This is a genomic window from Polaromonas aquatica (assembly GCF_050626995.1).
Classification (GTDB): Bacteria; Pseudomonadota; Gammaproteobacteria; order Burkholderiales; family Burkholderiaceae_C; genus Polaromonas; species Polaromonas aquatica_A.
In genome coordinates this window covers 2122111-2179781 of the sequence record NZ_CP192467.1, presented here as the reverse complement: position 1 = coordinate 2179781, position 57671 = coordinate 2122111, and the positions used below count along the sequence as shown (strand labels likewise).

General features: G+C 59.9%; 50 protein-coding genes (2 of these 50 only partly in view). 21 read left to right on the top strand and 29 right to left on the bottom strand.

Translation table 11 applies throughout. The features are described from left to right. The 6 genes from ACQ4MS_RS10380 to ACQ4MS_RS10355 form a co-directional block, all read left to right on the top strand. A protein-coding gene (locus ACQ4MS_RS10380) for an efflux transporter outer membrane subunit (protein WP_431099424.1) crosses the window boundary here: on the top strand, window positions 1-1458 show its 3' portion. The gene continues 75 nt to the left of window position 1, outside the view; 1458 of the gene's 1533 nt are visible here — the last part of the coding sequence; the start codon falls outside the window, past its left edge; the stop codon is at window positions 1456-1458. Window positions 1459-1508: 50 nt separating this feature from the next. Further along, window positions 1509-2678, top strand: coding sequence for an efflux RND transporter periplasmic adaptor subunit (locus ACQ4MS_RS10375; RefSeq protein ID WP_431099423.1), 1170 nt, complete (start codon window positions 1509-1511; stop codon window positions 2676-2678). A 12-nt stretch (window positions 2679-2690) separates the two neighbouring features. After that, window positions 2691-5825 (top strand): efflux RND transporter permease subunit, encoded by a 3135-nt coding sequence (locus ACQ4MS_RS10370; protein ID WP_431099422.1) that lies wholly within the window; start codon window positions 2691-2693, stop codon window positions 5823-5825. A gap of 142 nt (window positions 5826-5967) precedes the next feature. Further along, entirely contained in the window at window positions 5968-7014 is a 1047-nt protein-coding gene (locus ACQ4MS_RS10365) for an SDR family oxidoreductase (protein ID WP_431099421.1), read from the top strand. 114 nt (window positions 7015-7128) lie between these two features. Next, a complete protein-coding gene (locus tag ACQ4MS_RS10360) occupies window positions 7129-7368 on the top strand; it encodes an acyl carrier protein (protein ID WP_411885120.1) in 240 nt (79 codons plus the stop codon). 24 nt (window positions 7369-7392) lie between these two features. Then, window positions 7393-8637: a beta-ketoacyl-[acyl-carrier-protein] synthase family protein gene (locus tag ACQ4MS_RS10355; protein WP_431099420.1), complete on the top strand. Its 1245-nt coding sequence runs from the start codon at window positions 7393-7395 to the stop codon at window positions 8635-8637. A gap of 71 nt (window positions 8638-8708) precedes the next feature. Here the strand turns inward: ACQ4MS_RS10355 and rfaE2 are convergent, their stop codons facing one another. Genes rfaE2 through ACQ4MS_RS10340 form a run of 3 tightly spaced genes read right to left on the bottom strand, consistent with a single transcriptional unit; the run spans window position 8709 to window position 10435 of the window. After that, window positions 8709-9206 (bottom strand): D-glycero-beta-D-manno-heptose 1-phosphate adenylyltransferase, encoded by a 498-nt coding sequence (rfaE2, locus tag ACQ4MS_RS10350; RefSeq protein ID WP_431099419.1) that lies wholly within the window; start codon window positions 9204-9206, stop codon window positions 8709-8711. A 9-nt stretch (window positions 9207-9215) separates the two neighbouring features. Further along, window positions 9216-9566 (bottom strand): Rid family hydrolase, encoded by a 351-nt coding sequence (locus ACQ4MS_RS10345; protein WP_431099418.1) that lies wholly within the window; start codon window positions 9564-9566, stop codon window positions 9216-9218. Next, window positions 9566-10435, bottom strand: a complete 870-nt coding sequence (locus ACQ4MS_RS10340; RefSeq protein WP_431099417.1) for a ferritin-like domain-containing protein — start codon at window positions 10433-10435, stop codon at window positions 9566-9568. The genes ACQ4MS_RS10345 and ACQ4MS_RS10340 overlap by 1 nt, the downstream gene beginning before the upstream one ends. 343 nt (window positions 10436-10778) lie before the next feature. Here ACQ4MS_RS10340 and ACQ4MS_RS10335 point away from each other — a divergent pair, with 343 nt between their 5' ends. Further along, on the top strand, window positions 10779-11417 hold the full coding sequence (locus tag ACQ4MS_RS10335; protein ID WP_431099416.1) for a glutathione peroxidase: 639 nt from the start codon (window positions 10779-10781) through the stop codon (window positions 11415-11417). 730 nt (window positions 11418-12147) lie between these two features. On the opposite strand, the gene ACQ4MS_RS10330 is transcribed toward ACQ4MS_RS10335, so the two are convergent. Next, window positions 12148-12765 carry a glutathione S-transferase family protein gene (locus ACQ4MS_RS10330; RefSeq protein WP_431099415.1) on the bottom strand — a complete coding sequence of 206 codons (618 nt, stop codon included), beginning with the start codon at window positions 12763-12765 and terminating at the stop codon, window positions 12148-12150. Between the two features lie 176 nt (window positions 12766-12941). Between ACQ4MS_RS10330 and purB the strand changes: the two genes are divergently transcribed. Further along, on the top strand, window positions 12942-14336 hold the full coding sequence (purB, locus tag ACQ4MS_RS10325; RefSeq protein WP_431099414.1) for an adenylosuccinate lyase: 1395 nt from the start codon (window positions 12942-12944) through the stop codon (window positions 14334-14336). Window positions 14337-14400: 64 nt separating this feature from the next. On the opposite strand, the gene ACQ4MS_RS10320 is transcribed toward purB, so the two are convergent. Both ACQ4MS_RS10320 and ACQ4MS_RS10315 read right to left on the bottom strand, forming a co-directional pair. Then, on the bottom strand, window positions 14401-14697 hold the full coding sequence (locus ACQ4MS_RS10320) for a DUF2007 domain-containing protein (protein WP_431099413.1): 297 nt from the start codon (window positions 14695-14697) through the stop codon (window positions 14401-14403). A 76-nt stretch (window positions 14698-14773) separates the two neighbouring features. Then, complete coding sequence (locus ACQ4MS_RS10315) at window positions 14774-15238, bottom strand: DUF3717 domain-containing protein (protein ID WP_431099412.1); 465 nt, start codon at window positions 15236-15238, stop codon at window positions 14774-14776. A gap of 484 nt (window positions 15239-15722) precedes the next feature. On the opposite strand from ACQ4MS_RS10315, the gene ACQ4MS_RS10310 reads away from it, so the two are divergent. The 3 genes from ACQ4MS_RS10310 (at window position 15723) to ACQ4MS_RS10300 (ending at window position 17433) form a co-directional block, all read left to right on the top strand. Continuing rightward, window positions 15723-16442, top strand: coding sequence for a TerC family protein (locus ACQ4MS_RS10310; protein ID WP_431099411.1), 720 nt, complete (start codon window positions 15723-15725; stop codon window positions 16440-16442). An 83-nt stretch (window positions 16443-16525) separates the two neighbouring features. Next, complete coding sequence (locus tag ACQ4MS_RS10305) at window positions 16526-16972, top strand: hypothetical protein (RefSeq protein WP_431099410.1); 447 nt, start codon at window positions 16526-16528, stop codon at window positions 16970-16972. 107 nt (window positions 16973-17079) lie between these two features. Beyond that, window positions 17080-17433 carry a phage holin family protein gene (locus tag ACQ4MS_RS10300; RefSeq protein WP_431099409.1) on the top strand — a complete coding sequence of 118 codons (354 nt, stop codon included), beginning with the start codon at window positions 17080-17082 and terminating at the stop codon, window positions 17431-17433. On the opposite strand, the gene ACQ4MS_RS10295 is transcribed toward ACQ4MS_RS10300, so the two are convergent. After that, entirely contained in the window at window positions 17389-18996 is a 1608-nt protein-coding gene (locus ACQ4MS_RS10295; RefSeq protein WP_431099569.1) for a M48 family metalloprotease, read from the bottom strand. The genes ACQ4MS_RS10300 and ACQ4MS_RS10295 overlap by 45 nt on opposite strands. A 13-nt stretch (window positions 18997-19009) precedes the next feature. Further along, window positions 19010-19786, bottom strand: coding sequence for a TfpX/TfpZ family type IV pilin accessory protein (gene tfpZ, locus ACQ4MS_RS10290; protein WP_431099408.1), 777 nt, complete (start codon window positions 19784-19786; stop codon window positions 19010-19012). 41 nt (window positions 19787-19827) lie between these two features. On the opposite strand from tfpZ, the gene moaC reads away from it, so the two are divergent. Then, window positions 19828-20313 (top strand): cyclic pyranopterin monophosphate synthase MoaC, encoded by a 486-nt coding sequence (gene moaC / locus ACQ4MS_RS10285; RefSeq protein WP_431099407.1) that lies wholly within the window; start codon window positions 19828-19830, stop codon window positions 20311-20313. A gap of 4 nt (window positions 20314-20317) precedes the next feature. Here the strand turns inward: moaC and ACQ4MS_RS10280 are convergent, their stop codons facing one another. From ACQ4MS_RS10280 to sucC, 12 genes are all read right to left on the bottom strand, one after another. Continuing rightward, the gene (locus tag ACQ4MS_RS10280; RefSeq protein WP_431099406.1) at window positions 20318-22021 is read right to left on the bottom strand and encodes a PglL family O-oligosaccharyltransferase; all 1704 of its coding nucleotides are present in this window, start codon (window positions 22019-22021) and stop codon (window positions 20318-20320) included. Window positions 22022-22133: 112 nt separating this feature from the next. Beyond that, entirely contained in the window at window positions 22134-23849 is a 1716-nt protein-coding gene (locus tag ACQ4MS_RS10275; RefSeq protein WP_431099405.1) for a Wzy polymerase domain-containing protein, read from the bottom strand. Window positions 23850-24064: 215 nt separating this feature from the next. Then, entirely contained in the window at window positions 24065-24532 is a 468-nt protein-coding gene (locus ACQ4MS_RS10270; RefSeq protein ID WP_431099404.1) for a pilin, read from the bottom strand. Between the two features lie 146 nt (window positions 24533-24678). Next, entirely contained in the window at window positions 24679-27072 is a 2394-nt protein-coding gene (locus ACQ4MS_RS10265; RefSeq protein ID WP_431099403.1) for a GspE/PulE family protein, read from the bottom strand. Beyond that, the gene (locus ACQ4MS_RS10260) at window positions 27069-27860 is read right to left on the bottom strand and encodes a 3',5'-cyclic-nucleotide phosphodiesterase (protein ID WP_431099402.1); all 792 of its coding nucleotides are present in this window, start codon (window positions 27858-27860) and stop codon (window positions 27069-27071) included. The genes ACQ4MS_RS10265 and ACQ4MS_RS10260 overlap by 4 nt, the downstream gene beginning before the upstream one ends. 36 nt (window positions 27861-27896) lie before the next feature. Continuing rightward, complete coding sequence (locus tag ACQ4MS_RS10255; protein ID WP_431099401.1) at window positions 27897-30146, bottom strand: CHASE2 domain-containing protein; 2250 nt, start codon at window positions 30144-30146, stop codon at window positions 27897-27899. 58 nt (window positions 30147-30204) lie between these two features. Further along, window positions 30205-30861: an FHA domain-containing protein gene (locus ACQ4MS_RS10250; RefSeq protein WP_431099400.1), complete on the bottom strand. Its 657-nt coding sequence runs from the start codon at window positions 30859-30861 to the stop codon at window positions 30205-30207. 37 nt (window positions 30862-30898) lie between these two features. Further along, complete coding sequence (locus ACQ4MS_RS10245; protein ID WP_431099399.1) at window positions 30899-31684, bottom strand: Stp1/IreP family PP2C-type Ser/Thr phosphatase; 786 nt, start codon at window positions 31682-31684, stop codon at window positions 30899-30901. A 13-nt stretch (window positions 31685-31697) separates the two neighbouring features. Beyond that, a complete protein-coding gene (locus ACQ4MS_RS10240) occupies window positions 31698-34451 on the bottom strand; it encodes a CHASE2 domain-containing serine/threonine-protein kinase (RefSeq protein WP_431099398.1) in 2754 nt (917 codons plus the stop codon). 182 nt (window positions 34452-34633) lie between these two features. Continuing rightward, window positions 34634-35335, bottom strand: a complete 702-nt coding sequence (locus ACQ4MS_RS10235) for a TerC family protein (protein WP_431099397.1) — start codon at window positions 35333-35335, stop codon at window positions 34634-34636. Between the two features lie 83 nt (window positions 35336-35418). After that, a complete protein-coding gene (sucD, locus tag ACQ4MS_RS10230; protein WP_431099396.1) occupies window positions 35419-36312 on the bottom strand; it encodes a succinate--CoA ligase subunit alpha in 894 nt (297 codons plus the stop codon). Between the two features lie 18 nt (window positions 36313-36330). Beyond that, window positions 36331-37491 (bottom strand): ADP-forming succinate--CoA ligase subunit beta, encoded by a 1161-nt coding sequence (sucC, locus tag ACQ4MS_RS10225; protein ID WP_431099395.1) that lies wholly within the window; start codon window positions 37489-37491, stop codon window positions 36331-36333. A gap of 289 nt (window positions 37492-37780) precedes the next feature. On the opposite strand from sucC, the gene argC reads away from it, so the two are divergent. Then, window positions 37781-38692 (top strand): N-acetyl-gamma-glutamyl-phosphate reductase, encoded by a 912-nt coding sequence (gene argC, locus ACQ4MS_RS10220; RefSeq protein ID WP_431099394.1) that lies wholly within the window; start codon window positions 37781-37783, stop codon window positions 38690-38692. Window positions 38693-38784: 92 nt separating this feature from the next. On the opposite strand, the gene recX is transcribed toward argC, so the two are convergent. Then, on the bottom strand, window positions 38785-39276 hold the full coding sequence (recX, locus tag ACQ4MS_RS10215; protein WP_431099393.1) for a recombination regulator RecX: 492 nt from the start codon (window positions 39274-39276) through the stop codon (window positions 38785-38787). A gap of 92 nt (window positions 39277-39368) precedes the next feature. Continuing rightward, window positions 39369-40511: a recombinase RecA gene (gene recA / locus ACQ4MS_RS10210; protein WP_431099392.1), complete on the bottom strand. Its 1143-nt coding sequence runs from the start codon at window positions 40509-40511 to the stop codon at window positions 39369-39371. Window positions 40512-40674: 163 nt separating this feature from the next. On the opposite strand from recA, the gene ACQ4MS_RS10205 reads away from it, so the two are divergent. The 3 genes from ACQ4MS_RS10205 to ACQ4MS_RS10195 all read left to right on the top strand — a co-directional run bounded on the left by ACQ4MS_RS10205 (window position 40675) and on the right by ACQ4MS_RS10195 (window position 43612). After that, window positions 40675-41184 (top strand): MarR family winged helix-turn-helix transcriptional regulator, encoded by a 510-nt coding sequence (locus ACQ4MS_RS10205; RefSeq protein ID WP_431099391.1) that lies wholly within the window; start codon window positions 40675-40677, stop codon window positions 41182-41184. A gap of 105 nt (window positions 41185-41289) precedes the next feature. Continuing rightward, complete coding sequence (locus ACQ4MS_RS10200; protein ID WP_007870259.1) at window positions 41290-41964, top strand: response regulator; 675 nt, start codon at window positions 41290-41292, stop codon at window positions 41962-41964. 190 nt (window positions 41965-42154) lie between these two features. After that, entirely contained in the window at window positions 42155-43612 is a 1458-nt protein-coding gene (locus tag ACQ4MS_RS10195) for a sensor histidine kinase (protein ID WP_431099568.1), read from the top strand. Window positions 43613-43704: 92 nt separating this feature from the next. On the opposite strand, the gene ACQ4MS_RS10190 is transcribed toward ACQ4MS_RS10195, so the two are convergent. The 6 genes from ACQ4MS_RS10190 to ACQ4MS_RS10165 form a co-directional block, all read right to left on the bottom strand. After that, window positions 43705-46119 carry a GcvT family protein gene (locus tag ACQ4MS_RS10190; protein ID WP_431099390.1) on the bottom strand — a complete coding sequence of 805 codons (2415 nt, stop codon included), beginning with the start codon at window positions 46117-46119 and terminating at the stop codon, window positions 43705-43707. 117 nt (window positions 46120-46236) lie between these two features. Then, entirely contained in the window at window positions 46237-47094 is an 858-nt protein-coding gene (locus tag ACQ4MS_RS10185; RefSeq protein ID WP_431099389.1) for an EamA family transporter, read from the bottom strand. Next, complete coding sequence (locus ACQ4MS_RS10180; protein ID WP_431099388.1) at window positions 47084-47656, bottom strand: phosphonate degradation HD-domain oxygenase; 573 nt, start codon at window positions 47654-47656, stop codon at window positions 47084-47086. The genes ACQ4MS_RS10185 and ACQ4MS_RS10180 overlap by 11 nt, the downstream gene beginning before the upstream one ends. Next, entirely contained in the window at window positions 47647-49065 is a 1419-nt protein-coding gene (gene phnY, locus ACQ4MS_RS10175) for a phosphonoacetaldehyde dehydrogenase (RefSeq protein ID WP_431099567.1), read from the bottom strand. The genes ACQ4MS_RS10180 and phnY overlap by 10 nt, the downstream gene beginning before the upstream one ends. A gap of 74 nt (window positions 49066-49139) precedes the next feature. Next, the gene (phnA, locus tag ACQ4MS_RS10170; protein ID WP_431099387.1) at window positions 49140-50378 is read right to left on the bottom strand and encodes a phosphonoacetate hydrolase; all 1239 of its coding nucleotides are present in this window, start codon (window positions 50376-50378) and stop codon (window positions 49140-49142) included. After that, window positions 50365-51171, bottom strand: coding sequence for a phosphonate utilization associated transcriptional regulator (locus ACQ4MS_RS10165; RefSeq protein ID WP_431099386.1), 807 nt, complete (start codon window positions 51169-51171; stop codon window positions 50365-50367). Before ACQ4MS_RS10165 ends, phnA begins: the two co-directional genes overlap by 14 nt. A 190-nt stretch (window positions 51172-51361) precedes the next feature. On the opposite strand from ACQ4MS_RS10165, the gene ACQ4MS_RS10160 reads away from it, so the two are divergent. The 5 genes from ACQ4MS_RS10160 (at window position 51362) to ACQ4MS_RS10140 (ending at window position 57031) form a co-directional block, all read left to right on the top strand. Next, entirely contained in the window at window positions 51362-52420 is a 1059-nt protein-coding gene (locus ACQ4MS_RS10160) for a putative 2-aminoethylphosphonate ABC transporter substrate-binding protein (RefSeq protein ID WP_431099385.1), read from the top strand. Between the two features lie 150 nt (window positions 52421-52570). Continuing rightward, the gene (locus tag ACQ4MS_RS10155; protein ID WP_431099384.1) at window positions 52571-53623 is read left to right on the top strand and encodes a putative 2-aminoethylphosphonate ABC transporter ATP-binding protein; all 1053 of its coding nucleotides are present in this window, start codon (window positions 52571-52573) and stop codon (window positions 53621-53623) included. Further along, entirely contained in the window at window positions 53623-55338 is a 1716-nt protein-coding gene (locus ACQ4MS_RS10150) for a putative 2-aminoethylphosphonate ABC transporter permease subunit (RefSeq protein ID WP_431099383.1), read from the top strand. Before ACQ4MS_RS10155 ends, ACQ4MS_RS10150 begins: the two co-directional genes overlap by 1 nt. 7 nt (window positions 55339-55345) lie before the next feature. Continuing rightward, window positions 55346-55858 (top strand): DinB family protein, encoded by a 513-nt coding sequence (locus tag ACQ4MS_RS10145; RefSeq protein WP_431099382.1) that lies wholly within the window; start codon window positions 55346-55348, stop codon window positions 55856-55858. 54 nt (window positions 55859-55912) lie between these two features. Continuing rightward, window positions 55913-57031 (top strand): 2-aminoethylphosphonate--pyruvate transaminase, encoded by a 1119-nt coding sequence (locus ACQ4MS_RS10140; RefSeq protein WP_431099381.1) that lies wholly within the window; start codon window positions 55913-55915, stop codon window positions 57029-57031. 158 nt (window positions 57032-57189) lie between these two features. Here ACQ4MS_RS10140 and ACQ4MS_RS10135 read toward each other — a convergent pair whose 3' ends face one another. Further along, a protein-coding gene (locus ACQ4MS_RS10135; RefSeq protein ID WP_431099380.1) for a helix-turn-helix domain-containing protein crosses the window boundary here: on the bottom strand, window positions 57190-57671 show its final stretch. It continues 484 nt past the right edge of the window; only the last 482 of its 966 coding nucleotides appear in the window; its start codon lies beyond the right edge, outside the window — the gene reads right to left on this strand; its stop codon occupies window positions 57190-57192.

The window sequence follows — 57671 nt, the reverse complement described above, 5'->3', positions numbered from 1 at the left end:
CTGCTGGGCGGCTGCGCTATTGATGGTCCACGCCCCGCGCCTTCAGCTTCGATCCCCGCACAGTGGCACACCCCCCTGCCTGCGGGAGGCACTACGGCCGCGTTGCCCCACGGCGGCAGCCTGACTGGTTTGTCGCAATGGTGGCAGCAACAAAACGACCCCTTGCTGGTGGAGCTGATCATGGCGGGCGAATCGGTCAGCCCGACCGTTTCGACAGCGCGCTCCAACATCGAGCAGGCCCGGGCCTCGCGCGTAGCCTCCGGTGCAGCGATGGTCCCCAAGCTGGACGCAGTCGGCAGCGCCAGCCGGGGAAGGGGGGCGCCTATGAACCGGACGACGCCGCCGATCACCACGACCCTTGAAGCAGGCCTGCAAACGTCCTGGGAAATCGACCTGTTCGGACAGTACGCCGCCACCCGGGACGCGGACCAGCAGCGTTTTGAAGGCTCGCAGGCGATGTGGCATTCCGCGCGCGTCTCGGTCGCAGCTGAAATCGCGACGCAGTACTACAGCTTTCGCGCCTGCGAGAAACTGCTGGATGTGGCGCGTGCCGACGCGGCCAGCCGCGCCGAAACCGCGCGGCTGGCGGATCTCAGCACTAAAGCCGGCTTCCAGGCGCCTGCCACCGCGGCGCTGGCGCGCGCCAGCGCCGCTGAGGGCCACGGCAACGCCATCCAGCAGCGCGCGCTGTGCGATCTGGATATCAAGGCCCTGGTCGCGCTCACGGCGATCGATGAGGCCGCCTTGCGCCAAAAGCTGGCCGACACGCCCGCTGACCTGACGCGGGAATCTCCTGCACCCGTCATCAGCGTGCCCGCTGAAGTGCTGGCCCAACGGCCCGACATCTTCAACGCGGCGCGCGAAGTGGATGCTGCCCACCTGGAAGTGGGCAGTGCCCAGGCGCAGCGCTTTCCCAAGCTAAGTTTGAGCGGCTCTGTTTTTACCGCCAGGAGCCGCACCAGCGCCTCCACCCAGCGTTTTGACACCTGGACGGTCGGGCCGCTCCAGCTGACTGTTCCGCTGTTTGACGGCGGGGCCAGCGCAGCCAACGTAGACGCAGCCAGGGCCCGCTACGAAGATTCCGCGGCGCAATACCGGGCCAGCGTACGCAAGGCTGTGCGGGAGGTCGAGGAAGCGCTGGTCAATCTGCAAAGCACCGCCGAACGCAACGAGGATGCGCTGGTTGCCGCGCAAGGCTACCGCGCGTCATTCACCGGCACCGAGGCCCGCTACAAAAGCGGGCTGGCCAGCCTGGTCGAACTCGAAGACGCCCGCCGTACCCTGCTGTCGGCCCAAAGCGCTGTGGTCACCTTGCAACGCGACCGCCGCAACGCCTGGGTCGCGCTGTACCGCGCGCTGGGCGGCGGCTGGAGCACCGCCGAACCGCCGGTGCCGGCGCCGGCATCGGCGTCAGAGGTTCCCGGCCCCACAACTCCCGTCGCCACCACCGCGCCCTGAACGGCGGTTTGAGCACACTGCCACCTTCCATGACAGACCCATTGCACACCATGCCCAAATTCAAACTCAAATCCGTTGCTATCGTTTTAATAGCTGTCGCTGTATTGATCGCCGGGGCTGTGGCCATTTTCTCCTCGCAATCCGACGCAAAGCCGGACTCCAAGGCCACTACGTCCAAGCCAGCCCTTACCGTCGCCACCGCGCTGCCGGTTCAAATGAGCTTGCCCGTCAAACTCAGCGCCAACGGCAATATCACCGCCTGGCAGGAGGCGGTGATCGGTTCCGAATCCAACGGCCTTCGGCTGGTGCAGGTGCAGGCCAACGTCGGCGACCAGGTCAAGGCCGGGCAGGTGCTGGCTGTGTTTTCGGGCGACAGCGTGCAAGCCGACACGGCCCAGGCCCGCGCCAGCCTGATTGAAGCCCAGGCCAATGCGTCCGACGCCGCGGACAACGCCGCGCGCGCGCGCACCCTGGCGAGTTCCGGCGCCTTGAGCGAGCAGCAGATCAACCAGTACAACACGGCCGAACAGACCGCCAAGGCGCGCGTTGAAGCGGCCAAGGCCGTGCTGGAGGCCCAGCAGCTGCGTGGCAAGAATACGCAGGTTCTCGCGCCCGACAGCGGCGTGATTTCAGCGCGCACAGCAACCGTCGGCTCGGTGGTGCCCCAGGGCACCGAGCTCTTCAGGCTGATTCGCGGCGGGCGCCTGGAATGGCGCGCGGAAGTCACTTCCGCCGAGTTGGGCCGTATCAAGGCCGGCACCATGGCGACGGTTGTCGCCGCCAGCGGCGCCGAGCTCAAAGGCAAGGTGCGAATGATCGCGCCCAGCGTTGACCCTCAAACCCGTGCGGCGCTGGTCTACGTGGACCTGCCGGTGTCTGCCGGCATGGCGTCTCCAGCCAAAGCCGGCATGTTTGCCCGCGGTGAATTCGAGCTGGGCGCCACGTCCGCGCTCACGGTTCCGCAGTCGGCACTGGTGGTGCGCGACGGTTTCAACTATGTGTTCAAGCTCAACCCGGACAACCGCATCAGCCAGCTCAAGGTGCAGACCGGCCGGCTGGCCGGTGACCGGCTTGAAATCATCTCGGGCCTGACGGCTGATGCCCGCGTCATCGTGAGCGGCGCAGGTTTCCTGAACGACGGCGACCTGGTCCGTGTCAATGATGAAGCACCCAATAAGCCTGTAGCGCCCGCCAGTCGTGCACAAGCAGCTACCAAATAAGGAGCGCTCCCTATGAATGTCTCCTCATGGTCGATCAAAAATCCGATTCCCGCGGTCATGCTGTTCGTGCTGCTGACCTTTGCCGGGATGCTGTCCTTCAAGGCCATGAAGGTTCAGAACTTCCCCGACATCGACCTGCCGACCGTGACGGTTTCGGCGTCGCTGCCGGGCGCCGCGCCCGCCCAGCTTGAGACGGAAGTGGCCCGCAAGCTTGAAAACTCCATTGCCACCGTGCAGGGCCTCAAACACATCCACACCAAGGTGCAGGACGGCGGCGTGAGCGTGACTGCCGAATTCCGGCTTGAAAAGCCGGTACAGGAGGCGGTGGACGATGTGCGCGCGGCCGTTTCAAAGGTGCGCAGTGAATTGCCCGGTGACGTGCGGGATCCGGTCGTCAGCAAGGTGGACCTGGCCAGTCAGCCGGTCCTGGCGTTCACCATACGCTCACCGCGCATGGACGAAGAAGCGCTGTCCTGGTTTGTCGACAACGACATCTCCCGCAAGCTCCTGGCCGTGCGCGGCGTCGGTGCGGTCAACCGGGTGGGCGGCGTCTCGCGCGAAGTGCGCATCGCGCTGGACCCTTCCAAGCTGCAGGCTCTGGGCGCGACCGCCTCCGACATTTCCCGGCAGTTGCGGCAGGTGCAGACTGAAAGCGCAGGTGGACGCGCCGACCTCGGCGGCAGTGAGCAGCCCATGCGGACGCTGGCGACGGTGAAGTCCGCACAGGAGCTGGGGCAACTTGAGCTGGCGCTCAGCGACGGACGGCGCATTCGCCTCAACGAAGTGGCCACCGTAAGCGACACGACGGCCGAACCTCGCGCCGCCGCGCTGCTCGACGGAAAACCCGTCGTGGGCTTTGAGGTGTCACGCAGCCGGGGTGAAAGCGAAGTGACGGTGGGTGCCGCTGTACAGGCGGCACTGGCCGAGCTCAAACAGCAATACCCCGAAGTGGAAATCCACGAGGCCTTCAATTTCGTGACACCGGTACAGGAGGAATACGACGGATCCATGCACCTGCTGTACGAAGGCGGCATCCTGGCTGTGCTGGTGGTGTGGCTCTTCCTGCGCGATTGGCGAGCCACATTTGTCTCTGCGGTGGCGCTGCCGCTGTCGGTGATTCCGGCCTTCATCGGCATGCACCTGCTGGGCTTTTCCATCAATGTGGTCACGCTGCTCGCGCTGTCGCTGGTGATCGGTATTCTGGTCGACGACGCCATCGTGGAGGTTGAAAACATCGTGCGCCACCTGCGCATGGGGAAAACGCCTTATGCCGCCGCCATGGAAGCGGCCGACGAAATCGGCCTGGCGGTGGTGGCCACCACATTCACGCTGATCGCCGTTTTCCTGCCTACCGCCTTCATGAGCGGCGTGGCCGGGAAATTTTTCAAGCAATTCGGCTGGACGGCTTCGCTGGCGGTGTTTGCCTCGCTGGTGGTGGCGCGGGCGCTGACCCCCATGATGGCGGCCTACATTCTCAAGCCCGTGGTAGGCACCCATTCCGACCCCAAGTGGATGAACGCCTACATGCGGGCAGCCGCCTGGTGCATGAAACACCGCGTTGCGACCATGGCGGCGGCCACGGTTTTTTTCTTCGGTTCGGTGATGCTGATCCCGTTGCTGCCGACCGGTTTCATTCCAGCCGATGACAACTCGCAAACCCAGGTTTACCTGGAACTTCCACCCGGCGCCACGCTGGCCCAGACCAAGGCCTCGGCCGAGCATGCGCGCCTGCTGATCAGCAAGGTCGAACACGTCAAGAGCGTGTACACCACCATTGGTGGCGGGGCAGCCGGCACAGACCCATTCGCCATGCAAGGCGCGGCAGAAACCCGCAAGGCCACGCTCACCGTGCTGCTGGACGAGCGCGGCGAACGTCCGCGCAAACAGGGCATTGAAAGCAAGATGCGCACGGCCCTGGAAACCCTCCCGGGGGTGCGCAGCAAGGTGGGACTGGGCGGTTCTGGGGAGGCCTACATCCTCATGCTGACGGCTGAAGATGCCAACGCCCTGCAAACCGCGGCGCGGGCGATAGAAAAAGATTTGCGGACCATTCCTGGTCTGGGCAACATTTCGTCCAGCGCCAGCCTGGTGCGTCCCGAAATTGCCATCAAGCCGGATTTCGCCCGCGCGGCAGACCTCGGTGTGACCAGCGCGGCCATGGGTGAAACCCTGCGTATCGCCACCGTGGGGGACTATGAAGAGTCGCTGCCCAAGCTCAATCTTTCGCAGCGGCAGGTGCCCATCGTCGTCAAACTGGACGAGGCGGCGCGCAAGGACCTCAGCGTGCTGGAACGCCTGGCGGTTCCGAGTGTCAAGCCGGGCGTCGGCCCCGTCATGCTCGGGCAGGTGGCAAGCCTGGAAATCACGGCCGGCCCTGCCGTGATTGACCGATACGACCGCTCCCGCAATGTCAAGTTCGAAATTGAACTGTCGGGCCGGGCACTGGGGGACATCACCGAAGCCGTGAAGTTGCTGCCATCCGTCAAGAGCCTGCCGGCCGGCGTCAGGGTGGTGGAAGTCGGAGATGCCGAAGTCATGGGCGAGCTGTTCGCCAGCTTTGGCCTGGCCATGCTGACAGGCGTGCTCTGCATCTACATCGTGCTGGTCCTGCTGTTCAAGGACTTCCTGCACCCGGTGACCATCCTCGCGGCCCTACCGCTGTCGCTGGGCGGCGCTTTTGTCGGCCTGCTGATCGCGCAGAAGAGCTTTTCGATGCCTTCGCTGATCGGGCTCATCATGCTGATGGGTATTGCGACCAAAAACTCCATCCTGCTGGTGGAGTACGCCATCGTCGCGCGGCGGGACCACAATATGTCGCGCTGGGACGCTCTGCTGGACGCCTGCCACAAGCGCGCCCGCCCCATCATCATGACCACCCTCGCCATGGGCGCGGGCATGATGCCGATCGCCCTGGGCCTGGGCGCGGCCGACCCCAGCTTTCGCTCCCCGATGTCGATTGCGGTGATCGGTGGCCTGATCACCTCCACCGTGCTGAGCCTGCTGGTGGTGCCTGCCGTGTTTACCTATGTCGATGACCTTGAACGGCTGGTCAAGCGCCTGACGGCAAGATTGCGCGGGCAAAAGGATGAAACGCGCGGAAACAGCCAGCTGGGGGCCGAATCCGGCACACGGCCGGCTGCGAAATAATGCACACCTCGGCGCGTAGCGCGTTGTAAAGGCGGGCCAGACGTGTAATTTTGCTGATCCACACCGGCCTGTCCCTCGGTGATTGAGGGGGTTACCCAAAGCCCTCGCTTATACTTGAGGGTTCAGCTTTACATTTCTTAACATGTCAAAACGCGTACTGCTTTCGGGCGCAACCGGCCTGATTGGCGGCGAGTTAATGCTTCTTCTGGCCGCGCGCGGCGTCTACAGCACGGCTGTCGTGCGCGCCGCCGATTCGAACCAGGCCCGCGAACGCCTCCTGGACCGCTTGAAAAAAAGCGTTCTCTGGAAGCCGGAATTTGCCGAAATGGTATCTGCCGAGGCGGGTGATGTGGTCGAGCCGGGTTTTGGCGTCAGTGAGGCGGTCCTTCAGTCCGCCGACGTCATCCTGCATTCGGCCGCCAGCACCTCGTTCAAGCCCGGCGCCGGTGTCTACCCGATCAACCTCAAGGCCGCCGAACATTTTTCCGGCATCCTGAAGGACCTGCGGCCTTCGCAGCGCGGTTTTTTCGTCGGGACGGCAGCAGTGACCACCGAGCCCCGGGGAGTGATCACCGAAGACATGCCTTTCGCCGGCTACGCCAACGACTACATCCGCTCCAAACGCGACGCCGAGACCCTGCTGCGCGGCAAGGGGCATCCTTTTGTCAGCCTGCGCCCCGGCATTGTGCTGTCTCGCGGCATTGACGATGCCAAGCTGGCCCGCAACATGCTGTGGTCCATTCCGGTCATGGCCGAACTCGGCGACGTGCCGCTGGACCCATTGGGCAAGCTTGATTTCGCGCCAGTGGATTTCATCGCCGGCGCCTTTGCCGAAATGCTGCTCAAGGAGGAGCTGCAGCACGACTGCTATCACGTGTCCACAGGCGAAGATTCCATGACCTTCGCGGCGCTGGCCGAAGAGCTGAAAACCAGCATGCCCGGTATCGGCAAGATGGTGATGCGCGGCCGGGACTTCGTGCCCACACCGAAGTTTGCGCGCCAGCGCTGGATGTTCGAGGCGCTTCAGCCATATCTGCCTTTTCTGACAGCCGACGCCGTGTTCAGCAGCGCCCGTTTGCGCGCCGAAATCGGGGCTGCCGCCGTAGCGCCTGCACCCATCAGTTATCTTGGAGAGTTATTGGGGACCTTCAGCCTGTCGGACGCCGTTCGGCAGATGTACACGCCCTGAGGTGCGAAAACAACGCGACAGCTTTTGTAAAATACCCGCCAGGCCTGAAGAAGCTGGCGACCACATCGATGGTGGGACAATGGTTGCTCGCATTACATATTTACTGGTTGGGTGATGAATTCTGATTTGATCAATCTTTTTGCCGAGACATTTGGCATCAGCGAAGAAAAACTGCTGCCGGATGCCACGCTGGAGAGCCTCGGGCTGGACTCCCTGGCCGTCATCGAATTCCTGTTCCAGATCGAAGACCAGTTTGGCATCCAGATTCCGGACCAGGCCAACCCGCCGCGCACGCTGGCTGAAATGGTCCAGTTGATCGAACCCTTGCTGCCATCGGGCAAGCCTGCCGCCTGAGCCTGACAGGCCCGTCAGATAGCCATGCGTCGCGTTGCCATCACGGGTCTTGGCGTTGTCTCCGCTGTCGGAACCGGCTCCTCCACATTTTTCGACGCCCTGCTTTCGGCCCGCTCGGGCATCCAGGCCGTGGACATCCCTTTTCCTACCGGCACCGAAAGCGTGCTGGCTGGCGCAATCCATTTCGATCCCGATCTACATTTCCCCCGCGCGCGCCTGTTGACCATGGACCGGGTCAGCCAGTTTGCGCTGGTGGCGGGCCGGGAAGCAATGGCACAGGCGGGTTTGGGCGATCCCGAAGCCCTTGCCAGGGCTTTCACACCGGAGCGCTTCGGCGTTTCGCTGGGCACAGGCAGCGGCGGCGCCGGCTCCACGGAAGCAGCCTACACGGCATTGCTTGAACAAAAGGTTGCGCGCCTGCGTCCCATGACAGTTGTGCTGGCCATGAACAACGCCATTGCAGCCCACGTGTCGATGGAGTTTGGCCTGAAGGGCCCCAGCAGCACGGTGTCCAATGCTTGCGCATCCTCGGCGACCTCCATCGGGGACGCCTTCCGGCAAATCCGGCACGGCTACGCCGATGCCATGCTGGCAGGCGGCTCTGAGGCGCTGCTCAACCGCGGCACCATCAAGGCCTGGCAGGCCATGCATACCCTGGCCAGACCGCACGCCGACGGGGCCGAAACCTCATGCCGCCCGTTTTCCGCGGACCGTTCCGGCCTGGTGCTCGCCGAAGGTGCTGCCATGCTGGTTTTGGAAGAATGGGAAGGTGCCAAAGCGCGCGGCGCCCACATCCTGGCGGAGCTCTGCGGTTATGCCTCGACTACCGATGCCCACCATCTGACCCAACCGGACGCCCAGGGCCAGGCACGCGCCATGGCACTCGCGCTTGCGGACGCCGGGCTACAGCCCTCCGATATCGGCTACCTCAACGCCCACGGCACTGCCACCGATGTGGGCGACGTGGTGGAAACCAGCGCGATCAAGCTGGCCTTTCAGAATCTGGCGGCACAGTTGCCGATCAGTTCGAGCAAAGGGGTGCACGGCCATGCCATGGGTGCTGCCGGGGCCATGGAGTTCATTGCCAGCGTGATGGCGTTGCGCAGCGGGCAGCTGCCGCCAACGGCCTTCCTCGAGAGTCCTGACCCACGCTGCGATCTGGACTACATCCCCCTGCAGGCGCGCGACGCCAAAGACCTGCGCGCGGTGATGTCAAACTCGTTCGCCTTTGGCGGCTCCAACGCCGTGCTGGTCGCGAAATCCGCCTGAAGCCTCACCCGCTGCTTCACCCGCTCACCGGCTTCGGGAAAACCGGTTTTAGCACGACATCCCAGCGAGCCTCAGCGGGTGTCCCGGATTTTCTTTACGAGGGCGGTCGTGGAATAGCCATCCACAAACGGGATCGCGCGCGCACTGCCGCCGTAGGCCTTGACCACTGCGGTTTCAGCAAGCTTGTCCATATCATAGTCTCCACCCTTGACCAGCAGGTCGGGCCGTAATTCAGAGATCAACTCCAGCGGCGTATCTTCATCAAACCAGGTGACGAGGCTCACCGATTCGAGCGCGGCCATCATGACGGCACGGTCCTGCTCATTGTTGAGCGGCCTGTCCGGGCCTTTGCCCAGCCGCCGCGCAGATGCATCGGTATTCAGGGCCACCACCAGGCTTGCCCCCAGCGCGCGTGCATCGGCCAGGTAAGTGACATGCCCGCGATGCAGGACATCAAACACACCATTGGTAAAAACCACCGGACGGGGCAGGGAAGCGAGGCGCTGGCGCGCATCCTCGCGCGAAGCTATCTTTTGCAGAAAACCGGGAGGTGGTAAATCGCTGGGCATCACGCGACTTTAACGGAAGGCCTGGGCCACGATTTCGACCTGCAAGCCGCCATCAAGCTGGGCGCCGACCACTGCGCGTTGAGGCCACGCACCGCTGTCGTCGCCAATCCACTCGCGCCAGGCCGCATCCAGCTGCTCCTTGTGCTGCATGTCCGCCAGGAATATCTGCACGCTGAGGAGCGAGGCACGTGAAGCACCTGCGTGCAACAGGTGGATGTCAAGCATCTCCAGCGTTTGCGAAAGCTGCCCGGCAAAGTCAAGGGAAGCATCGCTGGCATTGGCAACCGCAAACACCTGCGCGCCGCGGGCTACCACCCGGCTTCGGCCACCCGAAGCGCTCGCCCAGCGAACCTCCTGCATCAAGCGCCGGCGGGCGCCGGCTTCGCAGCGATGGACTCCGCCAATTCCTTGCCGATTTCCCGGCGATAGCGGTTGAGTTCCTGGACGCTTTTGAAGCTCTGGTTCATCAGCAGGCTCAGGTTGTGCAGGATGCGCTCGACCACCTTGCCTTCCCACACCGCATCGAACTTGATCTGTGTGTCCAGCCAATGCTCCAGCCATTCGGGATTGGGTAGCCGGCTCTGGATGGTGTCGCGGGGAAACAGGCTTTTGTTCACATGCAGGTTGGTCGGGTGCAACGCCTGGGCGGTACGCCGCGCACTGGCCATCAGCACCCCCACTTTGGTGAAAGCTGACTTGGCTTCATTGCCGAAGTTGTTGATGGCCCGCTTCATGTAGCGCAGGTAGGCGCCGCCGTGGCGCGCCTCATCCTGGCTCAGCTGGGTGTAGATCTGCTTGATGACGGGTTCGGTATGCCATTCGCTGGCACGGCGGTACCAGTGGTTCAGTCGGATCTCACCGCAGAAGTGCAGCATCAGGGTTTCCAGCGCCGGCGCCGGTTCAAACTCGAAACGCACTTCATGCAGTTCCTTTTCGGTGGGAGCGAGGTCCGGGCGGAAGCGCTTGAGGTATTCCATCAACACCAGCGAGTGCTTCTGCTCTTCAAAGAACCAGATGGACATGAACGCCGAGAAGTCGCTGTCGTCCTTGTTGTCACGCAGGAACATTTCTGTTGCGGGCAGTGCCGACCATTCCGTGATGGCATTCATCTTGATGGTCTGGGCCTGTTCGTCCGTCAACTTGGACGCGTCAAAGCTCGCCCACGGAATGTCCTTGTCCATGTCCCAACGGACGGATTCAAGTTGTTTGAACAATTCGGGATAAAGCATGTGAACTCCTTCGCAAGGGAATATGCAGATATATCTGCCTCGGATGTCCTGCAGGAGCATCCTGGGTACTTGTAACGATTTTAGGCGGCTAATGTGACAACGGGTGACTTATAGGCTGTTTGACTGCAAATCAGGTTATTTCGGACCTCATTCCGGCGCGTTGGACCACAAGAGTGCTCATTTCAGCCTGAATTTCGCCAAGGGGGCCATGCCGGATTCTGAAACAGGGATTGAAACCGCATCCCTCTGATAAGTGCCGTGAAAGCGTATTGTCGGGGCAGCTTGTGCAACACGCCCAACAGCGACAGAATGAATTGGCCCAACAGCCCGCGAGTTTATCCAGATGCAAGCACCCGCCCTCCATCCTCCCCTCCAAACTCTTCTGATGGTCATGCTTTGGGCTCTTGCCCTGTTGACGTCCCCAGCAGTCCTGTCCGCAACACCTCAGGCGGCGGCACCCCCACCTGCAAGCCCCGCAGGAGCAACTTGCCCCGCCCTTTTGCAACAAAACTTCTTGCGGCTGCAAGACGAAAAACCGCAATCCCTTTGCCAGTACAGCGGAAAAGTGGTGGTGGCCGTCAACACCGCCAGCTTCTGCGGTTTCACATCGCAATACAAGGGGCTCGAAGCGCTCTACGCCAAGTACAAGGACCAGGGTCTCGTGGTGCTGGGCTTTCCTTCCAATGATTTTTCGCAGGAAACGGGCAGCAACAAGGAGATTGCGGACTTTTGCGAAAGCACCTTCGGGGTGAAATTCCCCATGTTCACCAAAACCAGTGTGACCGGCAAGGACGCGAATCCCCTCTTCAAGCAGCTGGCCGCCAAAACGGGCACCATGCCGCGCTGGAACTTCTACAAATACGTCATCGCGCGTGACGGCGGGACCGTCACGAGTTTCAATTCCATGGCCGACCCGGCCACGGGTGGCGCCTTGATCAAAGAGATCGAAAAACAGCTGGCCGCGAAGCCGGCGCCACGTTAACAAAAATTTACCTGAGGGGTCTTTTGTTTCCGGGAACTACCCCACACTTGTGCTCTCATACCCTTGCAAGCGCCATTTGCCTTAACTGGCGGCGCTGGCAAGAAACAGTTTCATTGTTGCGAAGCCTTCTGAGCCGTCCAGGTTCAGTTGCAATCCCGGGGCGCTCCTCCTCCTCCCTCCCTCCCTCGTTCGCGCCGGGGCGCTTCGCAGCATTTTTATATTCCAGGCCTTGTCGGGCCTTTCAGAGCCAAGCCATGAGTCGTGCGTCCCACGTTGCGACCTTCGGTCCCACCTCAAGGCCACGACCCCCAACGGCCTCTGATTTCATCGTGACATCCGGATGCGGTAGCAGCACCGCGAAAGCCGACGCTGCGGGCGGCCTGATGCGTCGGCCGCAGAAGCGCGCGCTGGTGATCCACTGGAATCGCTATCATTTTTATAGCTATCCGCGCCTGTATTGATGGGGCCACAGGCCTTTTTGATGCCTGAAATAAGACCGTTGTGGCCTCCAGGCGCCTGAGAATGCCCGCCGGCAGGCAAAATGCGCATGGGGGTCCGGCTTGAGCCCCCTTTTCAAACACGAATAGTGGCCAGAGACCAATAGGTTTGTGCGCAGGCAGCTATCAAATATGTAGCATTTATCCTCGACGTTGGCCGGCTGGCAGGAACACCCGCCAATGTATTGATGCAGCAGACCTGCGGTATGAGCTCCGCAGTTCGCGCCGACCAATCAGCCCGGCGGAACGCTTTCCGCAAAGCTGGGCCGCTGCATCAGCTTGTCCTGCAGCTTGGTCAGGTTGGGATACATCTCGCGCCAGTTGATCTGCGCAAAACGCAGGTCGAGGTAGCCCAACGCGCAGCCAACAGCCACGTCGGACAGGCTAAAGTGAATGCCGCTGCAAAAGGCCTTGTCGCCCAGGCCAGTGCTCATGGCCTTGAGAGTGGCGTCGATCTTGCCCATTTGCCGTTCAATCCAGGCATCGCTGCGCTGCTTGGCGCTGCGGCCTGACCAGGTGGCTTCAAGGCGCGCCAGGATGGCGGCATCCACCACGCCGTCGGCCAGGGCTTCCCAGGTCTTGACCTCGGCACGCTCACGGCCTTGCGTAGGGATCAGTTTGCCGACGGGTGACAGGGTGTCGAGATATTCGACAATCACGCGGGAATCAAATACGGCTTCGCCGCCTTCCATGACCAGGCAAGGCACCTTGCCGAGCGGGTTGGAAGCCTGGATGGTGGTGTTGGCTGCCCAGACATCTTCCAGGATGAACTGGTAGTCGAGTTTTTTCTCGGCCATCACTATGCGCACTTTACGCACATAGGGGCTGGTGGCGGATCCGATGAGTTTCATGATGAGTGTGAGATCGTGGTCCGGAGGAAGAGCATTCTATCGAGTAAGGCTACGGACGGGCTGACGGGGCGCAAACCGCAAGGTAAAGAGATTCGCAAATATGCACAACTTTCAAGCCGGCGGAAGGGGGCCTGCCGCGTGGCCGGCGCCCCAGGCGCCCGGCCTACAATTGAGCCATGAGCTCCTCCCCCCCTCCTTTTTCCACGATCAATGCCCTGTCCCCGCTGGACGGCCGCTACGCGAGCAAACTGAACCAGTTACGCCCCCTGATGTCCGAACAGGGCTATATGCACCGCCGCGTTCAGGTGGAAGTGGCCTGGTTCATCGCGCTTTCGGATGCCAAATTTGCCGAATTCAAGCCGCTGAGCCCCGGCGCCCGTACCTATCTGCTGGGCCTGGTCAAAAATTTCTCGGAAGCCGATGCCTCCGCCATCAAGGACATCGAAAAAATCACCAACCATGACGTGAAAGCCGTCGAGTACTGGATCAAGTCGAAATTCGAGGCCCGGCCGGAGCTGCAGGGCGCCAGCGAGTTTGTGCACTTTGCCTGCACCAGCGAGGACATCAACAACACCAGCCACGCGCTGCAACTCAAAAGCAGCCGCGACCTGGTGGTGTTGCCGGCACTGGACAAGGTCATTGCGCAGCTGCGCGAAATGGCCCATGTGTATGCCGAAGAACCCATGCTGAGCCGCACGCACGGGCAAACCGCCAGCCCGACCACGGTCGGCAAGGAAATCGCCAACGTGGTGGTGCGCCTGGCCAATGCGCGTGACAAGATCGCCGGCGTCAAGCTGATGGCCAAAATGAACGGCGCGGTCGGCAACTACAACGCCCACCTGTCGGCCTGGCCCGACTTCGACTGGGAAGCCTTCAGCCGCAACGTGGTTGAAACACCAGAGCCACTGGGCCTGGGCCTGACCTTCCAGCCCTATAGCATCCAGATCGAGCCGCACGACTACATGGCCGAATTATTTGACGCTGTGGCCCGCGCCAACACCATCCTGATCGACCTGGCCCGGGACATCTGGGGCTATGTGAGCGTGGGTTACTTCAAGCAACGCCTGAAGGACGGCGAGATCGGTTCCTCGACCATGCCGCACAAGGTCAACCCGATTGACTTTGAAAACGCCGAAGGCAACCTCGGCCTGGCCAACGCGCTGCTGCGCCACCTGAGCGAAAAGCTGCCGATCTCCCGCTGGCAGCGCGACCTGACCGATTCGACCGTGCTGCGCAACATGGGCGTGGCGCTGGGCTATGCAGTGCTGGCCTACAACTCGATGGGGGTGGGGCTGAACAAGCTCGAACTCAACCGCGAAGCGCTGGGCGACGACCTGGACGCTGCATGGGAAGTGCTGGCTGAGCCGATCCAGACGGTGATGCGCCGTTATGGCGTGCAAGGCGCTTACGAGAAGTTGAAGGAAGTCACGCGCGGCAAAACCGTGAAAGCTGAAGACCTGCACGCGCTGATCCGTTCGCTGGAAATTCCCCCAGCGGAAAAAGAGCGCCTGCTCAAAATGACGCCCGGCAGTTATATCGGTATGGCGGCAGAGCTGGCCAAGAGGGTGTAATCCCCGCTCAGGCTTGCTACGTGTAGCTCCCCGATCCCGAGGGAGCTCTGACCCACCGTGTAGGCTACATCATGGCGCCACATTGCCAGCACTGCTCAAAACCGCCTTCCACTGTCTCGCCGCAGGCGCATAGCCAGCGCCGCTGGGGCACGTTCTGGAGATTGTCGAGCAACTCGCGCGCGCGGGGCTCTTCTTCATGGTGAGTGAGCCAGACTTCGGGCTGGCACTGGTCGGGCGGGAGTTCTCCGGCCAAACTGCCCAGAAAATAACGCTGCACGCTGGCGGCAATACCGGCGTGCCGCAGTGCGTCGACCCACAGCGCGGCGATGGCGATATTCGGGGCGCGCGTCAGTCTGAGCATGCGTCAGTGTAGCGACATTACTATCAAATTCATAGCTACTTGCGCCCGCCACGTATAGGCCACAAGCCAAAAATACTTACTTTCCCGACGGGGCCGGTGTTTTTGGAGCGGCATCTTTCGGCGCATCCTTGTCCCTGTTTTCGAGGGCGCGGTCCGCGTAACGGCCAAAGCGCCAGGCCGTGGCTTCCTGCGTGATGCGCCGCCAGGTGGCGCGTTTCCCGGCAGGTGTCATCTCGGGCCAATGCTGTACTTCATCAAACGTACGGCCACAGCCTTTGCAAAGAGCGTCGCCCTGGCTGGTTGAGCAAATGGCAATGCACGGCGTGTCGGCTGTTGTGTCGTACCAGGCTCGCCAGGCGGCCATCGCCTTGGGTGGAAAGCTCTTTTCGTCGGCCTCGTCCTCGTGGTAGAAAACCATGAGCGCATACACCTCGGCCAGCGCGCGCAACTCGGGCGCCAGTGTCACGCCATCGGGGGATGGCTTTTTGTCACGCCAGTAGTTGATGGCAGCTTCAATATCAGTGATGTGGATGCCGGGCATGGAACGATTTGTCTATAAGGCCTGCCGCGCAGAGGCAGATGAAAAAGCGCGAGGGGCAGCGCCGGGCCGTTCATTATCGGCCAGACGGGCAAGGCCTGGCGTCCTCAGGGAATCCCGCGCGGGGATCACCATCAGACCCGTGCCTCAGCGTCCCCATTTGCAAAAAATCCGGTTTTATTGTCAAATACTTGGACGAAGGGGAGTAACTCCCTCGTTTTTGCTGCAATATTTCGATAACAGACACCACAGCAAAATCGCTAACAACAAGTCGTCATTACGAAGTTCGCACTTCCGGCTTGTTGGGCATGCAGCGACACTGCATGTCGAGCCAGACCTTCGATTGAAACCTGAACAGGTTTGATCGAGGCGTCGTGGCATCCAATACCGGCTCACCCGAATCCTCGTTACTGCCTGTTCCAGTTTCACGAAGCCGGAAATCCGTCCTTGCGGGTTTCCAGATCAAAACTAGACATGGAGTGTTAACTTGGAACTATTTACTGCCCCCTGGTGGTCGGCCTTGCTGGCGATCATCCTGATTGACCTCGTGCTCGCCGGCGACAACGCCATCGTGATCGCACTGGCCGCGCGCAACCTGCCCCCTCATCTTCAGAAAAAAGCCATCGCCTGGGGCACAGTCGGGGCCATTGTGGTCCGCTCCGTCATGACGGTCGGCGTGGTGTGGCTGCTGAAAATCCCGGGCCTGATGCTGGTCGGCGGCCTGGGGCTGCTGTGGATCGCCTACAAGCTGCTCGCCGATCAAGGCGACAAGGAACATGACGGCCCGGTGGCCAGTACTTTCTGGGGTGCGATGAAAACCATCGTGGTGGCCGATGCCCTGATGGGTATCGACAACGTACTGGGTGTGGCCGGAGCAGCGCACGGCTCGTTTGATCTTGTAGTCATCGGCCTGTTGGTCAGCATCCCGATCGTGGTGTTTGGCAGCACCATGGTACTCAAGCTTGTGGAACGTTTTCCCATCATCATCAATGTGGGGGCAGCTGTTCTAGCCTTCACCGCTGCGAAGATGATCGTGAGTGAGCAACTGCTGGACCCCATCTATGGCGGCCCGAACGCCGCACCTTCGGCCCACACCTTGCACGTGACCGCGCAGTGGGCAACCTACGCCCTCGCGGTCGCCGGGGTGCTGGGTGCAGGATGGTGGGCTACCCGGCGCTCCCGCTCCGCCGCGCGCCTGTCAACCTGATCTGCATGAACTCCACCGCCTGTAAAGCGCCTTTTTTACGGCCGGAAAACTTGCTGAAAGCAACGCTAACTCGAGGAGACCTTGTGGACACCATCATTGTGTACATTGACGATGCCGCATATGCCCTGCAAGTGCTGCAGTCCGCGTTCCCAGCCGGAGGTGGCAGCCCAACGCGCTGGATCGTGATTGGTTGCGCACCTCGCGTAACACATCGCGTCAGCAAGTGGGTAACGCACAGTGCGCGGGAAAGCTGGCGCGGCAAGTGGGCCGAGAAAGCCTTCGCGCAACTGATGCCCACCCTCCAGAAAGAAGGCGACATCGTATTGACCCAGTTGGCGCAGACGGCACTGACCCCCCAGACGGATGCGCTCATCAAGCATTACGGTGCCGCCCGCGTGGTGGATGCGCGGCGACCAAGGTTTGACGGCGGTATGCAGACAGTAGCGGTAGCCCGGGATCAGGAAAGCCGAGGCATCCTGAGCTATGCGATTGCCCTGGCCAGCGCAGGACTGCTGGCGGCAAGCGACTGACAACCGCAGTCTTCAGCATTGGCGCTGAATCCAGCCCCACGTAACCGCACAGGTAATGACCGGCTCGGTAGAGCAGGCTGATGGCAGGCTGATGGTATTCTTTGCCTATGAAACTTATCCTCAAATGGCTTTTGAGCGCGGCGGCCTTGCTGGCCGTTGCCTATCTTTATCCCGGGGTCGTGGTGACCAGTTTCACGGGTGCGCTGATTGCCGCCGCGGTGCTGGGCGCGCTGAATATGGTGGTGCGCCCCATCCTGATTCTGCTGACGCTGCCCGTCACACTGGTGACGCTGGGCTTGTTCCTGTTTATCATCAACGCGCTGATGTTCTGGGCAGCGGCCGGCCTGATTGACAGCCTGAAGGTCACAGGTTTTACCGCTGCGCTGATCGGCTCGCTGATCTATTCTGTGCTGCAGCTAGCGATCGAGTTTGTCCTGGAGCGCCTGCTCTTTAATAAGTGATTCCGTCTGGCGGGTTCGCGTGTCCAGGATCGAGCCCTCCACATAATCTGCGCTGCCGGGACTGCTGCGCATTAGACCCTGCGCCGCCTTGAAGCGGTCCAGCGCGGCCGGATAGTCCAGCTGGGCGGCGCGGCTTTCTGCGTCGGCACGAATCGCCCGGACATTCTGATTCTGCTTGCCGTACGCTACTGCGAGCAATTGCCAAGCCATCGCGTCCTTGGGATGAGTGGCCACCCAGCTTTGCAGCCGGCTCGAAACTTCCTGGGTCCGGTTCGCCGCCATTAGCGACTGCGACTGCATCAACACCTCCGCACGTGACGTTGCTTTGGCGATGTCAACCGACGCCGCCGTAGGAGGGACAACACCCGCCAGCAGGTCAATTTCGACGGAGAGCAGATCCATCGCATTGGCGACGAGCGGAGCATCCGGCGCGGCAATCGGCCGCAGCCGGTCCAGCAGGCCTTTTGCGGTGGCGAAATCCCGCAGCTGTGCGGCGGCAAAAGCGCCTCCGTACAACACGCCAGCATCGCGAACGTTGTCGGGCGCAGCAGGTGACTGCAAAGCGGCGACAGGCCCGCTGCGGCGCTGCGCGTCTGTCACCATGGAACGCAACCCGTCAACGCCCGGAGCGGCCAGGATCCGCGCACGTGAGGCCATCATGGCGTGCAGCACGCGGCCCTTACCTGCTTCGATTTCTTTTTCACGCGAAGGTTTCGCTGCATCCGTGGAGGACAACTGTACCCGCGCTCGCGCTTCGGCGATCCGCTCGGTCGTCAGCGGGTGGGACCTCAAATAGGGAAAGGAGCCGTTGTCATTCAGACGCGAGGCCTGTTGCAATTTTTCGAACATGGCCGAAACACCGCGACTCTGGAAGCCCGCATCGGTCATGACCCCGAAACCCACCCGATCAGCCTCCCGCTCCATATCACGCGAAAAGTTGAGCTGGTTCTGCATCGCGACCGCCTGCCCACCAACCACTGCAGCGTTGCCGATATTGGTGCTCTTCCCGGCAGCCAGTACGCCCAGGATCATGGCGGCAATCATCCAGGGTGTCTGGCGAGACTGTTGCGTCAGCATGCGCGCGATATGCCGCTGCGTGACATGGCTAAGTTCGTGACCCATCACCGCAGCCAGTTCATCGGAGCTGCTCACCGCAGCAAGCAATCCCAGATGAACCCCGAAATAACCACCGGGCAATGCAAAGGCATTGATACTGCGGTCCCGAATCAGGAAAACCTGCCAGGCAAAGCGATCTTCAAGCTCGGAATTCAGTTCACCCCGGGCTTTTGCCGCGGCGACCAGCGGCATCCAGATGCTTTGCAGGTAGTCGCCCAGCACCGGGTCATCGATATAGTCCGGATCACGGTAGATACTGACGGCGATGCGGTCCCCGATACGCCGTTCTGCGGCTGCGGCCAGGTCGGAAGTTTCCCCCAGCGAGGGCAATGAACCGGTGGAACCTCCGGTGATACCGGCAGGCGCCTGAGCCAGAGAAGCATTGCCGAATGCCATGAACACCAAGCTGACCACCGCAAACCGGCTCAGAACCCGTCGCGATCTCATGGATGCAGCAGGTCTAGAAGGAGTCGATGGGTACAAATGCGATTACCTCTGCCGTTTTGGTGTCGATGAAAGCAGTCCAGAAAGTTTGCCGGCCGACCATGGGAACATAGCCAATCACATCGATCGGATGTGACTGCAATTCCGTTTTCAGCGCGGCATCAATCTCGGTGACACGACTGGGGAACCGAGTTTTCAATTCGGCTAGAGGACGGCTCACCCGAACGACTTGCTCCTTCGCCTTCTGATAGCTTTGCCATAGTTGGGGCTGCGCACTCAGCGCTAAACCTTGCACTGCGGCCATGGTAGTGTCAAAGCTCTCCGTGGAATCCTTGAACTCACGCAAAGACAGCAGTGTGGGCCCTGCGAGCGGCAACCGCTGAAACTCCGCAGGGGCCTGTACCAGCGATTCGGGCGGCACATCAACGGCGTGCACTACGCGAAACCGTTCCAGCTCAAAAACTAGGTGAACCGGGCGCGCCAACATCATAGTCCACAAGCCATACGCCAGAGCCGCCATTTGCAACAGACCAATGACGGTGAGGTCGCGGCGCAATACCTTGTTGGGCTTCCTCCGGTCAAAAATCGCTAGTGTTAACAAGGGCCCCATGACAACGTCGACAGCGACCAGCAGCAAAAACAGGTCACGGCCCCCAGATATTTCACGATAAGGATAGGGATACCAAACTCCAAAGACAATGGCGGCCGCCAATAACGCTACAGCAAGGCTGACGCCCAGATGAATGCCGGCAGCCAAAAGCCGGCTCTCTAAAAAACTCTGTTTGGTAAACATGCTCTTATGATGAGGGTTGGTTGTAAAGGTTTTGTAACGGCATGACAACGACTTCTCCACTGACTCATTTTGACGCGAGCGGCCAGGCTCATATGGTTGACGTGTCCGCAAAAGCCGCGACGCGACGTGTTGCTATTGCGCAAGGCCAGATTGTCATGAGTCCGTCCACAATGACGCTGATTCTAGAGGGCACTGCAAGAAAAGGTGATGTACTGGGCGTGGCCCGAATCGCTGGCATTATGGCGGCAAAACGTACCAGTGACTTGATCCCGCTGTGTCATCCGCTGGCGTTGACCCGAGTAACCATTGATTTCAAACCCGATGTAGCTAATGCCCGCATTGCCTGCATCGCGAGCGTGGAAACCATCGGTCCGACCGGCGTGGAAATGGAAGCGTTGACCGCAGTGCAGATAGCCTTGCTCACGATCTACGACATGTGTAAAGCGGCCGATCGGGGCATGACCATCACCAATGTATGTCTTCTCGAAAAGGACGGAGGGAAATCAGGACACTTTGTGAGAGCCTGACAGATTACTTCAATACCGGAGCAGGGTCGACCGCTCGCGTATTCAGTTGCGTCCATCGGAAATAGTCCTCCGGAAAGGCCGCCCTGTAACGCGCCAGATGCGCCAAAGCCTCTTCGTCATGGCCAAGCATGGCTGCACTTTCAATGACTTTTTCAATCACACGGGGTTCTGGTGAATAGTGAAGTAGCCTCGTCGCCAAGGCGTTTATGGCTTGTGCATTCTGAGGAGTCAAGCCCGTGACACTCAATTCTGCAAAATCTACCTGATTCTGAAAAAACCATGTGCCCCGGATTTTCTCCAGTGTGTTTTCGCGGTAGGTCGGACTCCGCTCAGAAGGTGGTAGATAGATCTGGCTTACGCGGTAATAGCTATTTACTGAGTACCCCAGTAGCGCTACCGTAAGCGCCGCCAGCAGGATTTGAGTAAGCAAAACGCGCCGGGCTCTGTTGCCTTTTTGCGTCCGTCCAGGCCCTATGGCCCGTCCGGCGGCTATACCAGCCGATGGAGAAGTCACCCACAACAAACCCAGGCACAGCCCGAATGTAATCTGGAATGGGCCATACCAAAGAGGATATTCCAGCATGCTATGAAGCAGAATGACAGAAATGCCTCCCCATGCCAGCTGCCGAGTGGGATCGGTGTCACGCCATGGCTTGGTCCGGCACACCAGCCACGCAGAGCCTGCACAGATCATGGCTGCAGCCGGAATACCCAACTCAACAGCGAGGTGCAGTGGAAGATTGTGCGCATTGTCAAGGATTTCGCAAAAACGAGGTCCCCGGTACAAGTGAATGTAGTGTGCGTAATCCAGCTCGTTGAGCCCCCAGCCAAGCAACGGTCTTTGCCTAATCAACTCCAACACGTTGGACCAAAGCACCATCCGGCTATTGCATCCACTTTCGCCCGCCAGGCGGCCGAAGACATTGTTGCCTGCCGTTCCGCTGATGAGCTGCAGCAACCAGGGCAAAGACAACGCTGAGACGAAATAGGCCAGCACAGCCCCCACACACAGACCCAGCAAGCGCGAACACCTCGGAGTCTGCCAGAACCAAGTCAGCGCAGTGATCAAGAATAACTGAAGAATCCCTGTGCGCGACGCGGAGGCAGCGTTTCCCGCGGCCAGAAGCATGGCCATTGGTAGAGCAAACGCGCGTATCCGTTCTTGGGCCACAAACCACAACAACGCCAAGAGTCCGATATTAGTCAACGATGCGAACTGGTTACGCTGCCGAAGGTTGGCAAAGGCCTCGCCAACCGGTGGCACGTTGACCCAGGGCGCCATTGGCGATGCCAAATTGAAGTATTGGCACAGTCCCAGCCCGCTGCTAAGCAGGGCCGCAATCAGCCATGCGTAAGACATTGCGAGCCAACATTCAGAGTCACGGCCAGCTGCCCACAATGCAGCAATACTGATGCTAGCCAACCCCGCTGCGAACAGGGCGATATCCTGCCATGAGCGCCCACCACCACCGGACACAAATGCCCAAACAACAAGTAGAGGACCGATCAATCCCAATGTTAATAACAGCCGACGATCCGTACTTCCGCCGATCAGTAGAATCGCGCTGTAAAGCCAACACATCACCAAGGGCATCACAGCGGGGCTTGGCCCTCCGGCAAACGGGTTGAGCCACATCATCATGAGCAACACGGCGACGATGCCGCATGCACCATACGTTGACGTCCTGTTCACCCCGATTTCAGCCATGGCCCAGCTTTCGCACAAACAGCAATCCGGTCTCAACATGCTGCGTGGCTTCTTCAGGCACTGACATCAATCGCACCCAAGAGTCCCATACCTCCCACGCTACTTTCACCATCTATTCAGCAGAACGCTCGTAGCAAACCTGCTGAAAGGTTTTTGTTGCCTTGGGCACAGGCACCGGGTTTTCAAGATACTCGACCAACGGCACAGCCGCCGGCAATTTACTGTTTACCAATGCCTTTTTAAATGAGTCAACCTGCCCTTTGCTCATTCGCCAGACAATGTACAAGATCCATTTGGCTTCATCGATTTTCCCCGCCTGGGCCAGAGCTAACAGCGTGGAGGATTGAAACCATATCTCATTCATCACGCAGCCAGTAGAGGCCGCCCGTTTCAGATGAAGTTCATAGTTCGCCTCAGTTACCGTTTCTTGCTGCAACCCTGGAAAGTCTGCGTATCGGCGAAACCAAAAAACCCGTTCCGCATCCGCCAAACGCTCTTTCATCGTACTAGCCAAGCCGGGAACGTATATCGGCGTCAGAAGGTAGTAGTCGCGGTTCATTGACAGCGTTATGCTTAGTATTGCCACCCCGGCAATCACGCCAGCAGCCCTGATGGCTTTCAATCCACCTGTTCCACCATCAGCTCCGGTGTGATGATGTACGCTGCCATTCCATTGCATGACTTGGGCTTGACGGCGATATGTCAACGTGCCTATAAACCAACCGGCTGGCAGCAAAAAATACGCATACCAAAGCGGAAACTCGACCAGCGAATGAATAAAAAGACAACCCAGGCATGTAAATGCCAGGAAACCTTCGCTGGTTACGAAAGAGCTTTTAGCCCGCCATAGTACCCAGGCTATCAGCGAGAAGAATAAGAGTGCAACGGGTAGACCAAAATCGGACGCCAGTTGTAAAAGCAGATTATGCGAGTGCGACATGCTAACGCCGACCGTGATGCCCGCACCGCCTAGAAAAAATGCAGCCGGATACCGCAGTATCCCATTACCTATCCATGGATGCTCCATCACCATGGCCACCGTTTCGCGCCAGGCAGCAGATCGCATCCCGAATCCTTCGCTGGAGGTCTGGCCAAGCTTTTGCACACCAAAAAACTCGGGGCCGCCGGCTCGACTAACCAAGAAGAGTACGAGCCATATCGCAACTGCCAGCAAGATTGGTAAAATGGCCTTGAACATACCCCGACGGTCATGCCAGCACCATGCCAATGTAGTCATGGATATAAGGAAGACCTGCAACAGGGCGGTTCGAGAACCAGTGGTCATGATCCCAAAGATCAGGATAAGACTCACAACACACCAGAGCCAAGTTCTGATGCTGTTTGTGCGCTGAAGAAACACCAGGGCGGCTAACCCCAAGCTTAGGAAGGTGCCCTGATGATTGGGCTGCCGAACGAATCCGAAGGTCCGTCCAGCCTCGTTAACCGGTGAAATCACCAACCACTGCACATCCAGCTTGAAGTACTGCGCGACAGACGCAAATGCAGCAATCGTTCCAGCGACAGCAAGGCTCCAGGCACATGCCTGGAACCAACTCGCCGCATGCCCCCCGGAATGAGCTACATGCCCAGCCACTATAGACAGGCCAGCACACAGAAGGTATCCCAGCACGACAAGATAGGCATCGATTTGCTGTTGTCCAAACAAAGCGTATTGAACTAGCGTTACAGCCCCCAATAATCCAAGCGCGCCTATGGCGACAAATAGTTCCCACTGCCCCCTCAGTCGGAGCAAGGCATCCGTTGCTATAAAGATCAGCATCAGCCCCAAGCCAGTCACACACATCGCTTCCGCAGTAAAGTTGGTCAAGGGGCTCGTACCATAGCCGACCAATGCCGGCACCCCAAAAACAATGAACCCGACCAGGTAGATTAGCCGCTCCTGCCGCCCTGGCGCGCGCGATGTATTTTGTCTGTCCACTTTATGCGAATGCCTTGAATTTGAATTGCTGTATTTTGACCATGTTCCGTTCACCCACAAAAAAGGCACCCTGAGGTGCCTTTTTTAGAGAGGAGAAAAAGCTATCAGGTACCGCGGCACGAGCCTGGCAGATACTTCACAGGCGTACCAGATCCGGTGCTGGGGCCGCAGACCCACATCTTGACAACCGAGCCAGCTGCCAATGGAGTGCCACTCGCGTCGGAGGGGACCAAGGATACCCAGGTCTGCCCGATGGCGGCATCGTTAATGGAGTTTGAGACTTGGACACTGATCGCACCCGCATTGTTGGTCTGGATCGCCGCGACATACTTGCTGGTAGGAGTCGTAGACTCACAACCCCACGAGCCACCGTTTGGCAGAGTCGTTGCAGACTGGAATACCTCGGTAATCGTTGTGCGGCAAGCAGAAGCAGCAAGAATCACTTCAGACAGCTTTGCGCGCTTGGTGTAGTCCTGATAAGCAGGCAAAGCCACCGCAGCCAAAATACCGATAATCGCCACGACGATCATCAATTCGATCAGGGTAAAACCCTTTTGGATTGAACGTTTCATAAAAACTCCTTGGTTGAAAAAACTAGCTTAGCGTTACAGCAGTTTTTGTGCCATGTAAAAGCGTCCTGTTTTTCGTGATTTTGGGGTCACAAAAAGCGGCCAACTTACCTTTTTGACTTGCGCCTCTATATTTGACGACATTTTTGTCACTTGATACAGACCGAACGAACCATCTTCAGATCGGTCAGGCCCATAAGCACTTTTTCCATGCCGTCCATCTTGAGCGTCCGCATTCCACTGTTGACAGCGCTTGCAAACAGCTCCGCCACACGGGCCCGTTCCTGGATCAGCTTCTTGGCAGCGTCATCAGCAATCATTAACTCGTGCAAACCAACGCGGCCCTTGTAGCCGGTTTTATTGCACTTGTCGCAGCCAACCGCGCGGTACAAGGTCAGTTTGTCGTCCTTTCCATAGCGCTCCATCCAGTCTTCATAAAGCTTTTGTGACTCACCGCCGGGATCGGCTTTCCAGGCCTCGGTATGGCGCAGCTCTTCCGAGTATTCCTTGATGAAATCCTTGATTTCCTGGGCACTCGGCTGATATGCCTCTTTGCAGTCGCAGAGTTTTTTGGCCAGGCGCTGGGCCAGGATGCCCAGCAGCGCATCTGCAAAATTGAAGGGGTCCATGCCCATGTCCAGCAAGCGCGTAATGGACTCGGGAGCCGAATTGGTGTGAAGCGTCGAGAAAACCATGTGCCCTGTTAGGGAGGCTTCAACGCCCATCGCTACGGTTTCCTTATCGCGGGATTCACCGACCATGATGATGTCGGGATCGGCCCGCAGGAAGGCTCGCATAACCAACGCGAAGTCAATGCCCGCCTTCCGGTTGATCTGCACCTGGCGCAAACCCTTCTGCGTAATTTCCACAGGATCTTCAGCGGTCCAGATTTTGGTATCCGGAGTGTTGAGAAATTTCAGAATCGAATGCAGCGTCGTGGTCTTGCCCGAACCCGTTGGGCCACATACATAAAAGAGACCGTAGGGTTTAGAGACAGTTTTTTCCAGCCGCTCTTTGTTGTGCGCTGTCAACCCGAGTTTTTCAAGCGGGATCGGTTCACCAGCGGCCAAAATCCGCATGACCACATCCTCCACGCCACCGGCGGAAGGAATGGTGGCGACGCGCAACTCGATGTCCAGTGGGCCATATTTTTTGAACTTGATCTTCCCGTCTTGCGGCTTGCGCTTTTCTGAGATGTCCAGGTCGCACATGATCTTCAGCCGCGTGACCATGGCCTGACGGAACTGAGCTGGTACCTCAATGTAGGGTTGCAAGGTGCCATCAATGCGAAAACGGATACCGGTTTTGGCTTTTCCCGGCATAGGTTCTATGTGAATGTCCGACACCTTCTGGTTGTAAGCGTCGATGATGACCTTGTTGACAAATTTGACCAGCTCATTGTCGGCTGCGGCGGACTCCAGCGAAGAGTCGTCACCGGACTCGGCGTCAAGCGGCGAATCCATGTCTGCAAGCAATTGATCAATGGAACTGCCTTCTGCAACCGCACCAAACAGCTGCCCCATTGTTTCTTCAAATTCCGTCTGGGTTGTAACCCGATAAGAGAACTTGGAGACACGGGAGAATACCTGCGGGACTACGCGCGCACCCCGCACGGCTTCGGGATCCACACACATGACCACTAGGCCCTCCGTGGTTTCCTCCAGCGGAATCCAGCCCTGCTGCTCAATGAAGTCTCGTTTCAGCGCCCCGTGCAGCATCTCCGAGCGAATCCGTCCGGCATTGAAGGGCTCGTAAGCAACGCCAAAGAATTTGGCAAGCGATGCACCGATCTGTATGGGCCGAATGTGGAAGTTGGCCATTAACATGTGCTCAACCGACTTGCCCTCTTCCCGAGCCTGGAGGATGCATTGCTGCAATTCCTCCTGGGACAACACACCTTCGGTCACCAAGCCGTCATACTTGGTAACTTTGCGCCCTGTTTTTTGCATGCGCTGGCGTATGGCGATGCCCAAGGTCTTGCACAGCTGAAGTGCGCCGTCCTCTTCAAGCTTTCCGAAAGGCTGATCACTCCGGTTGTTGATGACCTGAAGAACACCGTACAAGGTGTCTCCATCCATGACGGGGGCCACGAGCATCTGCTTCGTCCTGTACCCGGAACGCTTGTCAACCTCCTGGAGGAAACTCAACGCGGGATGGATTTTTTTCAGCGCCTCCTCATCGTAGACGTCCGCGATATTGACCATCTGGCGAGCCATGGCAACGTAGCCCGCTATGCTCTGCGCGCTGACCGGAAGCTTCAGGTCACGGCTGGTATTGAGTCCCGTCTTGACCTTGGAAACAATGGAGCTACGGTCTTCATTGACCGCATAAAGCGTCAACCGGTCCGCATTAAAGAGCTTGCAGATGTCCTGGCTGGCCTCAAGCATGATCTGCTCGACATTTTCCGTCTCGTGGATGCGGTTGGTAACCAGCTGCAGCTGCCGGAAATACAAGGCCTCAAAGGTAACTCCGCGCTCCTGTGGAGGCAGCATTTGCGAGTCAAAAAACTCGTCCTCTGGATCACGTTGCAATACGGCGCTCATAGCTCAAACTCCTGGCCGGCCCGCAACCACCGGATGTCATGCGATACATTGGGACCAAACGGTCGTGTTTGGTCAAAGCGCTGTATCTCGGCCATGATCAGGTCGGTCTCGGCTGGCTTGGTGTGGGTGATGTAAATGGGATAGCTGTTCCCTCGTTCGATGCAATCGAGCTCATTGGCCAGCGCATGAGGAGAAAGATGAAGGCTCCGCTTGGCAAGGTCGCGCTCGCGATTGCTGAAAGCCGTTTCAATGACCAGCATCGCAACTCTTATCTGGTTAATGCGGGCCCACAAAGCCGGGTTCTGCTCCGTGTCGCCTGTGAACACCCAATGCCCCTTGGCGGTAGCTACCGCGTAGCCAGCAGCCGGGACGGTATGCACGGCAGGCAGCACTTCTATTTGCTTGCCAGCCAATAACAAGATTTGCCCGATCTCCAGCGGGTGAAAACTGACAAAGGGGGCCTCGGGGCTGGGAATTCGGGAAAAATCAGGCCAGATGGTGTTGTTGAAAATATGCGCTTTCAGCGCATCGATCGTCCCCTGCAGGGCGTGGATCTGAATAGGTGTGGTTCGCCGGGCTGCAATCGCATCCACCATCAACGGCAGTGCCGCCACGTGATCCAGATGCGAATGGGTCAATAGCACATGATCAACACCAGCCATCTCATCCAGCGTGAGGTCGCCCACGCCCGTGCCGGCATCAACCAGCAAGTCGTGGTCGAGCAGAAAAGACGTGGTCCGGCAGTCTTTGGCAATGGCTCCCGAGCAGCCGAGTACACGTACTTTCATGAGATTTTCCGGTTGGCCTTGACGTGGAGGGTTGTACTATTTGGTTTCAAAATTGGTTGCGCCATCCCATTCCGGATCAAAAGGCAACAGCCTCATAGAGGCTACACGCTCCGAATACAGCTGGTAAAGGAACTTTTTGCCATTTATCCGATGTAAATTGAGCAATTGGACGTCGCATTGGTCCCAATCCTGCGCCCGGTAAGCCTTTAACGCCATTCCCCACGTTTTCAGCTCCGCCGCAACGTCCTTGTCAATCCGGTCTACTGGCGCCAGCGGCCAGAATATGGAAACGGCCTGATCCTTGCCTTTCACGCGAACCTTATCCAATTCCTGCCATGCAAAATCGTTTGCCTGTTTCCGGGTGGACTCGCTGACCACGATATCAATCCCGTAAATTTTTGACAGCCCTTCCAGGCGCGATCCCAGATTCACGGCATCACCAATCACCGTGTAACTGCGGCGGATATCCGAACCCATGTCGCCCACGCACATCGTGCCGGTGTTAACGCCAATGCCAATTCCAATTTCGGGTAAACCCTTGGCTTTATGCTCCTCATTAATCATCCTGACAGCATTCGACATCTCGAGCGCCGTTTTGACTGCCAGACCAGCGTGATCCGGTGTATCGACAGGCGCTCCCCAAAAAGCCATCACGCAGTCACCCATGTATTTATCAATCGTGCCCCGATTGCTGCGAATCAGATCTGTCAGCCGGCTGAAAACACTGTTCAGCAAGGCCTGTAGCTGGGTGGGCTCCATCGACTCAGACATTTTGGTGAAGCCGCGCATATCGCAAAACATGACGGTCAGTTCTTTGGTCGTCGCCGTCATGCTGTAGCTATCGGGGTCTTTCACCATCTCATCAACCAGCTCAGGGGGGACATAGGTGCCGAACAGATGAGCCAATTCTCGTTTTGATCGGCTTTCCACGAAATATCCATAACTCATGTTCAACGCAAATGCGGTCAACGCCATAACCAACGCGCTGGCCAGCGGTAGCACCAGACCGTATCCCGAGTAAAGCCAGAAATTCAGGCCGGTTATAGCTGCAATCACTGCCATACTGACCAGCACCGCACGGGAAGCTGAGAGCAGGGGCAACGCAAAAGCCAGCGTCAACCCGGATAGAAGCAGAATGACCACCTCAAAACCGACGGCATAGTCAGGCTTGACGAATACCTTTCCGTCAAGAAGCCCCGAGATCACATTGGCGTGCGTTTCCACACCGGGATAGGTCTCTCCCACAGGGGTCACTCTCAAATCGAGCAGCCCGGGCGCAGTGGTCCCGACAAGGATGATCTTGTCCTTGAGCGTACCGGGCGCCAGCCGCTTGGCCAAGATATCCGCCGCAGAGACATACCGGAATGAACCACCATTCGCACCGCCATTGCCTCTGAAGGGCACCAGCGTGGCAACGCGGTCATCGACCGGAATCGCCAAGGTTTTATTGCCTTGTTTGAGCAGAATGCTTTCCAGCCCCTGGTAGTTGCGGCTCAGGAATTTTTCCTGCGGAAAACCAGGTTCCACTTTGGGCAAACCCGCGAGCATGCGAAACATGGCGAGCGCCAGAGACTCGTAGTACTGCCCCTTGAACTCCGCCAGCAGGGGAATGGAGCGAACCACGCCATCGCCCTCAGTGATGGAGTTGAAAAAACCGCCTAGAGGTGCCGCTTTCGCCAGCAGCTCTATATTGGCTCCGTATCCGTTCCAGCTGGTGAACTTAATAGGGCGGCCGCCAAGCGCCTCGCTGCCCATAACCGGGGATGGCAAAGCGCCATTGACTCGACCATCCCTGTCGCTGGTGAAGTAATACCCCATCACCACGGGACGTTTTTCAATCGCTTTCGCGAAAATTGCGTCGTAATCCAGGCTGGCTTGCAGCTGGCTGAGTTTCTCCGGAAATCCCGGTTGATCTTTCAGTTCCGTCTGAGCCAGTTGCTTGAGCCGCTTCAGACCTGAGCTTTCGTCGGCCTCGGCGAATACAACGTCAAACCCCAGCAGCGCCGTTTTCTGGCGATCCTGCAACTCGTCGACCAGCTCCGCCAGCTTGTTTCTGCCCCAAGGCCAGCGACCTACCTCAGCAAGGCTCTTCTCATCAATGTCAACGATAACAATACGCTCGTCCAGCGTATGCGGCATCGTCGCGCGAAGGCGTGCGTCGTAGATGATGTCGTCCAGCCGTTGCAATACGCCAATGCGGACGACTCCACTGGCATGCATCAATGCAAACACCAGCGGAATCAACGTGACGGCGATACGAGGCCAGTGCCGGGAGAGGAGTCTCATGCGACCTCGTTTGAAAGAGTACCTACGTCCGCTTGGTGCGCGGCCGCTCAGACCAATGTCAGTGTTGAACGAACTGCATTTGCGTTCCGGCCAGCTCAAGCATGTCACCATTTTTCAGGATGACGGGCTCAGCTCCAATGGGGGCTCCGTTCAGTGTTGGTTTGCCAGAGCCTTCCACATGGGCAACGACAAACCCTTGAGGCCGCTTGGTAATGGCGGCAACCGCAACTCCGGGCTTTCCGATGGTAGTAACCACTTTCACCAATGCCACTTCGCGGCCAGCTGCCGCGCCTGACATCACTTTGATGGCTGCCGTGAGGCCTGCGCCTGCTTCAGCCGACGCCACTGGTGAGCCCGCCGGTGCGGGGGGCGCTAGACCGGCCGAGCCAGCCTTGATAATCATCGTTTTTTCGAAACCTGCAGGTGCGGCCTCGTTGACGTACTTGATCTTGTACTTGCCAATTTCAACAGTGTCACTGTTCTGCAGCAGTAGTTTTTTAACGGCCTTGCCGTTGACATAGGTGCCATTGGTGCTGTTGAGATCTTCAAGATAAACCTCATTGCCGGACATCTGCAAGACGGCATGCTCCCCACTGACTGCTAGGTTGTCGATGACGATGTCGTTGTAGGGCCTGCGCCCCAAAGAAGTCCGGTCTTTTGTCAACTGGACTTCCTTGATCACAACGCCGTCAATAGAGACGATCATTTTCGGCATGGCCGACTCCTGTCTGTTTGTAATATTTCAGTCATCGCTATTTTCCCAGCATTCTGGACAAAAGCCCCCGCTTGGCCGAGTCTTCTTTCACGTATGCCAGCAATACGGAAATATTATCGCGTCCGCCGGCTTCATTCGCTGCCACGATCAGCTGCCTTGCTTTTTGCTCCAACGTACCTGCGGCGGTAAGGATAGCCGCAATGCCCGGATCCGCGACCATGTCCGAAAGGCCGTCCGAGCACATCAAGTAAAGGTCTCCCGCGTCGACACGGTGCTCATTGACCTCAACCAGCACCGTATCTTCAACACCCAGGGCACGTGTCACCAGGTTTTTATTCAGAGAAGTCAGTGCTTGCTCGGGGGTAATCAGCCCGGCGTCAATTTGCTCCTGAAGCAGTGAGTGATCTTTGGTGATCTGCTGAAGCTCTCCGCCGCGCAAGCGATAGCAACGGGAGTCACCAATATGGCCCAACATCAAGCGCCCGTCCTGAAAAACGCCTACAACCAATGTGGTGCCCATTCCCGCGTACTGAGGATTGGAATTCGCTGCATTGAATATTGAGTGATTGGCATTCTCCACGCAGATTTCCAGCGCCCTGCGCACTTCCTTGGCATTGGCATTTCGGCCTGCCTGAGAAAGCCAGCGACCCATTTCGGACTTGATAAAGGCCGCAGCCATCCCGCTCGCAATTTCACCGGCGTTATAACCCCCCATCCCATCGGCAAGGATGCAAAGCCGCGTTGCAGCGTCAAAGGCGACCGCATCTTCATTGTTGTCCCGCGTAAGCCCTGGGTCGGTATGTGTACAAATCTCGTAGATCATCTTGTTCGTGTTATCACTGGGTATCGGCCGCAGGTGGCTTGGAGACAACGGTTTTCTCAAACGCCTGCGCTCCGTCTGAATTCAGGGTCTGTGTCGCATCATAGGTTGTGGGCACAGGCGTTATTGCAACAGCAGCGGCCTGCACGACCGTCGCATCAAATTGCGCCGCCGGTACAACTTGCTGCGGAGCAAAAGACGCGGTTGGCACAGCATCGCCCATCGCCGCAATGACAGCGCGCAAATCCGCTGCCAGCTTATCGCCATCCTGGTACCGCAGCTCCGGTTTTTTCGCCAGGGACAGCGCAACAACATCGGCCAGCTGTCCTGACAGCTCCCTGCGGATAATGCGGATATCTGGCGCTTCTTCGTTCGCGATCTTGTACATCAGCTCCGCCATGGAGTCGCCCCGAAACGGCAATACACCAGCCAGCATTTGAAACAGCATGACACCCAGCGAATAAAGGTCTGAGCGCCCATCAACCTTTTTCCCGGCAATCTGCTCCGGTGACATGAAGCTCGGTGTACCCAACACCAGACCCGTCTTGGTTTTGCTCGAATCCGTGATGCGCGCGATACCAAAGTCGGTCACTTTCACCGTGTCGCTGTCGATCTCATACATGATGTTGGCTGGCTTGATATCCCGGTGCACCACGTTCTGCTTGTGCGCATAGGCAAGGGCTTCCGCAACCCGCGCAACGATTGACAAAACCTTGGCGACCGGCAGCAAATGCCCTTCCTTGGTGACATCGGCCAAGTCTTTGCCTTTGAGGAACTCCATTGCTATGTAGGCCAGGTCATGCTCCTCGCCGGCGTCGAAGATCGTCACGATGTTCTGATGCTGCAATCGGCCCGCAGTCTCGGCCTCGCGGAAAAATCGCTCCCGCGCATCTTCAAGTTCTTCGCCCTCGAACTCCTGGCTAAGAGCCATCGTCTTAATAGCCACAACGCGACCAATCTTCGGATCCTTGCCAAGGTAAACCACGCCCATCGCGCCTTTGCCCAGTTCTTTTTCAACTTGGTACCGGCCCAACATCGGTTTTTCAACCGCCCCGCCATCCAGAAGCATGGTGCCACCCGGATGTGCGCCGCCCCCACCCAGAATGACGGTTTCCGAAAGGTTTTTGGCGCGATTGAGCTTGGACTGAAGGTCCTTGTGGCTTTTGTTGTAAGTTGCCATGTACTCATACACAGCCTGGGCTTTATTGAATTGGCGCTTGCGCTCGAAATCCAACCCAAGGTTGTTCAGGTTGTCCATTAACGCATCGGTGAAGGGTACACGGCGGAAACGGTCAAAGGCCATGTCGAGCTGGCCCTGGCCTTGCAGCGCCAGGCCCATCATGCGATTGGTTTCAGCCGATTCTTCGTCGGACTTGAGCTTGCCGGCCTCGGTCATCAGGAAGCGCTTGGTGGTCAGCGCGAGGTGGCCTATGACCAGGAGCGCGGCGGGAAAGATGAATTTGAGCCAGGTCGCTGCCGCCGACAGCAGGCTGAATTCGACCGCCAGCAGCACCACGAACAACAGCAAAGTGACGATGGCGGCCTTGCCGGCCGACAGCCGGGGGAGTCCGGCAATCAGGTAGCCGGCCACCAGCAGCAGCACGCCCAGCGTGGCCCACAATCCCCAGCCCGGCTGTACGATGAAGTGCTCGCTCAAGATGCTGGAAGTGATGTGCGCGATGGTTTCAGCCGGCGAAAGCCCGGGGCCCGCGGGTGTAGGGAACTGGGTGCCCACGCCCGCGGCGGTGGCGCCAATGATCACGATCTTGTCAGCGTACTTGGCGGCCGGGATTTTGCCCGAGATTACGTCATAGAAGGAATCCACCGCAAACGCGGGCCGGCCGTCCCTGCCCTTGTAGAACTGCGGCAGCATCAACGCCGAGTCGTCGGTCTTGACCATCAGCCTGCCGATCTGCACCGACTCACCTACGTTGAGCTTGATATCGGCCGGCCCGAGATTCAGGCTCTTGGCCGCGACCAGCAGGCTCATCGAGGGCACAGCCTTGCCGTAGTAATTGATCAACAGGGGCTCCTGGCGCACGGCGCCGTCCACATCGGGTAACTGGTTAAGGTGGGCAATGCCGGCGGCAGCCGCGCCTATCAGTTCAATGGGTTGTTGGCCGCGAATGGCCGGCAGCGAGAAATTATTGGCTTCATCCACTGCGCTCTTCAGGGCATAGACTGGCAGGGGATTGTCGGGACGGCCTTGCGGTACGCCCAGTTGAAAAACCGAGGGAACCAGGACATTGCCGGCCTTGCTCACGCTGGCCGCAAGCTTGGCGTCGGTGTCCAGGGCGATCTCGGCCTCGGCGATGACCTTGCCGAGCTGCTCAGGCAGGCCGCCGGGGGTTGCCGCGGCAGGATCCGCCGCAGGGCCTAGCGCTTCCTTCATTTTGCGGATGAACACCAGGCCGCGGTCCGTCTGGGGCTCGAAGAAGAAGGCGGTGTGCGCAATGGTTTTGGCCTTGGCGGCCGAAAGCTGGTCGATCAGCTGCGCATGCACGTCGCGCGGCCAGGGCCAGCGCCCGATGTTAGCGATGCTCTGGTCGTCGATGGCGATGATGGCGATGCGGTCGGAAGGCTGGCGCGAAGTGCTGGTGCTCGCGAAGTCGTAGTAGCGGCGCTCCAGGGTGCCGAAAAAGTCCGTCAGGCCATGCAAAAACAAGACAGCCAAGACCACCAGGACGCCCACAAACCAGTCGGCCCGCCAGAACTGTATGCGTTTACTTGATGATGCTGCCACGTCTGTCTCGCCTTTGTCCTGGTTCATCCAGCGCATGCCTGCAGCACCGGTTTATTTTTTGCGCACTTGTAACCCGGACGTTACCAACCGGTTACAAAATCCCCATCTGTGGACATTAACAGACACAACGAACCCGGACAAGGGACTTTTGCACCGCCCCTGCCTTGTGTTGCAAATTGACGCCGCCGATGACTTGGCGGGGTCAAACTTCAGGCTGGATTAGCCGACTTCTGGCGCGCTTCCAGAATCTTGCCCATCACCAATACCAGCAAAGCGCCTGCTACTGCTGCCGCGTAACTCCAGACAGCGGAGTCTGGCAAGTACGCCTTGACCGCTGGATCGGAATAAGCCATCTGGCCGGCGATCCAGCCCAGCAGCATGGCGCCGAGCGTGATGATGATTGGGAACCGCCCCATCAGCTTGAGCACCAACTGGCTACCCCAGACAATGATGGGAATACTGACCAGCAGGCCGAAAATCACCAACGGCAACTGGTGCTGCTGGCCGGCACCTTGTGCGGCGCCTGCGATAGCCAGCACGTTATCGACACTCATCACCAAGTCGGCAATGATCACGGTTTTCACAGCGCCCCAGAGCTTGTCGCTCGAACTGATATTGTGGTCGTCATCACCCTCTGGCAGCATTAGCTTGACACCAATCCACAGCAGCAGGACGGCGCCCACGATCTTGAGGTAAGGAACAGCCAGCAGAGCAAGCGCAAAGGCAATCAGGATCACGCGCAGGACAATGGCACCCATGGTGCCGTAGATGATGCCTTGAGTGCGCTGTTTGGGCGGAAGGTTCCGGCAGGCCAAAGCAATGACCACCGCGTTATCGCCACCCAGAAGGATGTCGATCATGATGATCTGGCCGACCGCGAGCCAGAAACCAGCTGTCATGAACTCTTCCATGGAACCCTCTCAAGAAATCAAAAAGACCGATTGTCAGCGAAGACAACCGGTCCGGCAGTTGACCGACCTCAATTTTCCGAAACTTACAGCAGCGCTTTGAGCAGCTTGGCCATTTCGGAGGGATTGCGCGTCACGGTGAAACCGCACTCTTCCATGATTGCCAATTTGGCATCGGCGGTGTCGGCGCCGCCGGAAATCAGCGCGCCGGCATGGCCCATACGCTTGCCGGCAGGTGCCGTCACACCAGCGATAAAGCCCACGATAGGCTTTTTCATATTGGCCTTGCACCACATCGCAGCTTCCGCTTCGTCGGGACCGCCAATTTCGCCGATCATGATGACCGCGTCAGTGTCCGGATCGTCATTAAAGGCCTTCATCACGTCGATGTGCTTCAGGCCGTTGATCGGGTCGCCGCCGATGCCGACCGCGCTGGACTGGCCCAGGCCGATTTCGGTCAGCTGCGCAACGGCTTCATAAGTCAGCGTGCCGGAGCGGCTGACCACCCCGATACGGCCCTTGCGGTGGATGTGGCCGGGCATGATGCCGATCTTGATTTCGTCGGGGGTGATCAGGCCGGGGCAGTTGGGACCCAACAGCAGCGTCTTCTTGCCACCGGCGGCTTCCTTGGCCTTCATGCGGTTGCGCACTTCCAGCATGTCCTTGACCGGAATGCCTTCAGTGATGCAGATGGCCAGGTCCAGATTGGCTTCAACAGCCTCCCAGATAGCGGCAGCGGCGCCAGCCGGCGGCACATAGATAACCGACACGGTCGCACCGGTGGCCTTGGCGGCTTCGGTCACGTTCGCGAAAATCGGGATGCCTTCGAAGTCTTCGCCGGCTTTCTTCGGGTTCACGCCCGCCACAAAAGCCTCTTTGCCGTTTGCGTAGTCGCGGCACATGCGGGTGTGGAACTGGCCGGTCTTGCCGGTGATGCCCTGGGTGATGACTTTGGTGTGTTTGTTGATGTAGATCGACATGTTTGTGTGCTCCTGGGCTTACTTGACGGCGGCCACGATTTTGGTCGCGGCTTCGGCCATGGTGTCTGCGGCAATGATGGGCAAACCGGAGTCCGCCAGCATTTTCTTGCCCAGGTCTTCGTTGGTACCCTTCATGCGCACAACCAGCGGAACCGACAGGTTCACGGCCTTGCAGGCGGTGATCACGCCGTCGGCAATGGTGTCGCACTTCATGATGCCGCCGAAGATGTTGACCAGGATGCCTTTGACATCGGGGTTTTTCAGCATGATCTTGAAGGCTTCAGTGACTTTTTCAGCCGTAGCGCCACCGCCTACGTCCAGGAAGTTGGCCGGCTCGCCGCCGAACAGCTTGATGGTGTCCATAGTCGCCATGGCCAGGCCGGCGCCATTGACCAGGCAACCGATGTTGCCATCCAGGCTGATGTACGCCAGGTCGAACTTGCTGGCTTCGACTTCGGCCGGATCTTCCTCGTCCAGGTCGCGGTAGCCGACGATTTCAGGGTGGCGGAACAGCGCGTTGGCGTCGAAGTTGAACTTCGCGTCCAGGGCCATGACCTCGCCCTTGCTGTTGCGATTCAGGGGGTTGATTTCCACCAGCGACGCGTCGGTATCCATGTAGCACTTGTAGAGCTTTTGCAGGATGTCGACGGTCTGTGCCACGGAATCGGCGGGCATGCCGATTCCGGCGGCGATTTCTTTCGCCTGGGCGTCCGTCATGCCGACCAGCGGATCGACAAACACCTTGATGATTTTTTCAGGGTTGGAATGGGCCACCTCTTCGATGTCCATGCCGCCTTCGCTGGAGGCGATGAATGCCACCTTTTGCGACTCACGGTCGGTCACGGCCGAAACGTAGTATTCCTTTTGGATATCGGCGCCGTCTTCTATATAGAGACGGCGGACTTTTTGGCCTTCAGGGCCGGTCTGGTGCGTCTTCAGTTGCATGCCGAGAATTTCGCCGGCAATGCGCTTGACGTCCTCGATAGTCTTGGCAACCTTCACGCCGCCGCCCTTGCCGCGGCCACCTGCATGGATCTGCGCCTTGACCACCCATACCGGGCCGCCCAGCTTCTGGGCCGCTTCCACCGCTTCCTGCACCGTGAAGGCCGGAATGCCGCGCGGCACAGGCACACCAAAATTGCGCAAGATTTCCTTGCCTTGGTACTCGTGAATTTTCATGAAAAACCTTCAGAATTCAGTAAAAGAGGGGGTGCAACTGGGATTTGGGGCAGGGTTGTGGGGTGTCGGAAACAGGCCACACCGGCCCAAAAAACCACGTCGGCGGTCACTGCAGGCAGCAACGCAGAACTGTATCATGGTGCGACGCACAATCCTTGTGCCGGGCTTACACCCCGAAATGGCGCCGAAATGAGCTTTTTCAGGTGTTTTTGCGGCCCCGCGACCTTGTATTCGCTGTGTTTGCCTTGTTTGCGTATTTCATTTCTGTTGTCAGCACCTGGAAGTTCTCATGCCTAAAGTTTTTATTGACGGAGAAGCCGGCACCACGGGCCTGCAAATCCGCGAGCGGCTGCAAGCCATGCCGCAAATCGAGCTGGTCAGCATCGCGCCCGAGCTACGCAAGGATGCGGCCGCCAAGCGCGCGCTGATGGCGCAGGTGGACATGGTGATCCTGTGCCTGCACGACGACGCAGCCCGCGAATCGGTCGCCATGATCGACTCCCTGACCGGCAAAAAGCCCAAGATCATCGATGCCTCCACCGCCCACCGCACGGTGCCGGGCTGGGTTTACGGCTTTCCCGAACTGACGCAGACCCAGCGCGCCGCCGTGGCCGCCGCCGACCGCGTCGGCAACCCCGGCTGCTATGCCACCGGTGCGATTGCGCTGGTTCGCCCGCTGGTCGATGCCGGCGTGATCCCTGCGGATTTCCCCTTGAGCCTTCCATCTGTGAGCGGTTACTCCGGCGGCGGACGGCAGATGATTGAAGACTACGAGGCCGGCACCGCGCCCCTGTTTGAACTCTACGGCCTGGGCCTGAAGCACAAGCATCTCGCCGAGATCATGAAATACACAGGCCTTTCGCGCCGTCCGATATTTGTTCCTTCGGTGGGCAACTTCAGGCAGGGCATGCTGGTGCAACTGCCTTTGCACCTTGATTTGCTGCCCGGCAGGCCAAGCGCCGCCCAGTTGCAAGACGTGCTGGCCAAGCATTACGCCGGCAGTGAATGGGTCACGGTGGAAGCCGCCCCTGAATCCGGCAAGCTGGATGCGCTGGCGCTGAACGATACCAACAAAATGGAGTTGCGCGTGTTCGCCAACGAAGAGCACCATCACGCAGTGCTGGTGGCGCGGCTGGACAACCTCGGCAAAGGCGCATCGGGCGCCGCAGTGCAGAACCTCAAGTTGATGCTGGGCTTGTAGCGCCCCGCATTGCTATTAATTTGATAGCTGCTTGCGCCCGGAATTATTGGGCTGGAGCCATTTTCCATTAAAAATCGAGCCTGAGAGCACCCTCAGTCCTCGTCGGCTTGTGACACAACGCGGCGAATCACATCGCCGGTGAAGCCTCGCGCCGCCAGAAATCGCATCTGTTTCGCGCGGCCAGCTGGATCAGGCGCAGGGCCGTCGAACCTCTTGCGCCAGATATCCCTGGCCCGCTCAACCTCGCTGCCCTTGAGGCTGGCTACCGCGCCGGCCACCCGCTCAGGGCTCAGGCCCTTGGTCAGCAGCTCATGCTTGATGCGCGCCGCGCCAAAGCGCCCGGCGCGGCGGTTGATCACCGACTCGACCACCCGCGCCTCGCTGATGAAGTCCTTGGCCTCCAGGTCGTCGAGCACCTGGGTCAGCTGGCCGGGCGTTTCCTCATGCGGCGCCAGCTTGCGTTCCAGTTCGGCGCGCGAATGTTCACGCGCAGCCAGGTAACGCAAGGCGCGCCCCTTCAGGGAAAGGCCAAAACCCGCACGACGGGCGGGTTTGGCTGGCTTGTGATCTACCGGATTTTCCATGGCTAACAGGCCGAGCCCAACACGCGCGCTATTTTTTTAATAGCTAGCAGCGCATGCTCCAACTGGGCTGGAGCCTTATTTGACATTAAAAATCAGGCAGCCGCCTTGGCGGGCTTTTCAGCCTTTTCGGCTTTCTCGGCCTTGGCCGGTTTTTCAGCCGGAGCCTCAGCGCCGCCAGCGACCTGCACCAGCGGAATGCCCAACGATTCGCGCACCTTGTTTTCGATCTCGATGGCGAGTTCCGGGTTTTCTTTCAGGAACTCACGCGAGTTGTCGCGGCCCTGGCCGATTTTTTCGCCATTGAAGGCATACCAGGCGCCGGCTTTTTCAACGATGTGGCCGGCCACACCCAAATCCAGCACCTCGCCCAGCCGGCTGATGCCCTCGCCGTAGAGGATGTCGAACTCCGCCGTCTTGAACGGCGAGGCCACCTTGTTCTTGACCACCTTCACCCGGGTTTCGTTGCCGATCACGTCTTCGCCCTTCTTGATGGAGCCGATGCGGCGGATGTCCAGGCGCACCGAGGCGTAGAACTTCAGTGCATTGCCGCCGGTAGTGGTTTCGGGCGAACCAAACATCACGCCGATCTTCATGCGGATCTGGTTGATGAAGATGACCATGCAATTGGCCTTCTTGATGGTGGCGGTCAGCTTGCGCAGCGCCTGGCTCATCAGGCGAGCCTGCAGGCCGGGCAGCGAGTCGCCCATTTCGCCTTCGAGCTCGGCCTTGGGCGTCAGCGCCGCCACCGAGTCGACCACGATCAAATCAACCGCGCCGGAGCGGGTCAGCGAGTCGACGATTTCAAGCGCCTGCTCGCCGGTGTCGGGCTGGCTGATCAGCAGGTCTTGCAAATTGACGCCCAGCTTTTGCGCGTACTGGATGTCCAGCGCGTGCTCGGCATCCACAAAGGCGCAGGTGCCACCCAGTTTTTGCATTTCGGCGATGACCTGCAGGGTCAGCGTGGTCTTGCCGGATGACTCAGGGCCGTAGATTTCAACGACACGGCCGCGCGGCAAGCCGCCGACGCCCAGGGCGATGTCCAGGCCCAGCGAGCCGGTGGAAACGACCTGGATGTCCTCGATCACCTCGCCGTCGCCCAGCTTCATGATGGTGCCTTTGCCGAACTGCTTTTCGATCTGGGCCAGGGCGGCTTGCAGGGCCTTGGCCTTTTCGGTGTTCAGGGCGGCGCTTTGTCCAGGGTTCTGGGCGGGGTTCAGTTTGTTGGTCAGTTCCATAAAAACTCCTTGAAAATCAATGATGTAAAACTTGTTGCGATTATTCCGGCCTCTGCTTTTATTCACAGCGCTGGATGCATGACCAGTACTTTATGGGGGCCATAAAAATAAGTAAACCCTATTTTTAGTCAGTTTGCCTGACCAAATGAGATACCATGATTTGATGGCAGAAACCACGGCTTCGTCCATTCCTCCCAGCCCCTTTGGCGCCACTGAAGCAAGCTGGCGGCAGACCCATCTGGGACGCCTGATGGGTCACGCGCTGCGCCGCTTTGACGAGCGCGTCCTGTCGCTGATGGCCAGCAGCATCGAAGTGCCATTGGCACTCTCAAATCTCGCCGCACGCGACCAGGTCGGCGCCGCGCACATTCACATCACGCGCCACCTGGCCGTGGGCGGCTCGCGCCTGACCGACCTGGCACAAAGCGCGGGCATGAGCAAGCAGGCCATGGGCGACCTGGTCGACCAATGCGAAGCCTGGGGACTGGTGACGCGCCAGCCCGACCCGCATGACAAACGCGCGCGCCAGGTGGTGTTCACCGAATCGGGTCTGTTGTGGCTGGAAGCCTTTCACCAGGCCGTGCGCCAGGCTGAAGATGAGTTTCGACAGGCGGTGGGGCATGATGTGGCTACGGTAGTGGCGCTGGGGCTAGAGGCCTATGCAGGGGCTTGATCCAGCTAATGTCAGCAAACCTCCGGCGACAAAAGCCTAAAATTTGCCGAACAAGTAAAACTGGCCCGTAGCCCTCGTAGTGCGGACCGCTCCCTGGAGACAACCATGCGCATTCTGATTGCCGAAGACGACCAGGTTTTGGCTGATGGCCTTTTGCGTACGCTGCGCGCCTCGGGCGCGGCGGCCGACCATGTGGCCAGCGGTACCGAAGCCGACGCCGCGCTGCTCACCAACACCGAATTCGACCTGCTGATCCTGGACCTGGGCCTGCCGCGCATGCACGGGCTGGAAGTGCTCAAGCGCCTGCGTGCGCGCGGCTCGGCGATGCCGGTGCTGATCCTCACCGCCGCCGACAGCGTGGAAGAACGCGTCAAGGGCCTGGACTACGGCGCCGACGATTACATGGCCAAGCCGTTTTCACTGCAGGAGCTTGAAGCGCGCGTGCGCGCGCTGATACGCCGCGGCATGGGTGGCGCCAGCAGCACCATCAAGCACGGCCCGCTGGTCTATGACCAGGCAGGCCGCGTCGCCACCATAGACGGGCAGATGCTGGAGCTGTCTGCGCGCGAACTCGGCCTGCTCGAAGTGCTGCTGCAGCGCGCCGGCCGGCTGGTCAGCAAGGACCAGCTGGTGGAGCGCCTCTGCGAATGGGGCGAGGAAGTCAGCAACAACGCCATCGAGGTCTACATCCACCGCCTGCGCAAGAAGATTGAAAAGGGCCCGGTACGGATCGCGACTGTACGCGGCTTGGGCTACTGCCTCGAAAAGATACCAGGGTAGAGATGGAGCCCCCACGGTCGCTCACTTCGTGTAGCTTCCTGCCCCCCGGGGGGGCCGCTGCGCCTGCGGCCCGGCAAAGCCGGTTCCGCGGCCCCTGCTGGCTTGAAGACAACGTCACCGCGTTCAGGCTGTGGCATTAAGGCTTTTCCAGCGCGAAAGGCGAAGCCTCTTCGGCGAGATCCTCGACTGGATGCTCACGCCGCTGCTGCTGCTGTGGCCCATCAGCCTGGCGCTGACCTGGCTGGTGGCGCAAAACATCGCCGGCAAGCCTTTTGACCGCGCGCTTGAATACAACGTGCAGGCGCTGGCCAAGCTGGTGGTGGTCAAGAACAACCAGGTGCAGTTCAACCTGACGGCCCCGGCGCGCGAGATTTTGCGTGCCGATGACACCGACCTTGTCTACTACCAGGTGGTGGGCACGCACGGCGAACACCTGAGCGGCGAGCACGATTTGCCCGCACCGCCCGACGAAGACAAGCCCACCAATGGTGAGGTACGGCTTCGTGAAGACGTTATCCAGGGCGAAGACGTGCGCGTGGCCTACACCTGGCTGAAGGTCGACGTCAAAGCCGCAGCGCCGGGACCCAGGCCCACTGGACCGCGCGCCGACAGAAGCGCCCCCGCAGCGGAGCCCGCGCCCAGCCAGATGGTGCTGGTGCAGGTGGCCGAGACGCTGGAAAAACGCAAGACGCTGGCCACCGAAATCGTCAAGGGCACGATGGTGCCGCAGTTCGTCACGCTGCCGCTGGCGGTGCTGCTGGTGTGGCTGGCGCTGGTGCGCGGCATCAAGCCGCTGGCCCAACTTGAAAAGCGCATCCGCGCGCGCAAGTCCGACGACATGAGCCCGCTTGATGAAACCGCGGTGCCCGAAGAAGTGGCGCCACTCGTCTCATCCATCAACGACTTGCTGAGCCGGCTCAAGGTGTCGCTGACCACTCAAAAACGCTTTCTGGCCGATGCGGCCCACCAGCTCAAGACACCCTTGGCGGGCTTGCGCATGCAGGCCGACCTGGCGCAACGGGAAACCGACGCCGACGAGCTGAAAAAATCACTCAAACACATCGGCCGCGCCAGCATCCGCGCCACACACACCGTCAACCAGCTGCTGGCGCTGGCACGTGCAGAAACCACCGGCCGCAGCCTGGCCAAGCAGCACATCGACCTGGTGCATGTGGTGTCGGAAGTGATGGCCGACTCGGTGCCGCGCGCGCTTGAAAAGCAGATCGACCTCGGCTACGACGGCCCTGAAGCCGGGGAGCAAGCCACACAGCTTGAAGGCAACGCCACACTGCTCAAGGAGCTGGTGCGCAACCTGCTGGACAACGCCATCAACTACACGCCTGAAAAAGGCCAGGTCACGCTGCGGCTGATGACGGACCGCTTCAGTGGCGTGCTGGTGCTGCTGGTCGAAGACTCGGGCCCCGGCATTCTGGAGTCGGAACGCGAGCTGGTGTTCCAGCCTTTCTACCGCACGCTGGGCACCAACGTCGACGGTTCAGGCCTGGGCCTGGCGATCGTGCTGGAAATCGCCAAGCAGCATGGCGCCACCATCACGATTGAAGATGCCGCGCTGGCCGGCCACCCGCAAACGCCGGGTACGCGTGTCACGGTTCGCTTTGTCGGCATGGATGTGCCTGACGGGCAGTAGCGGCCCGGGCGTACCCGCGTTCAATTTCTTAAGTAAACACAGCCTCTAGCCCAGGTAACGCTGCGACCATTAGCTATCAAAACAATAGCAGATCAGGGTTTGGCGGGCGGCCACTTGTCGTATAGCTTCACGCCAACACGATCGCCCCACAGCTCAATGTGCGCCGGTGTTCCGGCATGCGGCTGGTTGGCGCTATTGCCGCGCACATAGCCCAGCGCCACACACGCGCCGGCCAACGGGCTCCAGCCGACCGACGAGATTTCGCCCACCGTTTGCCCGCCCAGCACAATCGCTTCGCCGCCCCAGGCAAAAGCATCTGCCGTGTCAAACACCAGCGTGACCAGCTTCTTGCGCAACACCAATCCCTGTGAATTGAGCAGCGCGGCCTTGCCGATGAAATTGGCGGGCTTGTCGAGCTTGACGCTGTACGCCAGCCCGGCCTCCCACGGCGTTTCATCCGGGCCGAGCTCTGCGCCCCAGGCGCGCCGGCCTTGCTCGACACGCAACGCATCCAGCGCGTAATAACCCGCGTCGCGAATGCCCAGCGCCCTGCCGGCCTCCATCAGCGCAAGGTAGACATGGCGCGCCATTTCGATCGGCGTGTAGAGCTCAAAGCCCGGCCCGCCCACGTAGCTCATACGGGCGGCACGCACGCGGGCGAAACCCACATCAATCTCTTTGGTCCATGAGAACTTCAACGCCTCAGGCGACAGGTCATCGGGGCTGACCAGCGCCAGCAGTTCGCGCGCCTTCGGCCCCATCACCGACAGCACCGAGTACATTGCCGACACGTCGGTCAGCACGGCATGCTCGGCGTCGCCAATGTGCCGCGTGATCCAGTCGAAGTCGCGCACGGTTTGTGCGGAGCCGGTGATGATGAGGAAGCGATCTACCGCTTTCCGAATGACTGTGAGATCGCTTTCGAAGCCACCGCGCTCGTTCAACATCGCGGTGTAGACCATCTTGCCGATGGGCACGTCCATCTCGTTGGCGCACAGGCGCTGCAGCACGTTGAGCGCATCGCGGCCTTGCAGCAGGTATTTGGAGAAAGAGGTCTGGTCGTAAAGGGCGACAGTTTCACGCGTGGCTTTCTGCTCTTCGATCATCCACGGGAGCCAGCCGGGTTTGCCCAAGGTGTGGTCTGGTCTGGCCTGTCCGTTGGGTTTGAAATAGCTCGCCCGCTCCCAACCATTCTTGCTTCCAAACTCCGCCCCCTTCGCCGCCTGAATGTCATACAGCGGCGAAGTCCGCAGCGGCCGCGCCGTCTCCAGCTCCTGCCGCGGCCAGCGCATCGCGTAGTGCAAGCCGAGCGTCTCGCCAGTGCGCTCGGCCAATGCCTTTCGGTTGCCGGTGAAGCTGCCGAAGCGGCGAATGTCCACGTCCCACAAATCGGTGCTGGGCTCGCCGCCCACAATCCATTCGGCCATGAGCCGGCCCGCGCCACCGCTGTTGGCGATACCGGCCGAGTTGAAGCCCGCGCAGACAAAGTAGTTGCGCAGTTCGGGCGCTTCGCCCAGGATGAAGTTGCCGTCGGGCGTGAAACTCTCGGGGCCGTTGAGCAGCATCTTCACTTCGGCCGTCTCCAGGCAGGGCGTGCGGTGCAGCGCCGCGGTCATCAGGGGCTCGAACTGGTCCCAGTCTTCGTCCAGCAGCTCGAACTGGAAGGTCGCCGGAATCGGGTCCATCTTCCAGGGCTTGGCCTGGGGTTCAAAGCCGCCCATCACCAGCCCGCCGACCTCTTCCTTGTAATAGATGTAGCCGTCCGGGTCGCGCATGACCGGCAGCATGGGGTGCACGCCCGGGATCTTGCCGGTGACGATATAGAAGTGCTCGGCCGAATACAGCGGCACATTCACACCCGCGAGCTTGCCGAACTGGCGCGCCCATTGGCCGGCGCAATTGACGAGAACTTCGCAGCGCACATCGCCCTGCGCGGTCTTCACGCCCACGGCCCTGCCGTTTTCAATGATGACGCCGGTCACCTCAATGCCTTCAGCCATCTTCACGCCGCGGTTGCGCGCGCCCTTGGCCAGCGACATGCACAAATCCGCCGGATTCGCCTTGCCATCGCCCGGCAGCCAGATCGCACCCTGCAAGTCGTCGGTGCGCATGATGGGGTATTTGTCGCCGGCTTCCTGCGGCGAGATCTCATGGCATTCCACACCGAAGCTGTTGGCCATGGCCACCTGCTTTTTCAGCACCTTCATGCGCTCGGGCGTGCGCGCCACGTTGACGCTGCCGCATTGCTTCCATCCGGTGGCAAGGCCCGTTTCAGCTTCCAGCGAGGCATACAGCTCAATCCCGTATTTGCTCATCTGCGTCATGTTGCGGTTAGGGCGCATCTGCCCGACCAGGCCGGCCGCATGCCAGGTGGTGCCGCTGGTGAGCTTGCCCTGCTCAAGCAGCAACACGTCGGTCTTGCCCATCTTCGCCAGGTGGTAGGCGACAGAACAGCCGGCGATGCCGCCGCCCACGATCACGATTTGCGCCTGAGCCGGAATATTCATGCGGACAATCCTCTTCGGTATTAACTCAGTGGCCGCCGCGGAACCGGCTTTGCCGGGCCGCAGGCTGCGCCCCCTCGAGGGGGAGGCGCCGAAGGCGCTTCGGGGGGGAACTCATATTTAGGCCAGGCGTATGGCCATCACGCCACCGACGATGGCGCAGGTGCCGATAAAGCGGCGCACGGTGAAGGCTTCTTTCAACAGCCAGCAACCAATCAGCACCGCGAACAGCACCGAGGTTTCACGCAGCGCTGCCACCGTGGCCACAGGTGCGCGTGTCATGGCCCATAGCGCAATGCCGTAGGAGCCCAGCGAGGCTAACGCGCCGCCGGTAGCCACCGGCCACCGGTGTTTGGCGTAGCCGGCCATGGCACGCCCGCGCCGCGCCATCATCAAAATGCCGAATGGCCAGCCGTCGAGCAGGAACAAAGTGGCAACGTACTGCAGCGCATTGCCGGAGGCCCGCACGCCCAGCGCATCCACCACGGTGTAGATCGCGATAATGACGGCGTTGACCAGCGCAAATCCGACCGCCTTGCGCGCGTGCAGCGCATGGCGGCTCAGGCCCAGCACCAGCACGCCGCTGCATATGCCCAGGATGCCGGCCCAGGCCAGCGGCGTCAAAGTTTCGCCCAGCGTGAAAGTGGCCGACAGCGCCACCAGCAGCGGCGCCACGCCGCGCATCAGCGGATAGGTAAGGCCCAAATCGCCGTGCTTGTAGGCCTGCGTGGTGGCGATGTAGTAACCGATATGGATCAGCACGGAAGCGCCGATAAAAGGCCAGGCCGCCACCGGCGGCAAACCCACCAGCAGCACCAGGGGTAAGGCCAGCACCGAGCCTATGAGGTGGATGACCGCCATATCCAGCGACTTGTCGGTGCTGGACTTGACCAGCGCGTTCCAGCCGGCATGCAGCAGCGCGCCGAACAACACGGCGCACAGCACCGGCCAGGTCAGGGCCAGGACCTCAGACGGCAAGCGAGGGCCTTGCGGCGGGGAGGGCGCAGCGCTGTGCCCGCGCCAGGAAGTGCGACAGCGGCGGCGTGACCTTGTTCTCCTCTTTGGCCAGGTCGTCCCACAGGCGCAACTTCACCGCATCTTCAGCGCCGGGCTGGGCCATGAAGCGAGCGGCTTCTTCAGCGGAGAAGATGCCGCCCTGCAGCAGCAAGCTGCGTTTGGAATCTACGGAGAGGGCGGAGTGATAGCCACGCCGTGCCGCGCACAGATACCGCTTGGCATCGACATGCAATTTGATGGCGTCCAGTACCTCGTCCGTAAACAGGCCGCGCAAAAAAGGTAATGCGCGGTACTGGTGAACGTCGTCCACACCACGCAGCGAGGGCGTCTCACCCAGGTCATGTAGCAAATGGCCGAGGTCGTGCAACAAGGCGGCAGTGACCAGCGCGTCACTCGCGCCTTCGGCTTCGCCCAGCGCCGCGGTCTGCAGCGCATGTTCGAGCTGCGTCACAGGCTCGCCGCTGTACTGCTCGCCACCGCGCTCGTTAAAAAGACGCTCGATATCCGCAAAAGTCAGAGCCATGGCATGGAGTAGGTTTTGAGATTCGTGAAACTCTTGATCGCTTCCTGCACGCCTTCTTTGTAGCCCAGGCCCGAGTCCTTGATGCCGCCAAAAGGCGTGAGCTCCAGCCGGTAGCCGGGCACTTCGCGCACATTGACCGTGCCGACGTGCAGCTCGCTCACAAAGCGGTTGATGTAGTCCATGCGGTTGGTGCACACCGCGCTTGAAAGGCCGTAGGCCGTGCCATTGGAAATCTGGATCGCTTCTTCAATGTTTTTGAAGCGGATCACGGGCGAGACCGGGCCGAAGGTCTCCTCACGAGCAACTGTCATCTGCGGCAAGACATGGTCAATCAGCGTAGGGGAGTAGAGCGCGCCGCGCCGCTTGTTGCCGGCGAGAAGTTTGGCGCCCTGGGCCACGGCTTCATTTACGCGCGACTCAAACAGCATGGCGGCCGGCTCGTCAATCACGGTGCCCATGTCGTTGGCCTTGTCGGCAGGGTCTCCGTATTTCCAGGCCAGTGTTTTGGCCAGCACCTGTTCGACAAATTCGCCGGCGACTGCCTCATGGACCATGAGCCGCTTGATGGCGGTGCAGCGCTGGCCTGAATTTTTATAGGACCCTTGCACGGCCAGTGTGGAGGCTTCGTCGATGTCGGCGTCTTCCATCACGATGATGGGATCGTTGCCGCCCAGCTCCAGCACCACGCGGCGGTAGCCGGCTTTCGAGGCGATGTATTTGCCGATGGCCACACCGCCGGTGAAGGTCACCAGGTCGACCAGCGGGTTGGTAATCAGCTCGTCGGCAATCTCGCGCGGATCGCCCGTCACCACGCTGAGCATTTCCGGCGGCAGCCCGGCTTCATACAGGATGTCGGCAAAGAGGATCGCCGAGAAAGGCACCTTCTCGGAAGGCTTGAGCACCATGCGGTTGTTGGTCGCAACGCTGGGCACCACCTTGTGCGCCACCTGGTTCATCGGGTGGTTGAAAGGCGTGATGGCGGTGATGGCGCCCAGCAACGGTGAGCGGTGGGTATAGACGCGTCGCTTCTTGCCATGCGGCGTCAGGTCACAGCTGAAGATCTGGCCGTCGTCCTTGAGAACCTCGGTCGCACCGAAGAGCAGCACGTCGCTGACGCGGCCGGCTTCATACATCGCGTCTTTCAGGCACAGGCCCGCTTCCGCGGTGATGAGATGGGCGACTTCAGACAGCCGCGACTGGATGATGGCGGCTGCGCGGTTGAGGATGGCGGCGCGTTCGTAGCGGGTGAGCTGCGGCTTGTACGCGTGCGCTTTGGCAAAGGTGTCCCGCACTTCCTCGAGCGTGGCCTTGGGAACGGTGCCGATACGCTTTTCGGTAAACGGGTTGAAGACGTCGATGGCACGCTCGCCACTTCGGTCTGCGCCAACCTTGCGGCCCGCCAGGCGCATGGCATTGAGCTGGTGGTCCTGAATGTACTGGTCAATCACGCTGCGGCTTTCGAGGTGAACATCAAGAGTCTGGCTTACTGGGCGTAGTTGAGCGCCAGGTCAAAGGCGTCAAAGTTGCGAAAACGCCGGCTGCGATCGAGCCCGGGCAACTCACGGTTAACAATCAGCGGTACGCGCTGCTCACTCATCCCGCCGTGCGAGCGCAGCGGCACTTCCAGCGCAGAGAGATCATGGCGCGAGGCTGACGTACCAATGACGGTGAAGCGCTCGGACACCGCCACGATGTCGCCGATGCGATCGGCCGGCAGTTCGAAACGCTCGGCGGCCTGCTCGCGGTTGAGCACCACTTCCATGCCTTTGAGCGCGGCCAACCGCTTGCGCGCCGCTTCAATGTTCGTGCCTTCCGGCAAATAGACCGTGGCGAAAGAGCCGAGGGCGCCATGGTGCACCACGTAAGGGTCGGTGATCGGAAGAATCACGCGCGCGACGCCGGCGCCCAGCCAGTTGTCGAACCAGTCCTGCAGGTAAACCACATCGGGTGTGCCATCCATGGCGACCTTGGCGTTCATGCCGTGGTCGGCTGTCAGCACGATGACGCAGCCCAGGTCGTCGAGCTGCTGCATATAGCCGTCCATCATTCGGTAGAACGAATTGGCGCCGTCGGTGCCGGGCGCATGCTTGTGCTGCACGTAGTCGGTGGTCGAGAGGTACATGACGTCGGGTTTGTACTTCTGCATGATCTTCACGCCGGCGGCAAATACAAACTCCGACAGATCGGCGCTGTACACGCTGGGCAGCGGTTGGCCCACCAGGCCCAGCACGTTTTCAATTCCGTTTTCTTCGAGCGTCACCTGGTCGGCCTTCTCGGACGAAAAGCAGATGCCCGTCATCTTGTGACCGAGAAGCTTGCGTAGCTTGTCCTTGGCCGTCACCACCGCCAGCGACTTGCCGGCGTCCGACAGCGCAGCCAGCAAAGTGGGCGCGCGCAGCCACTTGGGGTCGTTCATCATGACCTCGGTGCCGCTTGCCGTATCGAAGAGGTAGTTGCCACAAATGCCATGCACGCTGGGGGGCGCGCCCGTCACGATGGACAGGTTGTTCGGGTTGGTAAAACTGGGCACCACGCAGTCACCTGTCAGGCCCGACCCCAGCGCCAGGGTGCGCTTGAGCCAGGGCATATGGCCCGTAGCCACGGCCTGGGCAAGGTAATCGGGTTCACAACCGTCCACACATACCACCACAATGGGCTGGGTCGGCAGCTGGTACATGCGGCCGTTGACGGTCAGGTTGGTTTTTTTGTCAGCGACTGCCACGTTGGAGCCTTCCTTTGTCCATGTTTTTTTCTTTGCCTCTGGGGGAGCCGTCGTCGAGCAGATGCGCGGCCTTGGCCTGGGCCGTGCGGGAAGCCGGGCTGGCCTGCAGGCGCGCCTGGCGCCGCAAGTCGTTCTCAATCGTGCGCTCCTTGCTTTCGATCACATGGTCGTACATGGCACGGCCTGCGACATCCGCGTCACCGGAAGCGATCGCCTTGACAATCTGCCGGTGCTCATTGGCCGAGATCGGCATGAGCCACCCGTCGGCGAGATTCAGGCGCCGAAACAGTGACAGCTCCTTGATGAGCTTGCGATAGATAGCCGTGAGCTTGCTGTTGCCAGCCATCTCCACCAGCCGGTCGTGAAATTTCAGGTTGAGCAGGTGGTAGTTGTAAGCGTCTTCCGCCTTGACGGATTTTTCCATCGAGTCGACGAGGCCCCTGATTTCCTTCAACTGCGCCGGCGTGATGTTCCTTGCAAGCTGGCGCCCCACAAGCTCGTCCATCGCGGCGCGCAGATCGAAAATCTCGACGGCTTCCTCAATGGGGATATCGCGCACAAAGACGCCGCGATTTTTTTCATTGCGCACCAGGCCGGCCTCCTCCAGCATGCGGAAGGCTTCACGGACCGGGCCGCGCGAGACGCCCATCTTTTCGGCCAGCGCAGCCTCAATGAGCTTGCTGCCCGGTTCGTATTCGCCAACAAGAATGGCTCGCTCGATTTCCTGCTGCACCACCGTGGTGAGTGAACTGGTCTGCAGCAGCGCGATAGTGGGATGAAACACGGCATTCATGCCCTGCATTGAAGCACAAAACCCAGGATTGTCAACAATCTGCAAAAAACAATTGACAAGATAAAAGGGGCGGCGTTAAATAAATATTGAGCTGGGTTGACATGACCTGAACACAGGTTGTGTCATCGCAGTGTCATTGCCCCGACACGAACAGGTCACAACATTGCAGGTTTTCCACAAAGGACTTTTTATGCAGCTGGCTACCCACCTCAAATCCCTGCCAAAGGCGATCGCCCTGACCGGTTTGCTCGGCCTGTTGGCCGTCTCTACCGGGGCATTCGCGCAAAAAACCCAGCTGCTGGTTTACACCGCACTTGAAACCGATCAGCTCAAGGCCTACCAGGAAGGCTTTAACAAGGTCAACCCCGACATCGAAATCAAATGGGTCCGTGACTCGACGGGTGTGATCACTGCCAAGCTGCTCGCCGAAAAATCCAACCCGCAAGCCGATGCCGTGATGGGCGTGGCCGCCTCCAGCCTGGCCCTGCTCGACAAGCAGGGCATGCTCGAACCGTATGCGCCGATCAATCTTGACGGCATCATGAGCCAGTACCGTGACAAGAAGAAGGTCCCCGCCTGGTTCGGCATGGACGTGTGGGGCGCCACAGTGTGCTTCAACACCGTTGAAGCCAAGAAGAAAAACATTCCAACGCCCGAGACCTGGCAAGACCTGACCAAGCCCATTTACAAAGGCCAGGTCGTCATGCCCAACCCCGCCTCCAGCGGCACTGGCTACTTCGATGTAACGGCATGGCTCACGCTTTTCGGCGACAAGGACGGCAAGGGTGGCGGCTGGAAATACATGGACGCCCTGCACGAAAACATCGCGCAGTACACCCACTCTGGCTCCAAGCCCTGCAACATGGCTGCCTCCGGCGAGTTCCTGGCCGGCATTTCATTTGAGTACCGCGGCAATGCCAACAAGGCCAAGGGCGCGCCGATTGATCTCGTGTTTCCCAAGGAAGGCCTCGGCTGGGACCTGGAAGCCTTTGCGATCCATAAGGGCACCAAAAAGCTCGACGCCGTCAAGAAACTGGCCGACTGGGCTTCGAGCAAGGACGCGATGATGCTGTATGGCAAGAACTTTGCCATCACGGCTCAGCCGGGCCTTGCGCCACCGCTGGCCAATGTGCCTAAAGACTATGAGTCACGCCTCGTGAAGATGGACTTCAACTGGGCAGCGGACAACCGCGAGCGCATTCTTGCCGAGTGGACCAAACGCTATAACTCCAAAACCGAGAAGAAGTAGCCCCCTGTAGGCGGCCTGGCGGCCGCCTCTCCCCCTCAGGGGGACAGCCGCTGTGGCCCGGCGAAGCCGGTTCCACGCGGCTGCTTGCACTGCATACGTTTTTTGCATCGCGTCCAGTACATCGGCTGTAGCCAAGGCATTACCCCAGGCATGAACAACGACACCTTTCTGAACCTGCGCCACATCCGCAAGGAGTTTGGTGCTTTCACTGCGCTGCAAGACATCAACCTGGACATCCGCAAGGGCGAGTTTGTTTGTTTTCTGGGGCCTTCGGGTTGTGGCAAGACGACGCTGCTGCGAATCATTGCGGGGCTGGAGGTGCAAACCTCGGGAGAAGTGCACCAGGCAGGGCGGGACATTTCACGCTTGCCACCGGCGTTGCGCGATTACGGGATTGTGTTTCAGAGTTATGCCTTGTTTCCCAATTTGAGTGTGGCTGACAACGTGGCTTATGGGTTGGTGAATCGCAAGGCACCGAAGGCTGAGGCGGCCAAACGTGTGAGCGAGCTGGTCAAGCTGGTGGGTTTGCCGGGCAGTGAGGCGAAGTATCCCAGCCAGTTGTCGGGCGGCCAGCAGCAGCGCATTGCCTTGGCGCGTGCATTGGCCACATCGCCGGGCTTGCTGTTGCTGGATGAGCCTCTTTCGGCGCTTGACGCGCTGGAGCGGGTGCGTCTGCGATCAGAAATCCGTGCGCTGCAGCAGAAGCTGGGTGTGACCACCATCATGGTGACGCACGACCAGGAAGAGGCCTTGAGCGTAGCCGACCGCATCGTGGTGATGAACCACGGGCTCATTGAGCAGGTCGGCACGCCGATGGAGATTTACCGTGAACCGGCTTCGCCTTTCGTCGCCGACTTCGTAGGCAAAGTCAATGTGATGCCGGTGCGCGTGAGTGGTGGCGAGATGAAGTTCGGCGCGCTGTGCCTGCCCTGCGATGGCGCCGACCGCGACGCCAAAATCTATTTGCGGCCCGAAGACGTGCTGGCCCGGCCAATTGCCGCCGGCGACGCCCATGTGTTTGACGCCACCATTGAGAAGATCGAGTTCCTGGGTTCCTTCTGCCACGTGCACGTGGCCTCGCCCGCGCTGGGCGGCCACAAGCTCACGGTCTACCTTTCGCTCAATTTCCTTTCCGAGCAATCATTGCAGATCGGCTCATCGCTGCCGCTGAAGCTGCTGCCCGAGCGCATCAAGGTGTTCTGATGCCGGTGTTCACCCCTCCTGCGCCCATCGTGGTGCGCCAGCAAGCGCACTGGATTGACCACCTGGCCTACGTGGCGCTTGCACTTGTAGCTATTGTTTTAATAGCATTCCTGGCGGCACCGCTGCTGGCGATCCTTCAACAGGCTTTGCTAGGCAGAACCGGCGACTTTGTCTGGTTCGACAACTTTATCGATTACGCCAAAACCCCGGCATTGCTGGAAAGCCTCTGGAACAGCCTCTGGGTGTCGATCGCCGTCACGCTGATTGCCGTGCCGCTGGCTTTCGGCTTTGCGTATGCGCTGACGCGCTCCTGCATGCAGTACAAGGCGCTGTTTCGCGGCATCACGCTGATCCCGCTGCTGGCCCCCTCGCTGTTATCGGCCATCTCCCTGATCTACTGGTTCGGCAACCAGGGCGTGCTCAAGGGCTGGATGCAAAGAGTGGGCATCGAGCAGATCTACGGCGCCCCCGGCATTGTGGTGGCCGAATGCTTTGCCGTGTTTCCACATGCACTGATGATCCTCGTCACGGCGCTCAGCCTTTCGGATGCACGTCTGTATGAAGCCGCCAACGCCATGGGCACCAGCGCCAGGCGCAAGTTCTTCACCATCACATTGCCGGGCGCCAAGTACGGCCTGATCTCGGCCGCGCTCGTCACTTTCACGCTGGTGATGACCGACTTCGGCATCCCCAAAGTAATTGGCGGTAACTTCAATGTGCTGGCCACCGACGTGTTCAAGCTGGTCATCGGCCAGCAGGACTTCGCCAAAGGCGCGGTCGTAGCCATCTTACTGCTGGCGCCTGCCGTGCTGACCTTCGCGGTCGACAAATACGTCAGCAAGCGGCAGACCGCCATGCTGACGGCGCGGGCCGTGCCCTACCGGCCCACGCCTTCGCGCGGCTATGACTGGGTCATGACCTTGTATTGCTGCGCCATCGCCTTCCTGGTGCTGGCCATGCTGGGCATGGCGGTGTTCGCCTCCTTCGCCAGCTTCTGGCCCTACAACCTTGCGCCCAGCCTCAGGCACTACACGCTGGGACTGGTCGATGCCGAAGTCGGCGTCGGCTTTGTCAACAGCCTGAAGATGGCCGCGGGCACCGCTTTCTTCGGCACGGCGCTGGTGTTCGTCAGCGCCTACTTGCTGGAAAAAACCAAGGGCATGGACGGCCTGCGCGGCTTTGTGCGCATGCTGGCCATGCTGCCCATGGCGGTGCCCGGCCTGGTGCTGGGCCTGGGCTACATCTTCTTTTTCAATGCGCCCGACAACCCGCTGAATGGCCTGTACCACACGTTGGCGCTGCTCACCTTGTGTACCATCGTGCACTTCTATACCACCAGCCATCTGACAGCGGTGACGGCGCTCAAGGCGCTGGATGGCGAGTTCGAAGCAGTCAGCGCTTCCCTCAAGGTGCCTTTCTTCAAGACCTTCTGGCGCGTCACCCTGCCGATCTGCACGCCGGCGCTGGTCGACATCGCACGCTACTTTTTCATCAACGCCATGACGACGATTTCCGCCGTCGTCTTTCTTTACTCACCAGAAACCAAGGTGGCGTCCATTGCCATCCTGAACCTTGACGAAGCCGGCGAAATGGGCGCTGCGGCTGCCATGGCCGTGCTGATTGGTGTTGCATCGACGATTGCAACGCTGCTGTTCATGGCGCTGGCCTGGTGGATCAACCGCCGCACACAAGCGTGGCGAAGCGGCGAACGCTGACACCGGTATGCAAGACACCCGCAACATCCGCATGCTGACGCGCTACACGGCCTGGGCGAACGATCGCCTCCTCAAGGCTCTCGGCCAGTTGCCGCCCGGCGAGGTGACAGCGCCGCGTGCGACCTCCTTCGGCAACATGATCCGCACACTGAACCACGCCTATGTGGTGGATTTGATCTGGCAGGCCCACCTGGAAGGCCGGCCGCACGGCTTCACCTCCCGCAATACCGACGCAACGCCGACCCTCGCGCAGTTGCAAGAGCAGCAACAGGGGCTCGACGGCTGGTATATCCGGTACGCAGACGGCCTGACTGCCCCCACGCAAAGCGAAATAGTGCATTTCAACTTTGTCGACGGCGGCAAAGGCGCCATGACCCGCGGCGACATGCTGCTGCACATCGTCAACCACAAGACGTTTCACCGGGGTTATGTAGCCGACATGATGTACCAGGTACCGGCGCGGCCGCCCAGCATGGACTTGCCGGTTTTCCTGCGCGACGCTGCCCCGGACCTGAGTTGACCCTGAGTTGAACCGAGTCGAGACAACCCCCTCCACCAAAAATAAAGAGACACCATGGACAGAGACAAAATCCTGCTGACTCCCGGCCCGCTGACCACCACCCTGCGCACCAAGCTCGCGATGCTGAAAGACTGGGGTTCCTGGGACAGCGACTTCAACGCGGTCACGGCCAGCGTGCGCAAAAGTCTGCTGGCAGTCATCCACGGGCAGGATTCGCACGTCGTGGTACCCCTGCAGGGCAGCGGCACCTTCAGTGTGGAGGCGGCCGTAGCCACCGTAGTGCCCAAAGACGGCCATGTGCTGGTGATGGACAACGGCGCCTATTGCAAACGCGCGGCCAGGCTCACCACGCTGATGGGCCGGCGCTGCACCGTGATGCCTTTTGACGAAGCGGCGCAGGTGTCGCCCGCGGCGCTTGATGAAAAACTCAAGGCCGACACCAGCATCACGCACGTCATGCTGATCCACTGCGAAACCGGGGCGGGTGTGCTCAATCCGCTGCAAGAGGTTGCCGACGTCTGCAAGGCCCATGGCAAAGGTTTGCTGGTGGATGCGATGAGCTCCTTCGCCGCCATCGAAATCGATGCACGCAAGGTGCAGTTCGATGCGCTGGTGGCCGCCAGTGGCAAATGCCTCGAAGGCGTACCCGGCATGGGCTTTGTGTTTATCCGCAAAGCCATCCTCGACGGCTGCGCGGGCCGCAGCCAGTCGCTGGCCATGGACCTGCACGACCAGTACGTCTACATGGAAAAAACCACGCAGTGGCGCTTTACCCCGCCCACCCATGTGGTGGTGGCGCTGGCTGAGGCCATTGCCCAGTTTGAAGAAGAGGGCGGCCAGCCTGCACGCCTGGCCCGCTATGAAAGCAACTACCGCACGCTGATTGCAGGCATGGCCAAACTCGGCTTCAAGCCCTTCCTGGATCCGGCCATCCAGGCCCCCATCATCGTGACCTTTCACGCACCGGCCGACAGCCGCTATGACTTCAAAAAGTTTTATGCCGCAGCGCGCGATCGCGGCTTTGTCCTATACCCAGGCAAGCTGACCCAAGTGGAAACTTTCCGGGTCGGCTGCATAGGCGCCATAGGCCCGAACGAAATGGCGCAGGCGGTGCAGGCCGTGGCAGGTGCGTTGCAGGACATGGGCATCACGTCCGCCATGCCAGCCGCCTGAACAAAGAACCCACGGTCTAGGTCGTAGACTTGGCAGTTTGTCTTTACCAGCAGGAGCCGTGGAACCGGCTTTGCCGGGCCACAGGCGGGCGGCCCCCTCGGGGGGCAGGGAGCTACACGAAGTGAGCGACCGTGGGGGCCCTTTTCTAGCGTGGGGGCCTAATGAAATCGGCGAAATGCTTCGGAGGGAAGTTCGCCAAACATTTGCTGGTAGTCGTGCGCGAAATGACCAAAATGCCAAAACCCCAGGTCCGTTGCAGCCGCCGTCACCGAGGTGGCGGTCTTCAATGCCTGCCTGGCGGCGTTCAGTCGTACGGCGCGCAGGTAAGCCAGCGGGCTGATGCCCAGCGCCGTCTGAAAACCGTTTTGCAGCGTCCGTCGGCTCACGCCCAGCTGCTCACACAGCGCCAGCACGGTGGGCGGCTGATCGAGCTGCGCATGCACCAGCTCGCGTGCGCGCCGCGTCAGCGTCCAGTGTCCATGGGTGCCTACAGCGTCCGCGCTACCCGTCGGCGCAAGAACGCGGCCGAGCTGCTCCATCACGCTGTCGAGCATCGCGGCCTGGACGGCGGGGGACTGCAGCAGCGCCGGTGCGGCCTCCACCGTATCCAGAACCCCCGTGAGGCATTGCCTGAGACCTG

Bases quoted from the DNA above. Each gene is read 5' to 3' on its own strand.
- recX (WP_431099393.1), bottom strand. From the start codon at position 39,276: ATGGAAAATCCGGTAGATCACAAGCCAGCCAAACCCGCCCGTCGTGCG.
- recA (WP_431099392.1), bottom strand. From the start codon at position 40,511: ATGGAACTGACCAACAAACTGAACCCCGCCCAGAACCCTGGACAAAGC.
- ACQ4MS_RS10240 (WP_431099398.1), bottom strand. From the start codon at position 34,451: ATGAACCAGGACAAAGGCGAGACAGACGTGGCAGCATCATCAAGTAAA.
- ACQ4MS_RS10355 (WP_431099420.1), top strand. From the start codon at position 7,393: ATGCGTCGCGTTGCCATCACGGGTCTTGGCGTTGTCTCCGCTGTCGGA.
- ACQ4MS_RS10250 (WP_431099400.1), bottom strand. From the start codon at position 30,861: ATGCCGAAAATGATCGTCTCTATTGACGGCGTTGTGATCAAGGAAGTC.
- ACQ4MS_RS10235 (WP_431099397.1), bottom strand. From the start codon at position 35,335: ATGGAAGAGTTCATGACAGCTGGTTTCTGGCTCGCGGTCGGCCAGATC.
- argC (WP_431099394.1), top strand. From the start codon at position 37,781: ATGCCTAAAGTTTTTATTGACGGAGAAGCCGGCACCACGGGCCTGCAA.
- ACQ4MS_RS10375 (WP_431099423.1), top strand. From the start codon at position 1,509: ATGCCCAAATTCAAACTCAAATCCGTTGCTATCGTTTTAATAGCTGTC.
- ACQ4MS_RS10345 (WP_431099418.1), bottom strand. From the start codon at position 9,566: ATGCAGGAGGTTCGCTGGGCGAGCGCTTCGGGTGGCCGAAGCCGGGTG.
- sucD (WP_431099396.1), bottom strand. From the start codon at position 36,312: ATGTCGATCTACATCAACAAACACACCAAAGTCATCACCCAGGGCATC.
- moaC (WP_431099407.1), top strand. From the start codon at position 19,828: ATGACAACGACTTCTCCACTGACTCATTTTGACGCGAGCGGCCAGGCT.
- ACQ4MS_RS10150 (WP_431099383.1), top strand. From the start codon at position 53,623: ATGCCGGTGTTCACCCCTCCTGCGCCCATCGTGGTGCGCCAGCAAGCG.
- ACQ4MS_RS10190 (WP_431099390.1), bottom strand. From the start codon at position 46,119: ATGAATATTCCGGCTCAGGCGCAAATCGTGATCGTGGGCGGCGGCATC.
- ACQ4MS_RS10140 (WP_431099381.1), top strand. From the start codon at position 55,913: ATGGACAGAGACAAAATCCTGCTGACTCCCGGCCCGCTGACCACCACC.
- ACQ4MS_RS10335 (WP_431099416.1), top strand. From the start codon at position 10,779: ATGCAAGCACCCGCCCTCCATCCTCCCCTCCAAACTCTTCTGATGGTC.
- ACQ4MS_RS10160 (WP_431099385.1), top strand. From the start codon at position 51,362: ATGCAGCTGGCTACCCACCTCAAATCCCTGCCAAAGGCGATCGCCCTG.
- ACQ4MS_RS10360 (WP_411885120.1), top strand. From the start codon at position 7,129: ATGAATTCTGATTTGATCAATCTTTTTGCCGAGACATTTGGCATCAGC.
- ACQ4MS_RS10295 (WP_431099569.1), bottom strand. From the start codon at position 18,996: ATGAGATCGCGACGGGTTCTGAGCCGGTTTGCGGTGGTCAGCTTGGTG.
- ACQ4MS_RS10265 (WP_431099403.1), bottom strand. From the start codon at position 27,072: ATGAGCGCCGTATTGCAACGTGATCCAGAGGACGAGTTTTTTGACTCG.
- ACQ4MS_RS10370 (WP_431099422.1), top strand. From the start codon at position 2,691: ATGAATGTCTCCTCATGGTCGATCAAAAATCCGATTCCCGCGGTCATG.
- ACQ4MS_RS10330 (WP_431099415.1), bottom strand. From the start codon at position 12,765: ATGAAACTCATCGGATCCGCCACCAGCCCCTATGTGCGTAAAGTGCGC.
- ACQ4MS_RS10280 (WP_431099406.1), bottom strand. From the start codon at position 22,021: ATGGCTGAAATCGGGGTGAACAGGACGTCAACGTATGGTGCATGCGGC.
- ACQ4MS_RS10145 (WP_431099382.1), top strand. From the start codon at position 55,346: ATGCAAGACACCCGCAACATCCGCATGCTGACGCGCTACACGGCCTGG.
- ACQ4MS_RS10195 (WP_431099568.1), top strand. From the start codon at position 42,155: ATGCTCACGCCGCTGCTGCTGCTGTGGCCCATCAGCCTGGCGCTGACC.
- ACQ4MS_RS10255 (WP_431099401.1), bottom strand. From the start codon at position 30,146: ATGAGACTCCTCTCCCGGCACTGGCCTCGTATCGCCGTCACGTTGATT.
- ACQ4MS_RS10180 (WP_431099388.1), bottom strand. From the start codon at position 47,656: ATGGCTCTGACTTTTGCGGATATCGAGCGTCTTTTTAACGAGCGCGGT.
- ACQ4MS_RS10270 (WP_431099404.1), bottom strand. From the start codon at position 24,532: ATGAAACGTTCAATCCAAAAGGGTTTTACCCTGATCGAATTGATGATC.
- ACQ4MS_RS10320 (WP_431099413.1), bottom strand. From the start codon at position 14,697: ATGCTCAGACTGACGCGCGCCCCGAATATCGCCATCGCCGCGCTGTGG.
- ACQ4MS_RS10340 (WP_431099417.1), bottom strand. From the start codon at position 10,435: ATGCTTTATCCCGAATTGTTCAAACAACTTGAATCCGTCCGTTGGGAC.
- ACQ4MS_RS10165 (WP_431099386.1), bottom strand. From the start codon at position 51,171: ATGAATGCCGTGTTTCATCCCACTATCGCGCTGCTGCAGACCAGTTCA.
- ACQ4MS_RS10260 (WP_431099402.1), bottom strand. From the start codon at position 27,860: ATGAAAGTACGTGTACTCGGCTGCTCGGGAGCCATTGCCAAAGACTGC.
- rfaE2 (WP_431099419.1), bottom strand. From the start codon at position 9,206: ATGCCCAGCGATTTACCACCTCCCGGTTTTCTGCAAAAGATAGCTTCG.
- ACQ4MS_RS10205 (WP_431099391.1), top strand. From the start codon at position 40,675: ATGGCAGAAACCACGGCTTCGTCCATTCCTCCCAGCCCCTTTGGCGCC.
- ACQ4MS_RS10245 (WP_431099399.1), bottom strand. From the start codon at position 31,684: ATGATCTACGAGATTTGTACACATACCGACCCAGGGCTTACGCGGGAC.
- ACQ4MS_RS10315 (WP_431099412.1), bottom strand. From the start codon at position 15,238: ATGCCCGGCATCCACATCACTGATATTGAAGCTGCCATCAACTACTGG.
- sucC (WP_431099395.1), bottom strand. From the start codon at position 37,491: ATGAAAATTCACGAGTACCAAGGCAAGGAAATCTTGCGCAATTTTGGT.
- tfpZ (WP_431099408.1), bottom strand. From the start codon at position 19,786: ATGTTTACCAAACAGAGTTTTTTAGAGAGCCGGCTTTTGGCTGCCGGC.
- ACQ4MS_RS10365 (WP_431099421.1), top strand. From the start codon at position 5,968: ATGTCAAAACGCGTACTGCTTTCGGGCGCAACCGGCCTGATTGGCGGC.
- purB (WP_431099414.1), top strand. From the start codon at position 12,942: ATGAGCTCCTCCCCCCCTCCTTTTTCCACGATCAATGCCCTGTCCCCG.
- ACQ4MS_RS10155 (WP_431099384.1), top strand. From the start codon at position 52,571: ATGAACAACGACACCTTTCTGAACCTGCGCCACATCCGCAAGGAGTTT.
- ACQ4MS_RS10200 (WP_007870259.1), top strand. From the start codon at position 41,290: ATGCGCATTCTGATTGCCGAAGACGACCAGGTTTTGGCTGATGGCCTT.
- ACQ4MS_RS10300 (WP_431099409.1), top strand. From the start codon at position 17,080: ATGAAACTTATCCTCAAATGGCTTTTGAGCGCGGCGGCCTTGCTGGCC.
- phnY (WP_431099567.1), bottom strand. From the start codon at position 49,065: ATGCGCCTGGCGGGCCGCAAGGTTGGCGCAGACCGAAGTGGCGAGCGT.